This window comes from Hufsiella arboris (assembly GCF_009834875.1).
In the GTDB taxonomy this organism is placed as follows: domain Bacteria; phylum Bacteroidota; class Bacteroidia; order Sphingobacteriales; family Sphingobacteriaceae; genus Hufsiella_A; species Hufsiella_A arboris.
The window spans coordinates 230,687-288,357 of the sequence record NZ_WVHT01000001.1 but is presented as its reverse complement, the minus strand read 5'-3'; the positions used below and the strand labels follow the sequence as shown (position 1 = coordinate 288,357).

Annotated in this window: 48 protein-coding genes (2 of these 48 running past the window's edge); 26 read left to right on the top strand and 22 right to left on the bottom strand. The window is 42.1% G+C overall.

Translation table 11 applies throughout. The features are described 5' to 3' along the window. Nucleotides 1–287, top strand: the 3' portion of a protein-coding gene (locus tag GS399_RS01225) for an alkaline phosphatase family protein (RefSeq protein WP_160842716.1). Its footprint begins 967 nt before the window's first position; 287 of the gene's 1,254 nt are visible here — the last part of the coding sequence; its start codon lies beyond the left edge, outside the window; the stop codon is at nucleotides 285–287. Between the two features lies 1 nt (nucleotide 288). Here the strand turns inward: GS399_RS01225 and GS399_RS01220 are convergent, their stop codons facing one another. Further along, entirely contained in the window at nucleotides 289–744 is a 456-nt protein-coding gene (locus tag GS399_RS01220) for a ferritin-like domain-containing protein (protein ID WP_160842714.1), read from the bottom strand. Nucleotides 745–808: 64 nt separating this feature from the next. Between GS399_RS01220 and GS399_RS01215 the strand changes: the two genes are divergently transcribed. Next, nucleotides 809–2,632, top strand: coding sequence for a DUF885 domain-containing protein (locus tag GS399_RS01215; protein ID WP_160842712.1), 1,824 nt, complete (start codon nucleotides 809–811; stop codon nucleotides 2,630–2,632). Between the two features lie 21 nt (nucleotides 2,633–2,653). On the opposite strand, the gene GS399_RS01210 is transcribed toward GS399_RS01215, so the two are convergent. Next, nucleotides 2,654–3,391 (bottom strand): DUF4197 domain-containing protein, encoded by a 738-nt coding sequence (locus GS399_RS01210; protein WP_160842710.1) that lies wholly within the window; start codon nucleotides 3,389–3,391, stop codon nucleotides 2,654–2,656. A gap of 109 nt (nucleotides 3,392–3,500) precedes the next feature. Between GS399_RS01210 and GS399_RS01205 the strand changes: the two genes are divergently transcribed. Together GS399_RS01205 and GS399_RS01200 are read left to right on the top strand one after the other, a co-directional pair. Continuing rightward, complete coding sequence (locus tag GS399_RS01205) at nucleotides 3,501–4,076, top strand: RNA polymerase sigma factor (RefSeq protein ID WP_160842708.1); 576 nt, start codon at nucleotides 3,501–3,503, stop codon at nucleotides 4,074–4,076. A gap of 31 nt (nucleotides 4,077–4,107) precedes the next feature. Beyond that, nucleotides 4,108–4,977: an energy transducer TonB gene (locus GS399_RS01200; RefSeq protein ID WP_160842706.1), complete on the top strand. Its 870-nt coding sequence runs from the start codon at nucleotides 4,108–4,110 to the stop codon at nucleotides 4,975–4,977. A gap of 2 nt (nucleotides 4,978–4,979) precedes the next feature. Here GS399_RS01200 and GS399_RS01195 read toward each other — a convergent pair whose 3' ends face one another. Genes GS399_RS01195 through GS399_RS01170 form a run of 6 tightly spaced genes read right to left on the bottom strand, consistent with a single transcriptional unit; the run spans nucleotide 4,980 to nucleotide 10,709 of the window. Then, nucleotides 4,980–5,993, bottom strand: a complete 1,014-nt coding sequence (locus GS399_RS01195; protein WP_160842704.1) for an inorganic phosphate transporter — start codon at nucleotides 5,991–5,993, stop codon at nucleotides 4,980–4,982. Nucleotides 5,994–6,010: 17 nt separating this feature from the next. Then, nucleotides 6,011–6,658 (bottom strand): DUF47 domain-containing protein, encoded by a 648-nt coding sequence (locus tag GS399_RS01190; protein ID WP_160842702.1) that lies wholly within the window; start codon nucleotides 6,656–6,658, stop codon nucleotides 6,011–6,013. A gap of 56 nt (nucleotides 6,659–6,714) precedes the next feature. Beyond that, entirely contained in the window at nucleotides 6,715–7,764 is a 1,050-nt protein-coding gene (locus GS399_RS01185; protein ID WP_160842700.1) for a sensor histidine kinase, read from the bottom strand. A 26-nt stretch (nucleotides 7,765–7,790) separates the two neighbouring features. After that, nucleotides 7,791–8,918 (bottom strand): NAD(P)/FAD-dependent oxidoreductase, encoded by a 1,128-nt coding sequence (locus GS399_RS01180; protein WP_160842698.1) that lies wholly within the window; start codon nucleotides 8,916–8,918, stop codon nucleotides 7,791–7,793. Continuing rightward, nucleotides 8,918–9,613 carry a methyltransferase domain-containing protein gene (locus GS399_RS01175; RefSeq protein ID WP_160842696.1) on the bottom strand — a complete coding sequence of 232 codons (696 nt, stop codon included), beginning with the start codon at nucleotides 9,611–9,613 and terminating at the stop codon, nucleotides 8,918–8,920. The genes GS399_RS01180 and GS399_RS01175 overlap by 1 nt, the downstream gene beginning before the upstream one ends. 1 nt (nucleotide 9,614) lies before the next feature. Continuing rightward, a complete protein-coding gene (locus tag GS399_RS01170; protein ID WP_160842694.1) occupies nucleotides 9,615–10,709 on the bottom strand; it encodes a type III polyketide synthase in 1,095 nt (364 codons plus the stop codon). 46 nt (nucleotides 10,710–10,755) lie between these two features. Here GS399_RS01170 and GS399_RS01165 point away from each other — a divergent pair, with 46 nt between their 5' ends. After that, nucleotides 10,756–11,631: a UbiA family prenyltransferase gene (locus GS399_RS01165; RefSeq protein WP_160842692.1), complete on the top strand. Its 876-nt coding sequence runs from the start codon at nucleotides 10,756–10,758 to the stop codon at nucleotides 11,629–11,631. Nucleotides 11,632–11,729: 98 nt separating this feature from the next. Here GS399_RS01165 and GS399_RS01160 read toward each other — a convergent pair whose 3' ends face one another. Both GS399_RS01160 and GS399_RS01155 read right to left on the bottom strand, forming a co-directional pair. Continuing rightward, nucleotides 11,730–12,404 carry an HD domain-containing protein gene (locus GS399_RS01160; RefSeq protein ID WP_237487834.1) on the bottom strand — a complete coding sequence of 225 codons (675 nt, stop codon included), beginning with the start codon at nucleotides 12,402–12,404 and terminating at the stop codon, nucleotides 11,730–11,732. Beyond that, nucleotides 12,376–13,545, bottom strand: coding sequence for a THUMP domain-containing class I SAM-dependent RNA methyltransferase (locus GS399_RS01155; RefSeq protein ID WP_160842690.1), 1,170 nt, complete (start codon nucleotides 13,543–13,545; stop codon nucleotides 12,376–12,378). Before GS399_RS01155 ends, GS399_RS01160 begins: the two co-directional genes overlap by 29 nt. Before the next feature lie 62 nt (nucleotides 13,546–13,607). On the opposite strand from GS399_RS01155, the gene GS399_RS01150 reads away from it, so the two are divergent. The 4 genes from GS399_RS01150 to GS399_RS01135 all read left to right on the top strand — a co-directional run bounded on the left by GS399_RS01150 (nucleotide 13,608) and on the right by GS399_RS01135 (nucleotide 21,282). Beyond that, nucleotides 13,608–13,973, top strand: coding sequence for a DUF3127 domain-containing protein (locus tag GS399_RS01150; RefSeq protein WP_160842689.1), 366 nt, complete (start codon nucleotides 13,608–13,610; stop codon nucleotides 13,971–13,973). 233 nt (nucleotides 13,974–14,206) lie between these two features. Next, nucleotides 14,207–17,044, top strand: coding sequence for a TIM-barrel domain-containing protein (locus GS399_RS01145; protein WP_160842687.1), 2,838 nt, complete (start codon nucleotides 14,207–14,209; stop codon nucleotides 17,042–17,044). A 92-nt stretch (nucleotides 17,045–17,136) separates the two neighbouring features. Continuing rightward, nucleotides 17,137–19,557 (top strand): beta-galactosidase GalB, encoded by a 2,421-nt coding sequence (galB, locus tag GS399_RS01140; protein ID WP_160842685.1) that lies wholly within the window; start codon nucleotides 17,137–17,139, stop codon nucleotides 19,555–19,557. Between the two features lie 9 nt (nucleotides 19,558–19,566). Beyond that, complete coding sequence (locus tag GS399_RS01135; protein ID WP_202409348.1) at nucleotides 19,567–21,282, top strand: glycoside hydrolase family 9 protein; 1,716 nt, start codon at nucleotides 19,567–19,569, stop codon at nucleotides 21,280–21,282. 66 nt (nucleotides 21,283–21,348) lie between these two features. Here the strand turns inward: GS399_RS01135 and GS399_RS01130 are convergent, their stop codons facing one another. Further along, nucleotides 21,349–22,284, bottom strand: coding sequence for a T9SS type A sorting domain-containing protein (locus GS399_RS01130; RefSeq protein ID WP_160842683.1), 936 nt, complete (start codon nucleotides 22,282–22,284; stop codon nucleotides 21,349–21,351). 120 nt (nucleotides 22,285–22,404) lie between these two features. On the opposite strand from GS399_RS01130, the gene GS399_RS01125 reads away from it, so the two are divergent. Together GS399_RS01125 and GS399_RS01120 are read left to right on the top strand one after the other, a co-directional pair. Next, nucleotides 22,405–24,204, top strand: coding sequence for a sensor histidine kinase (locus GS399_RS01125; RefSeq protein WP_237487833.1), 1,800 nt, complete (start codon nucleotides 22,405–22,407; stop codon nucleotides 24,202–24,204). Between the two features lie 11 nt (nucleotides 24,205–24,215). After that, complete coding sequence (locus GS399_RS01120; RefSeq protein ID WP_160842681.1) at nucleotides 24,216–24,908, top strand: response regulator transcription factor; 693 nt, start codon at nucleotides 24,216–24,218, stop codon at nucleotides 24,906–24,908. Between the two features lie 61 nt (nucleotides 24,909–24,969). Here GS399_RS01120 and GS399_RS01115 read toward each other — a convergent pair whose 3' ends face one another. Beyond that, complete coding sequence (locus GS399_RS01115; protein ID WP_160842679.1) at nucleotides 24,970–25,326, bottom strand: helix-turn-helix domain-containing protein; 357 nt, start codon at nucleotides 25,324–25,326, stop codon at nucleotides 24,970–24,972. 340 nt (nucleotides 25,327–25,666) lie between these two features. Between GS399_RS01115 and GS399_RS01110 the strand changes: the two genes are divergently transcribed. Then, on the top strand, nucleotides 25,667–26,116 hold the full coding sequence (locus GS399_RS01110; RefSeq protein ID WP_160842677.1) for an endo-arabinase: 450 nt from the start codon (nucleotides 25,667–25,669) through the stop codon (nucleotides 26,114–26,116). An 11-nt stretch (nucleotides 26,117–26,127) separates the two neighbouring features. On the opposite strand, the gene rlmF is transcribed toward GS399_RS01110, so the two are convergent. Beyond that, nucleotides 26,128–27,090, bottom strand: a complete 963-nt coding sequence (gene rlmF, locus GS399_RS01105) for a 23S rRNA (adenine(1618)-N(6))-methyltransferase RlmF (protein ID WP_160842676.1) — start codon at nucleotides 27,088–27,090, stop codon at nucleotides 26,128–26,130. Nucleotides 27,091–27,158: 68 nt separating this feature from the next. Beyond that, entirely contained in the window at nucleotides 27,159–28,700 is a 1,542-nt protein-coding gene (gene amaB, locus GS399_RS01100) for an L-piperidine-6-carboxylate dehydrogenase (RefSeq protein ID WP_160842674.1), read from the bottom strand. 241 nt (nucleotides 28,701–28,941) lie between these two features. Between amaB and GS399_RS01095 the strand changes: the two genes are divergently transcribed. From GS399_RS01095 to GS399_RS01070, 6 genes are all read left to right on the top strand, one after another. After that, nucleotides 28,942–30,345 (top strand): tetratricopeptide repeat protein, encoded by a 1,404-nt coding sequence (locus tag GS399_RS01095; RefSeq protein ID WP_160842673.1) that lies wholly within the window; start codon nucleotides 28,942–28,944, stop codon nucleotides 30,343–30,345. 146 nt (nucleotides 30,346–30,491) lie between these two features. Beyond that, entirely contained in the window at nucleotides 30,492–31,250 is a 759-nt protein-coding gene (locus GS399_RS01090; RefSeq protein WP_160842672.1) for a phosphosulfolactate synthase, read from the top strand. A 12-nt stretch (nucleotides 31,251–31,262) separates the two neighbouring features. Next, nucleotides 31,263–32,042: a shikimate dehydrogenase family protein gene (locus tag GS399_RS01085; RefSeq protein WP_160842670.1), complete on the top strand. Its 780-nt coding sequence runs from the start codon at nucleotides 31,263–31,265 to the stop codon at nucleotides 32,040–32,042. After that, nucleotides 32,035–32,625, top strand: a complete 591-nt coding sequence (gene gldD / locus GS399_RS01080) for a gliding motility lipoprotein GldD (protein ID WP_160842668.1) — start codon at nucleotides 32,035–32,037, stop codon at nucleotides 32,623–32,625. The genes GS399_RS01085 and gldD overlap by 8 nt, the downstream gene beginning before the upstream one ends. 42 nt (nucleotides 32,626–32,667) lie before the next feature. Further along, on the top strand, nucleotides 32,668–33,303 hold the full coding sequence (locus tag GS399_RS01075; RefSeq protein WP_160842666.1) for an MBL fold metallo-hydrolase: 636 nt from the start codon (nucleotides 32,668–32,670) through the stop codon (nucleotides 33,301–33,303). Between the two features lie 37 nt (nucleotides 33,304–33,340). After that, the gene (locus tag GS399_RS01070; RefSeq protein ID WP_160842664.1) at nucleotides 33,341–34,567 is read left to right on the top strand and encodes an ABC transporter permease; all 1,227 of its coding nucleotides are present in this window, start codon (nucleotides 33,341–33,343) and stop codon (nucleotides 34,565–34,567) included. 179 nt (nucleotides 34,568–34,746) lie between these two features. Here the strand turns inward: GS399_RS01070 and GS399_RS01065 are convergent, their stop codons facing one another. Further along, nucleotides 34,747–35,598, bottom strand: coding sequence for a sulfurtransferase (locus GS399_RS01065; protein WP_160842662.1), 852 nt, complete (start codon nucleotides 35,596–35,598; stop codon nucleotides 34,747–34,749). Between the two features lie 135 nt (nucleotides 35,599–35,733). Between GS399_RS01065 and GS399_RS01060 the strand changes: the two genes are divergently transcribed. Continuing rightward, complete coding sequence (locus tag GS399_RS01060; RefSeq protein ID WP_160842660.1) at nucleotides 35,734–37,362, top strand: L,D-transpeptidase family protein; 1,629 nt, start codon at nucleotides 35,734–35,736, stop codon at nucleotides 37,360–37,362. Here GS399_RS01060 and rfaD read toward each other — a convergent pair. Genes rfaD through mqnB form a run of 3 tightly spaced genes read right to left on the bottom strand, consistent with a single transcriptional unit; the run spans nucleotide 37,359 to nucleotide 39,831 of the window. Further along, nucleotides 37,359–38,324, bottom strand: coding sequence for an ADP-glyceromanno-heptose 6-epimerase (gene rfaD / locus GS399_RS01055; RefSeq protein ID WP_160842658.1), 966 nt, complete (start codon nucleotides 38,322–38,324; stop codon nucleotides 37,359–37,361). The two genes, GS399_RS01060 and rfaD, sit on opposite strands and share 4 nt — an antisense overlap. A 9-nt stretch (nucleotides 38,325–38,333) precedes the next feature. Continuing rightward, nucleotides 38,334–39,170: a menaquinone biosynthesis family protein gene (locus GS399_RS01050; RefSeq protein ID WP_160842657.1), complete on the bottom strand. Its 837-nt coding sequence runs from the start codon at nucleotides 39,168–39,170 to the stop codon at nucleotides 38,334–38,336. Nucleotides 39,171–39,189: 19 nt separating this feature from the next. Continuing rightward, complete coding sequence (gene mqnB / locus GS399_RS01045; protein WP_160842655.1) at nucleotides 39,190–39,831, bottom strand: futalosine hydrolase; 642 nt, start codon at nucleotides 39,829–39,831, stop codon at nucleotides 39,190–39,192. Between the two features lie 129 nt (nucleotides 39,832–39,960). Between mqnB and GS399_RS01040 the strand changes: the two genes are divergently transcribed. The 4 genes from GS399_RS01040 (at nucleotide 39,961) to GS399_RS21045 (ending at nucleotide 45,704) form a co-directional block, all read left to right on the top strand. Further along, on the top strand, nucleotides 39,961–40,374 hold the full coding sequence (locus tag GS399_RS01040) for a 6-pyruvoyl trahydropterin synthase family protein (protein ID WP_160842654.1): 414 nt from the start codon (nucleotides 39,961–39,963) through the stop codon (nucleotides 40,372–40,374). A 1-nt stretch (nucleotide 40,375) separates the two neighbouring features. Then, nucleotides 40,376–41,026 (top strand): GTP cyclohydrolase I FolE, encoded by a 651-nt coding sequence (gene folE / locus GS399_RS01035; RefSeq protein ID WP_160842652.1) that lies wholly within the window; start codon nucleotides 40,376–40,378, stop codon nucleotides 41,024–41,026. 19 nt (nucleotides 41,027–41,045) lie between these two features. Further along, nucleotides 41,046–41,930 carry an ACP S-malonyltransferase gene (fabD, locus tag GS399_RS01030; protein ID WP_160842651.1) on the top strand — a complete coding sequence of 295 codons (885 nt, stop codon included), beginning with the start codon at nucleotides 41,046–41,048 and terminating at the stop codon, nucleotides 41,928–41,930. Between the two features lie 78 nt (nucleotides 41,931–42,008). Then, nucleotides 42,009–45,704, top strand: coding sequence for a sensor histidine kinase (locus tag GS399_RS21045; RefSeq protein WP_160842650.1), 3,696 nt, complete (start codon nucleotides 42,009–42,011; stop codon nucleotides 45,702–45,704). A gap of 184 nt (nucleotides 45,705–45,888) precedes the next feature. Here the strand turns inward: GS399_RS21045 and GS399_RS01020 are convergent, their stop codons facing one another. After that, nucleotides 45,889–46,803 carry a DUF8428 domain-containing protein gene (locus GS399_RS01020; protein WP_160842648.1) on the bottom strand — a complete coding sequence of 305 codons (915 nt, stop codon included), beginning with the start codon at nucleotides 46,801–46,803 and terminating at the stop codon, nucleotides 45,889–45,891. Nucleotides 46,804–47,012: 209 nt separating this feature from the next. On the opposite strand from GS399_RS01020, the gene GS399_RS01015 reads away from it, so the two are divergent. Beyond that, on the top strand, nucleotides 47,013–48,572 hold the full coding sequence (locus tag GS399_RS01015; RefSeq protein ID WP_160842647.1) for a glycoside hydrolase family 10-like protein: 1,560 nt from the start codon (nucleotides 47,013–47,015) through the stop codon (nucleotides 48,570–48,572). A 74-nt stretch (nucleotides 48,573–48,646) separates the two neighbouring features. Here GS399_RS01015 and GS399_RS01010 read toward each other — a convergent pair whose 3' ends face one another. Both GS399_RS01010 and GS399_RS01005 read right to left on the bottom strand, forming a co-directional pair. Next, nucleotides 48,647–51,475 (bottom strand): M16 family metallopeptidase, encoded by a 2,829-nt coding sequence (locus tag GS399_RS01010; RefSeq protein ID WP_160842646.1) that lies wholly within the window; start codon nucleotides 51,473–51,475, stop codon nucleotides 48,647–48,649. A 43-nt stretch (nucleotides 51,476–51,518) separates the two neighbouring features. Next, complete coding sequence (locus tag GS399_RS01005) at nucleotides 51,519–52,673, bottom strand: acyltransferase family protein (RefSeq protein WP_160842645.1); 1,155 nt, start codon at nucleotides 52,671–52,673, stop codon at nucleotides 51,519–51,521. Between the two features lie 83 nt (nucleotides 52,674–52,756). Between GS399_RS01005 and GS399_RS01000 the strand changes: the two genes are divergently transcribed. Further along, nucleotides 52,757–53,926, top strand: a complete 1,170-nt coding sequence (locus tag GS399_RS01000; protein ID WP_160842644.1) for an anhydro-N-acetylmuramic acid kinase — start codon at nucleotides 52,757–52,759, stop codon at nucleotides 53,924–53,926. Here GS399_RS01000 and GS399_RS00995 read toward each other — a convergent pair. After that, on the bottom strand, nucleotides 53,923–54,669 hold the full coding sequence (locus GS399_RS00995; RefSeq protein ID WP_160842643.1) for a DeoR/GlpR family DNA-binding transcription regulator: 747 nt from the start codon (nucleotides 54,667–54,669) through the stop codon (nucleotides 53,923–53,925). The two genes, GS399_RS01000 and GS399_RS00995, sit on opposite strands and share 4 nt — an antisense overlap. A 290-nt stretch (nucleotides 54,670–54,959) precedes the next feature. On the opposite strand from GS399_RS00995, the gene GS399_RS00990 reads away from it, so the two are divergent. Beyond that, on the top strand, nucleotides 54,960–57,671 hold the 5' portion of the coding sequence (locus GS399_RS00990; protein ID WP_160842641.1) for a SusC/RagA family TonB-linked outer membrane protein. It continues 543 nt past the right edge of the window; only the first 2,712 of its 3,255 coding nucleotides appear in the window; the start codon lies at nucleotides 54,960–54,962; its stop codon lies beyond the right edge, outside the window.

Sequence of the window (57,671 nt, the reverse complement as noted above, 5' to 3'; positions counted from 1 at the left end):
AAGACTGGTACGGCCGCATTGCAGATATATTACTGATACCGGATTCTTCATACGTTTTCGGGAGCCGCAATTTTAAGCCACGGGGATATCATGGATTTGATCCGCTAAAGGTTAAGGAGATGCATGCTTATTTCAGTGCCTGGGGGCCGGCATTTAAAAGTAATATAACTATCCCAACGTTTGAGAACGTAAACGTCTATCCGATGATAGCAAAAATTCTCGGATTGAAAATTACGGAACGTATTGACGGCAACGAAACAGTACTGGATCCGATTCTGGTAAAATAGTTTAATACTTCTTAAAGAGTTCTTCGATTTTTTCCAAGTCCTCTTTAATGCGAATTTTTTGCACTGAAACCAGATTTCGGGTGTCAGCTGGAAGAAGCGCTTTTTGCAAAACATCGTCAAATGCGGATAAAGCCGCTTTTTCACCAGTAATACAAGCTTCTAATATTACTTTATCGTCTTTTTCGCCTGGAGCCAGCGTAGTTTTAATTCCAATCCATGTCCGGTGAATCAAACCGAGCGTGCCCCCGCTTTTGTCCGGACTACCGCCTGCTTTCCTTACCTCGTGTTTTAAGGCTTCAGCAAATTGATGTTTGTCATGGCTTAAACTGAAAAAAATGGTTTTCAGATCCTCTGCTTTTGCATTTTTCGCCGAAACGTCATATCCCGACTGCCCGTCAAGACAGATAGATACCAGGTGATTTAAATGATCGATCAGCTTTTGATTGGTGCTTTCCATCGTTAGGAAGTTTCCTATAAAAATAAAACTCCTCTGCGTAAATTAGCTACCAATAATTAGATAGATGAAAAAAATTCTGTTTTTATTTTCTCTCGCAGCGATGGTAACCTGCTGCAATAATGTTCAGAATAAGTCGACCGGAACAGCAAATGATGCAGAATCTGACGCTAAGTTTAACTCGCTTTTAAGCAATTACTGGGAGACGCGATCCCGACTTTTTCCGTTGGATGCGACGCAGCAAGGTGATAACCGCTATAATAATATTTTACCCAATGATCAGACTCAGTCATTTCGTGATTCGGTGGCTGCTTTCTACCAGGAATATGCCGACAGGTTAAAAACGTTCCGTCGTGCAGAGCTTAATTCAAACGATCAGCTGAGTTACGATATTTTAAATTACGAGCTAGATATGAAGATCAAAGCTGCAAAACTTGGACTGGTAGATAGTAACGGCGGGATTCAAACATCATATATGATTCCCTTTCAGCAATTCTGGGGTTTACCTCTTACGATGGGTCAACTTGGATCTGGAGAAGCGTTTCAGCCATTTAAAACGGTTAAGGACTATGAAAATTGGATTGGGCGAATGCGTGGGTTTAAATCATGGAGTGATTCGGCAGTCGTAAATTTCAGTAAAGGAATGAAGCAAGGAATCGTGCTTCCGAAAGCCCTGGTTGTAAAAATGATTCCGCAAATGGACGCGATGGTAGTAACGGCTCCCGAAAAAAGTTTGTTCTATGGACCGGTCAATAGATTTCCAAAAGAATTTACCGCCGAAGAGAAAGCAAGATTAACAGCTTTATACAAAGACGCCATTATGACGCAAGTTGTGCCGGCATATAAAAATCTCGGCGACTTTTTGAAAACAGAGTATTTGCCGGCGGCGCGAAATTCAACTGGCATTTCGGCTGTTCCGAATGGAGGGGTGCTTTATACATACCTGGTCAAATACTGGACAACTACCGATAAAACACCTGACGAAATATATCAGACAGGATTAAATGAGGTAAAACGGATCCACAACATAATGGACAGTGTGAAAAACTCCGTAGCATTTAAAGGCGATCTAAAAGCGTTTTTCAATTACATGCGAAGTGACAAACGTTTTTATCCTTATAAGACCCCGGAAGAAGTATTGGCTGCCTTTGAAGCAATTCATCAGAAAATGAAGCCAAACCTGGAAAAGATGTATGGCCGGGTTCCTAAAACTCCTTTTGAAATACGCCAGACAGAAGCTTTCCGAGCGGCCAGTGCGAGCGCTGAGTACAACCAGGGATCGCCAGACGGAACACGGCCTGGTATATTTTATATCCCAATTGTAGACGCAAAAAAATTCAATACTACATCCGGAATGGAATCGCTGTTTTTGCATGAAGCCATTCCTGGGCATCATTATCAGATCTCCCTTCAGCAGGAGAATACTTCTCTTCCACAATTCAGAAGATTCGCCTGGTACGGAGCGTATGGAGAAGGTTACGCATTGTATTCCGAGTCACTTGGAAAAGAGCTGGGTTTGTATACTGATCCTTACCAGTACATGGGCGCTCTCGGTGACGAAATACACCGTGCTATCAGGCTCGTTGTTGACGTAGGTATGCATACGAAAAACATGACACGTGAACAGGCGATTAAATACATGATGGACAATGAAGCGTTAGACGAAGCGGGTACGACCGCTGAGATTGAGCGTTATATGGCTGTGCCTGCCCAGGCTTTGTCATACAAGATCGGCGCCTTAAAGATTCGCGAGTTAAGACATAAGTACGAAAAAGAGCTGGGAAACAAATTTAAGATTTCGTCTTTCCATGACGAGTTCCTAAAGGATGGTTGTATGCCGCTTTCAATCCTCGAGAAGAAAATGGACGATTGGGCACGAAGCGAAAAATAAAAGTATTGGATAAAGGGAAGACTAAATCTTCCCTTTGTTTTTGTCGGCAAAACCAAACACTTTTTGTAGAAGACCGGTGCTTCTTGCAGAAAAGTTAGTTCTTATTTTTAGTTCTTCACCGGCAATCTCATGAAATAATCCATCGATTGCTTTCTGGGTAACATACGCATCCAGATCTGGATTTATTTTTGACGTTAGTGGGATCTTGTTGTAGCTTGTTACCGCAGTCGACCAGTATTTAGTTGCACCAGTTTTGCTTAAACTCGCTTCAATTATCGGATTGAACTTCGCCTGTAATTGCGAGCTGGTAACACGTTTAAAATATTGAGTTGCAGCATCCTGTTGGCCGCTTAATAAAATATTTGACGCGTCAGTAATTGTCATTTGTTTTATTGCATCGATAAAAATCGGTTTGGCTTCCTTTGCTGCATCCTCTGCTGCACGGTTAACACTCAAAATAACATTATCGCAAAGTTGGTTCAGTCCTACGGAACGTAAGGTTTTTTCAATTTTCTGTGCTTCGGGTGGGAAAAGGATCTTTATAGCCATGTTTCCAAAAAATCCGTCGGTAGCGGAAAGTTTTTCAGAACTCTCAGTTGTACCAACTTCCAGTGCCTGTTTTAAGCCGGATGCTATCTCGGCTGTAGTTGGGTTCGCGGTAGTTTGTGCTAAAACCTGAGAGGCTTGATTTAAAGTATCGCAGCTGCTAAAAATTAAGAAAGCTCCCGTTAAGGTAGCTAAGGTTATTGATCGTTTCATCCAAGTTTTCATCATCATTTGCAAAAATTTTGCCACAAATGCCGTGGTATTCGTATGTTAGCCCTTATTCTTCTTTATAACGATTAAGATACAATCTCAAACCGGGACTTTGAAATTTATAAAAAATAATCAGGCAGGATCGCAGGAAGAGCAGTTATTAATTGACCGTTACCGGCAAACGGGCGACCTGGATGTGCTTGGCCAGCTGTATTCTCCATATATGCACTTGATCTATGGTGTGTGCCTTAAATACCTTCGGGATGAAGATCAAAGCAAGGATGCGGTGATGCAGATTTTCGAAGAACTGATTAAAAAGCTACGGGCGCATCAGGTTAGTAATTTCAAAGGCTGGTTGTATACACTGGCCCGAAACTACTGTTTAATGTCGCTTCGCAGTTCAGGAAGGCATGAATTTGTAACTCTTGACGCAGGCGTTATGGAATCAGGCGATTCTGAGCATCTTGATTTGGGTGAGTTACGCGAACAGCAGCTTTCCGCAATGGAAAAGTGTATGGAGTTGCTTCCTGAGGAGCAAAAAAAGAGCGTTGAACTATTCTATTTGCAGCAAAAATGCTATAAAGATATTTCTGAAATAACTGGCTTTGATATTAATAAGGTTAAAAGCTATATTCAGAACGGGAAGAGGAATTTAAAGATTTGTATAGAAAAGAGAAGTGGAAGCTAATTCAATAAATCAACATACTATAAATTTATACTTGCAAGGCAAGCTTGATCCGGAAACGGCACATGCGGTAGAAAAAGCTGCATTAGATGACCCCTTTCTTGCCGACGCAATTGAGGGTTTCAGTGAAAACGGCCAGTTTGCCGATCATAGTGATCTAAGTCTGCTTCAAAAAAGGCTTGAAAACCGGATTGCACAAAACCATCATATCAGGAATGTACAGGGATTTACCTGGCAGCGTATAAGTATCGCCGCTACTGCAGGTTTACTTTTTTTGGTTGCAAGTGTTTTGTATTTGATGAACTCGCAAAAAAACCGCGACAGGCAGCTTGCTGCTACTCAAAAGCAAGTCGATGTAACTCTTACTCATCCGGATAGCTTAGATGAATCTGTTGCGGCGATAGAACCAGAAGAGAAAATTAATACTGCCCCGCAAACTGACGTCCGTATCGCGGTTACAGAGAAAAACAGGCTGCCGAAAATTAAGAATGATGATATAACGAAGCCTGTTGCCACGATTACGTCGACCGACTCTGTGATAAACAATTCACCGCAGGTTGCAGTGGCTGAAAAAAAGCCAGAAACGACACTTAGAGCGTTTTCAAAAGCTGCGGTTGTAAGCGATTCTGTTATTAGTAAGCCGGTTCCTGTGATAGGGTGGGATAAGTATTCTGACTACCTCGCGGAAAGTAAAAAACTTCCGGCTGCTGAAACAGCGAAGGGAAAAGTAACAATTGGTTTTACCGTTAACTCGAGCGGATTGCTCGACGATTTTACCATCATCCAGGGAGTTAATGATGTGCTGAATAATGAAGCTTTGCGTTTGATAAAAGAAGGACCGGCATGGAAACCATCTTCGGCAAACGCAAAGGATTCAAAAGTGATGGTTACAGTAACCTTTTAATCTTATTTGTTGAACAGGTGAATAACCAGGTAAACCAGCGCCGCTAGAACTGCTGAAACGGGGATCGTTAGTATCCATGCCCAGATCAGATTTATTGTTACCCCCCAGCGAACCGCTGAAACCCGTTTTGTCAAACCAACTCCGATAATCGATCCGGTAATTGTATGTGTTGTTGAAACCGGTATTGCAAAATGCTCTGTCAAACCCAGGGTAAAAGCACCGGCAGTTTCTGCCGCTACTCCTTCAAGCGGGGTAACCTTAGTAATACGAGAGCCCATAGTTTTAACAATCCTCCAGCCTCCTGTCATGGTTCCAATCGAAATTGCCGAATAACAAACAAGCGGTATCCATTCGGGCATCGGGGCTCCCGGAGCAATCACTTTTGAAGCAACAATCGCAACGTAAATAATGCCCATTACTTTCTGAGCGTCGTTACCGCCGTGAGCAAAGCTCAAAGCTGCGGAAGAAACCAACTGTAATCTTTTAAACCATTTTTCGGCGGTAGCCGGCCGGGCTTTCCTGCAAATATTGATAATGATCAGTGTAATAATTACCGAGATGATCATACCAATAACCGGTGCAAGCACGATGAATGAAATAATGGTTATGACATATTTAGCGTTAATAGCACTTAAGGCCGTCGCTCCTGAAAGCATCGCGTTAGCCATTCCGGCACCACCGAAACCGCCTATCAGTGTATGCGATGAACTTGATGGAATTCCATAGTACCAGGTGAATAAGTTCCACGTTATTGCCGCAACTAAGCCTGCAAGTATCACGTGAAGTGTAATGTATTGCTCTACTACAGTTTTAGCAACGGTGTTGGCCACCTTATGGTCGGTGAAGTAAAAGTACGCGGCGAAATTAAATATGGCTGCCCATAAAACCGCCTGAAAAGGGCTTAAGACCTTTGTGGATACAATCGTAGCGATAGAGTTCGCTGCATCGTGAAATCCGTTGATATAGTCAAACCCGATGGCGAGAATGACAACAATGACCAGGAGGGAAGTAACCATTCCTTGTTTATTAAGGTTTAAGCGTTTTTGACAAGTATTGACTCAAGCACGTTGGCTACATCCTCACATTTATCCGTAGCCGTTTCCAGTGCCGACAATATTTCCTTGTATTTGATAATTTCTTTGGCATCAGCTTCATATTCGAACAATTGTGCTACAGCTTTATCGAAAATATAATCGGCCTGATTTTCCATGCTGTTAATACGAACGCATGAATCGGTGATTGTGCGAATGTTTTTCAGATTCTTCAACTCCCGCACAGCCTTGTCAACATCTATACAGCCCTGTAAAATCAAATCGGTGATCTTCATGATAGGCTCAGTCATTGTTGTGACATTGTAAAGGGCCATCCGGTTAGCTGATCCATGGATATAATCCGCGATATCATCTATTGCCGAGGCAAGTGAGTGGATATCTTCACGGTCGAAAGGTGTAATAAAGTTTTTTCCAAGTTCGAGGTAGATCTGGTGAGTGATATCATCTCCCTTATGCTCCAAATCATCGATAACCTTGATTAAATCAGTGCGGCGACTATCATCTTTGGTATTGACAGCTTCCTGTAAAGCTTCTCCGAGTTTTATCAGATTACCACTTGCCTGTTCAAATAGAGGGAAAAATACGCGGTCTTTTGGAACAAAGTATTGAAATATATTATTTAACGACATTGCGCTTTCATTAATGTTGGGCAAAGGTACTAACACAATGTTAAGTTAATGTTAACTTATGTGTCAGTTAACGGGAAAGGCTGTTTCACTTTTTCGAGAGTGAAGCCAAATGTTGAGCCAATTCCTTCTGTGCTGCGAACGGTAATAGTTTGCTGGTGCGCCTCGACGATATGTTTTACAATAGCCAGACCAAGTCCGGAGCCCCCGATTTGACGCGACCGGCTTTTATCGGTTCTGAAAAACCGTTCAAACAACCGAGGAAGATACTTCTCTTCAATTCCTGAGCCGTCATCTGTCACTTCAACCAGTATCTGGTCGTGGAGTTCGAATGTTTTAATATAGGTATTGCCATGCTCTTTGCCATATTTTATTGAATTATCAATAAGATTTACCAATACCTGCCGAATTTTTTCCCTATCGGCGTGCACCGTTGTTGAATGATCGTACTTTTCCTTAAACCAAAGGGTTATTTTGTGTTCAGTAGCCTTTTTTTCAAGCGATTCGATGACTTCTTTTACCAAGCCACCTAAGTTGAATTTTTGATAATTAACCGGAACCTCGCCACTTTCAAGTTTTGAAATAGCGTCGAGGTCAACAATCAGATAATTTAGCCTGTCAAGATTTCTCTGTGCTTTCCTTAAAAACTGCTGAGCCATTTCCTGGTCTTCAAAATTATCTTCCTGCACGGCCTCTATGTAGCCCTGTATTGCAAAAAGGGGTGTTTTGAACTCATGGGAAATGTTCGACAGAAACTCTCGCCTGAATTGTTCCTGTTTTCTGAGTGTCTCAATCTCGCTTTTTTTGTCCCGCGCCCATTCTTTTACTTCAAATTCCACGTCATTGATCGGATCTGTTGATACATATTCGCCGATTGCATCTTTCAGATCCTTGCCCAGCTTAAGGTTGTGTATTAACTTGTAAATGAGCTTGATTTTACTGTAAATGTATTTTTCGAGCAAATAATAAAATACGATGAAGCTGGTAATTAGTGAAATTGAAAAAGTGATCAGCAGGTAATACCAGCTATGTTGAAAATAGAAATTGACGATAGCAAGTGACAGAGCAACAGCTAAGGCGTTTATAAAAACGACAACTGAAAGTTTCATCGTAAATGTGGTTTGTAGTTGCCAAGTTACAAATTAAATGGTTTGCCATGTGTTTTTTTAACCAGTAAACGGCCTACGGAAGGAACGCCGTTAACAAACGATATAACGCCATTACTTATTGATCTGCTGCCAAATAGTTTTTGTAAAAAGCGACCGGTAGCCAGTCTTGCACTGAAGTTATTTCGCCACGCCTGAGTCCAGGCATTTTCAAGGTTTCGCCTTTGATTTGGCTTTTCGAAATCAGGGCAGCCAGAAATAATTTTGGTGAGGAGTATTGCGGAACGCAGCGCTATGGCCATCCCATTTCCGCATAAAGGAGTAATCATGCCCGCGGAATCGCCGCAAAACAGAAGATGATCCTGAACAGCCGGCTTTTTGTCAAAGGAAATTTCATTGATCACTTCAGGCTTCTCAAACAGAAAGTCGGAATTTAGAAAATGATGTTTTAAAATTGGGTTTTGCTGAAGAACCTCGTGTTCAAGCGCATCAATAGATCCATGCTTTTTTAACAGTCGATTTTCTGAAAGATAGCAAAGGCAATACTTGTCGCCTTCGATTTTCGAAAGCCCACAATAGCCTCCTTCAAAGTTGCTTAACTGTATAACGTTATCAGGATGATCAGTTCGGATATGATATTTAATTCCCACATACGGACTGCGCTGATAGAAAACGTTTGGCCTAAGTTTCTGATCGAGATTTGAGCGTTTTCCATAGCTGGCAATAACCAGGTCAGCTGATATCAACTGATCATTGGCTAGTAAAATGGAAAAATTGCCCTGGTCGAACTTTATATCAACTACACGCTTGCCAAGTTCAAATTTGACGCCTTCTGCAAGAGCTTTTTTGTAAAACAAATAATCAAACTGGTAGCGGCTGATGCCAAAACCACCAAGGTCAAGATTTGTAGTGAACAGCTTCCCGGAAGGTGAACTCACTTCCAGTTTTGTAATATTAGCTGGCTGATTATCACTAAAAACGATACCTATATCGTTTAAAAGCGGAAGCACTTCATTAGAAATGTATTCGCCACAGACTCTGTGAAACGGGTATTGGTTTTTTTCAATCACGAGTACTTGGAAGCCTTGACGCCTTAACAGTATTGCGCTTGTCAAACCAGCCAATCCGCCGCCAACCACCGCGATTTTTTTTCCCATTATTTGTAGATGATTAACTGCCACCGAAAGGCCCACATCCAGCGAAGCTGATAGTTGCTTATACCAGCTTCTGCAAGTAAACTCGTAAGTTCTGATTTCTTGAAGCTGCGCAGGACGGAAATTTTCGAATCGTTTTTTACCATATAGGATTTCGAGAAAAGGCCGGTTAAAAATCCTATTGAATAGTATGCAAACCAGTGGCGATGCAAATCATTTACAACTACGGCTTTTTTTGCAGAAGCAACCATTTTTTTAATCAGGTTTATCCAATCCGCATCGCGGAAGTGATGCGTGAACAAACTTGATATTATAACATCATACTGATTCGGTTGAATATCATCAGTCAAAACATTTGCGAGTTCAAAGCTAATTTCAGGGCGGGCAACCGCTTTTCTACGTGCATAATCAATTGCAGCAGGAGTTGCGTCAAGTCCGGAAAGCTGCAGGTTTATTGATTTTCTTTTTGCCCATATAGCTATTTGTCGTAAGGAATCGCCGCCACCGCATCCCCAATCGCTTATTGAATATTGATCTTTCAAGCCGATTTTTTTGAAAGCGTTAAAAAATACCGAATATCCGCCGAGCCGAAGGTTTATTACTTCGAGCTCATCCATAATTGGGTCTATAATCTCGCGGCTGAGGGCGAAATCGTCCATAAGCTCATCTTCTGTACATCTTTTGCTGAAATCAGGCATGTCAAATAGTTTGCAGTAACATGCTTTCGATGGTGAGGCCAGGGCCAAATGCAAATCCCATGACATAACTTCCTTTCTTGCTTTCTGCTAATAATTGCTGCAAGACAAATAAGATTGTCGCGGAAGACATATTGCCAAATTTTCTAAGCACGTCAAACGAATGTTTTAAACAGAAACCGTCAAGCTTTTCCTGGCAAACTTCGAGTATGCGCCGGCCGCCGGGGTGAATAGCCGCCGACGATATTTTGCTGGGATCAACTTTTGACTTTTCCAGGAGGCTGTCGATAACGCCGTTGATTTTTTTACTGATATGTTTTGCGATATGTGATGACAACCGCATTTCGAAACCCGTATTTCCAATTCGCCAGGCCATCTCATTTTTGCTTTCAAGTTGCAACTCGCTAAAAAAGGATGCAAGGTTAAAGCCAACAGCAGTTGACCGATGACTTTCATTTTCGACAAGGACTGCGGCAGCTCCGTCGCCGAAAAGGGAATTGGCCAGCCAGTTTTCGAGCGTGTTTTCACGTTGAAAGTGAATGGTACAAAGCTCGATATCGACAATTAGTACTTTGGCTTGCGATTCCGCGCGACAAATATAATCTGCCGTTTTTAGCGCGTTGAATGCTCCGTAACATCCCATAAAATTAATGCAGGTACGCTCGACAGTCGGGTTCATTGAAAGTTTTTCAATTAAATCAATGTCAATGCCGGGAGCGTATAGTCCGGTGCAGCTTACGGTGATCAGGTGGGTAATTTGATCTATGGAAAAATCTGGAATTTGTTCATGCAAGTTTTTAACAGCAGCCAGGCAAACATCAATTGCTTTACGTTCAAACAAAGAGGAACGGCATTGTGTGGTTGGATAAGGTTCCAACAAAACATCATTTCCGAAAAATTTGTAACTTCCTCTCTGTAAACCGAAGTCATCAATTACCGAATGCCGGTATTCAATGCCGGATAATTCATAAAGCTTTTTCAGTCGCGACCTGTCGTTTGCAGAAAGCTGATGGGCATCCGCCATAAATTCGAGTATTTGACTTTGGGCAAAACGATTAGGAGGGTTGGCTGTACCAATGGCGGAGATAATGCTTCTCATGAATGTAGTTGTTATCTTACAACGGAATAAATTATACGAAGTTTGAATGAAGATAATCTTTTCAAAAGCAACATGGCTGCATTTTCGGTTTCCTTTTTCATTGTTCCTGCTTCCGGTTTTTGTATTCTCAATAAGCCAGGCACCAGATATTAATACGTACAAAGCGTGGCTCGCGTTAATAGTCTGGCATTTATTTGTATATCCAGCCAGCAATGGCTATAACAGTTATTTTGATAAGGACGAGGGTAGTATTGCTTTACTGAAAAATCCGCCAAAAGTAAGTTCTGAGCTTTATTATGGATCAATTGCCCTTGATATAATTGGATTGATACTGGCGGGTTTTGTTGGATGGAATTTTATGCTGGCAGTTTTTGTATACGGTTTACTTTCTAAAGCTTACAGCCATCCGTCCGTCAGACTGAAAAAATATCCCTTTTTAAGTTTCTTCGTCGTATTTCTGTTCCAGGGCGCTTTTGTTTACTGGACTACATTTTCTGCGGTATCAGAATCGGATTTTCTGTATTTATGGTCGTATGATTTTATGCTCGCAGGTTTAATTTGTTCATGTTTGATAGGCGCTTCCTATCCGTTGACACAGGTTTATCAGCATGATGAGGATCAGAAACGTGGTGACAGGACTCTGAGTATTGTTTTAGGTATCCGCGGTTCTTTTGTGTTTTCGGCAATGTTATTTTCGGCTGCTTCGCTGATAATGTTCATTTACTGGAAGGATCGCGGCGAGATATTCAACTTCTGGTTATTCCTAACATTGGTTTTTCCGGCTTTTGCTTTTTTTTCAAATTGGTTTTATAAGGTTTGGAATGATGAAAAACAAGCAAATTTTATAAATATGAGCCGGATGACATTTGTTAGCGGGTTATTGATTTTGGTTTATTTCGTGGTAGTGTGGCATTTGAAGTGATAGCTCTGTTAGCTTGTGTAGCTAATATACTCACTTGCTCGCGTAAACCTGACTAGTATACGGCATCACTGTATTTGCTTTTCAAAAAATGAGTTTTACTACAATTCACCTTCCCACTCCGCATAAAACTGCTGAAGATATTGCTCCATAAAAGCATGCCTTTCCCTGGCAAGTTTTTTACCAGTTTCAGTATTCATTTTATCCTTTAAAAGAAGGAGCTTTTCATAAAAGTGATTAATAGTAGGCGCTGAGCTGTTCTTGTATTCTTCCTTACTCATCGTCAGGTTTGGCTTAATTTCCGGATTATAAATTTCACGGTTTTTAAAGCCGCCGTAAGTAAAAGCCCTCGCAATACCAATCGCACCAATAGCATCCAGGCGGTCGGCATCCTGAACTACTGCCAATTCTTTCGAATGAAATTCAACCGTTCCCAAACTTGCTTTGAAAGACATGTTAAGGATTATTTTCTGTACATGCTGAATCACATCTTCATTAACATGAATGGCATTTAGAAACTCACCGGCTTTCCGTGGTCCGATTTCTTCATTGCCTCCATTAAACTTACTGTCGGCAATGTCATGCAGAAGGGCGGCCAATTCGACGATCAGCATATCGGCATTTTCGAGTTCTGCCAGATGTTTTGAAGTATTCCAAACGCGTTGAATATGCCACCAATCATGGCCCGATTCCGCATGCTTGAGTGTTTCTTTGACGAACCCGACAGTTTTAGAAATGACTTCCTGGCTATCCATCTGTCCGTCTGGTTCCTTCATATAATTCGTATTCGAGAAGACGGCAATCCAATTTGCCATTATAAAATTCAATTTTTCTCGAAGCTTTTAAGCCAATCTTTTTTGCCAGGTCTGGATTGCCGGTAAAAATATAGCCGGAGTAGCCCTTACAGCTTTGTTTCATAAAGTCGCCGATACGCTTATAAGTTGCTTCAAGTTTTGTGTGAACGCCAAGCCGTTCACCATATTCGGGATTAAAGAAAACGACGCCTTTTTCACCTTCAGGAACTGGTGTTTCTGCGAAATCACATACCTGGAACTCTATAAGATGATCAACACCGGCAGTTTTCGCGTTTCGCTGAGCTACGTCAACCGCGTCGGCCGAAAGGTCGGAGGCTACGATTTTAAAATCGAGTGTTTTTGTTGCCTGATCCTTAAGTTTTCTTCGTTCGGTAAAGAATATCTCTTCTTCATATCCGAGAACATGCATAAAACCATAGTTCATTCTGAAGAAGCCGGGGCTTTTATTGGTTGCGAGTAAGGCCGCTTCTATAGCCAGGGTTCCGGAACCGCACATAGGATTAATGAAGGGGCTTTTCCTGTCCCATTTCGTAGCCATGATCGTTCCGGCAGCAAGCGCTTCGAGCATTGGCGCTTTTCCAGGGATTTTGCGGTAGCTGTGTTTCGCCAGCGTTTCGCCTGAGGTGTCTATAAAAATTTCTGCAAAATCATCCTTCCAATATAAATGGATAACGCTTTTATTTTGTTCTGCACCAGAATTCGGGCGAAGTTCTTTCTTCTCCTTTATACGGTCGACAATGGCGTCTTTTACTTTGACATTGGCAAAAAGGGGCGTGGTAATATGTTCGTTATCCACATTGCTGGTTACAGAAAAATAGCCGGTAAAATCGATCAGTTCCTCCCAGGCAATTTCCAATAATTCCTTATAAAGCCTTGCCGGGTTATCGGCAGTAAAGCTCTTTATTGAATATAATATTTGACTCGCGCATCGGAGATTCAGATTTAGCGGAATGCACTCATTGATGCTGGCTTCAAGTTCAACACCTGTGCTGAACGTCCTTTTTATCTCATAGCCAAGGCCTTTTACCTCCTGTTCCAGGTAGGGTGACAGGCGCTTGTTGCACGTGATGATAACTTTGCTTCTATTGTGGAAAACTTGCATAATTTTTTGCGAAGTTAATCAATTAAAATTGTCAGATTTGCTTCAACAACGATTTGAATAGTATGGAAATTAAAGGAAAAGTGCACGAAGTTTCTCCGATACAAAATGTAACCGAGACCTTCAAAAAGCGTGAACTTATTGTTGAATATGCTGAAAATCCACAGTATCCTGAATATATAAAATTTGAGGCGCTACAGGACAAGGTAAACTTGTTTGATACGGTTAAAGCTGGCGATCAGGTGGAAGTGTTTTTTAACCTTCGCGGTCGTCCATGGACTGACCGTAACGGAAAAACAGCTTACTTCAATACACTTGTTGTGTGGCGCATAAATGTATTGAGCGGTGCTCAGCCTGCAGGTCAGCCTGAATATGCTCCGCCGGTTGATATCAGTTCAACTCCAGGCGAGGATGACGACCTTCCATTCTAACCAATTATAATTCTAATGTCGAACCCGCATCTTGCGGGTTTTCGTTTTTATGGGTTTTAAGTCTGTCGCTAGTTGCCGTTTTCGGTGTTTAATGATAAAAGGTTAGTTTGATGGCCTTGTTAACATTTTTACTCCATTTGTAAACAATTGATGCTACTCCGCTTCGATTTAATCAACTAATTTCACTTCCTGGAAATCTGTACCTCAGCAGATCCTTTCTATTTATAAATATTATGGCTAAAAAAATACTTGTCGGGATACTCTTTTTTGCTTCCCTTGGCTTTGCCAAACACTCTTTTTCACAACAAACTTATTCGAAGCTTAATAATGGAGTAGAATTGAGATTATCGTCGGCAAAAATAACTTTGCGGTTAGAAGTGGTAAACGATGATATTATTCACGTTATCAAAAGCCCTGACGGTAAATTTCAAAATGCCAGTTTAATGGTATCTATCAGCAAGGGCCCAAAGCAGTTTTCCGTGACGGAGGCAAAAGGTGAGCTGAATTTAAAAACTGCTAAGTTGTGGGCTGTAGTTTCATTAACAGATGGCAAGATTGCTTTCCGCGATTTAAGTGGCAAAGCTTATACGGTAGCGGCAAATTCGCCAGAAGAGTTTAAACGTACGTCTAATGGTGGAGAGGTGTCGTGGAAGCTCAAACAAAGTTTTACAACTACACCCGACGAGGCTTTTTACGGACTCGGCCAGCACCAGGATGGCTTGATGAACTACAAAGGCTACCAGGTTACGTTGCTCCAGTACAATACCGATGTGGCCGTTCCTTTTTTGGTATCAAATAAGAATTACGGTATATTATGGGATAACTATTCCATAACTAAAGTTGGCGATACAAGAGATTACCAGCCAATTTCAGCGCTAAAACTAATATCTAAAAATGGAGACGAAGGCTGGCTCACCGCGACATACTCATCCTTGAGTGATTCAACTAAAATATTTGCGCAAAGACCCGAATCCGATATTGATTATTCATTTTTAAAAGATCAGCGTAAATTTCCCGATAGTGTAAAGCTGGCTCAAAGCCGGGTTAACTATGAAGGAGACATCGAGTCAGGTTATGATGGTACGCATAAATTTCATATCAAATATTCAGGATATGTTAAGGTTTGGATAGCCGGAAAACTAGTGGTTGATAAATGGCGCCAAGCCTGGAATCCCGGTTCACAGATTTTTGACGTAAACCTGCAAAAGGGAAAAAGACAACCCATCCGTATCGAGTGGATACCAGATGGCTCTGAAGCTTATTTAGCGATAAACTGGTTATCGCCGCAAACAGCCGCGGAGCAGGGTGAATTTGCTTTTGCATCCGAAGCTGGCGACGCGATCGACTATTACTTTGTGGCTGGTAAAAATGCCGATGAAATCATCCATGGCTACCGGGAGCTAACGGGTAAGGCGACGATGCTTCCTGGGTGGGCTTTTGGTTTCTGGCAAAGCCGCGAGCGTTATAAAACGCAGGACGAAATCATTTCAACTATTCGCGAATTTCGAAAACGGCAGATACCGATAGATAATATTGTGCTCGACTGGTCTTACTGGAAACAAGATCAGTGGGGCAGCCAGGAATTTGATGAATCGCGATTTCCCGACCCGGTTGGAATGATTAAAAGTGTGCACGACGATTACCATGCGCATTTTATGATTTCAGTTTGGCCGAAATTTTATCCAGGCATACCGAACTATGATTTCATGAATAAAAATGGCTGGCTATACAAGCGGAATATTGCTGATGGCCGTCGGGACTGGATTGCGCAGGGCTATCATAACACTTTTTACGACGCTTATAATCCCGGTGCTCGGAAGGCAATGTGGGATTTGATGAATAAAAACTTGTACAGCAAGGGCATTGACGCCTGGTGGATGGATGCCTCCGAGCCTGATATTCATTCAAATCTGGATGTTGAAGCACGTAAATCAATTTTTACTCCGACGTATCTTGGCTCTTCAACAAAATATTTCAATGCCTTTGCTTTAGAAAATGCGCACGGAATATACGAGGGCCAACGACAAACAAATCCAAACAGCCGGGTATTTACGCTCACCCGTTCCGCTTACGGCGGTTTGCAACGCTATGCAGCCGCAACATGGAGCGGTGACATTGCTTCCCGCTGGGAAGATTTTAAAGCGCAAATACCTGCCGGAATAAACTTTTCATTGTCAGGAATTCCTTACTGGACAATGGATATTGGTGGCTTTTCCGTGGAGCGTCGCTATGAAAAGCCCTCGGAAAAAGATTTGGATGAATGGCGTGAGTTAAATGCACGCTGGTATCAATTCGGCGCATTTGTTCCATTGTTCAGGCAACATGGGCAGTACCCGTATCGTGAAATTTACAATATAGCGCCTGATAATCATCCAGCGTATAAGAGCATGTTGTTTTATAATAAGCTTCGCTATCGCCTGATGCCATACATTTATTCGCTTGCCGGCAAAGTTTACCAGGACGATTATACGATGATGCGCGGACTTGTAATGGATTTCGGCGAGGATGCTGCCGTGAAAAATATTGCAGATCAATATATGTTTGGCCCGTCATTACTGATCAACCCGGTTACTGATTATCATGCAGCATCACGTAAGGTTTATTTACCTAAAGGATCAAACTGGTACGACTTGTATACAGGAAAGGTAAATGCCGGAGGAACGACAATTACAGCTGATGCACCATATGAGCGTATGCCTGTATATGTTAAGGAAGGTTCCATCATTCCTTTCGGCCCGGCGGTACAATATACAGGAGAAAAGCCGGCTGATCCAATCACCATTTACGTGTATACCGGTAAAAATGCATCATTTGACCTTTATGAAGACGAAGGTATTAACTACAACTACGAAAAAGGTAAATATTCAGTTATTCCTCTACGCTATAATGACGCCAGCAAGCAATTAGTAATTGGCGACCGAAAAGGAAGCTTTGACGGAATGCTCCAGAGCCGGAAGTTCCGTATTGTGTGGATTGGTAAAACTTCGGGGTCGTCACTGGACATAGATCAGCAAAAAGCGCAGACTGTAACGTATCAGGGTAAGTTTATCAATGTCAAATCAGACCAATAGTCAATTCAAGGATTGATTTAAGGCTGCCAACACTATGTTTACTTGAAGTCTTTAAATTGCCTTAGTTTTTCACGACGAAGAAGCAAAATTATATGAAAACAAATCGACTCCGATTGCCAGTTATACTAATCTTGTGTTTAATCGCTCAGTTTTCATTTGGACAGACAGGCGCCAGGGCAACAGAAAAATTCAATTCAGGCTGGAGGTTCAATCCTGGTGATAGTCCGAAAGCGAAAGACGCTTCATTTAATGATGCAAGCTGGCGGCAGCTTGATCTTCCGCACGATTGGAGCATTGAGGGTAAGTTTAGTAAGAATAATCCAGCCGGAATTGGTGGCGGTGCTTTACCTGGCGGAATCGGCTGGTATAGGAAAAATTTTACAGTGGCGGCAAGTGACCAGCAGAAAAATATTTTTATCGACTTCGATGGAGTTTATTGTAATAGTGAAGTATGGATAAACGGCCACTATCTTGGTAAGCGGCCAAATGGATACATCTCGTTCCGATACGACCTTACACCTTTCATTGCTTTTGGAAAACAAAATGTTATATCGGTTAAGGTCGACAATTCTCAACAGCCAAATTCCCGCTGGTATTCCGGCTCTGGGATTTATCGAAACGTGTGGCTTGTCAAAACGCGCAAAGTATATGTCGATAATTGGGGTACTTACATAACCACACCAAAGGTTTCCGCGCAAAGCGCGACAGTAAACATCAATATAACGGTACGAAAGAAAAGTGTCGCAAAAGTACCTGTTGTAGTGAGCACAATTATTTATGATCCGCAGGGCAAAGTCGTAGCAAAAAGCGATAACACCTCGGCCGGATCCGATTCGTCGGTAACTGCGCAATCTTTTGAAATTGCTTCGCCCGAACTATGGAACACCGATCATCCGAAATTGTATAAGGCAGTTAGCCAATTAAAGTCCGGGAACCAGGTTTTAGACAGCTACAGCACAACTTTCGGTATCCGGTCGTTTGAGTTTGATGCGGATAGGGGATTTTTCCTGAACGGAAAGCCATTCAAGATATTAGGAGTTTGCGATCACCACGATCTTGGCTGCCTTGGCGCCGCTGTCAATACCAGGGCACTTGAGCGGCAATTAGAAATTTTAAAGGAAATGGGTTGCAACGGAATTCGTACATCTCACAATCCGCCAGCCCCGGAATTGCTCGATCTGTGTGACAAAATGGGTTTCATCGTAATGGACGAGGCTTTTGATATGTGGAAACAGCAAAAAAACAAGTTTGATTATCACCTGGCTTGGGATAAGTGGCACGTGCGCGATCTGGAGGACCAATTGAAACGGGACCGTAATCATCCAAGTGTTTTTATTTGGAGTATAGGAAATGAGATTCCTGAGCAATACAGTAAAAATGATACCAGCGGTAGAAATATCGCCAGGGAGCTGGCGTCGATCGTACGGAAGTTCGACAATCGCCCGATAACATCAGCCTGTAACGAGCCGAATCCCGATAATAATATCATTGTTTCAGGCGCGCTTGATCTGATCGGGTACAACTATCACCATCAGGATTACGCAAGCTTCCATGAACGTTTTCCGGGCAAAAAGTTTATAGCTACAGAATCAACTTCTGCTTTAGAAACGCGCGGCTTTTACGATATGCCATCAGACAGCATTCGCCGCTGGCCAATAAAATGGGATGAAGAATTTAAGGGAGGAAACCAGGAACAAATGGTTTCCGCGTACGACAACGTTTCGGCACCCTGGGGATCAACCCATGAAGAAACCTGGAAGGTGATGAAAAAACACCCATTTCTTTCCGGAATGTATATATGGACCGGATTCGATTATATAGGTGAACCTACCCCGTATTCCTGGCCGTCCAGAAGTTCATACTTCGGTATCATTGACCTGGCGGGCTTCCCTAAGGATGTTTATTACATGTACCAAAGCGAGTGGACAAATAAGCCTGTGCTGCATATTTTTCCTCATTGGAACTGGCCGGCCGGCAAAGTGGTCGATGTTTGGGCTTACTACAATAATGCCGATGAGGTGGAGTTGTTTCTCAATGGCAAGTCACTGGGTGTAAAAAAGAAGACGGGTGACGACCTCCATATTCAATGGCGCGTAAACTTTGAACCTGGAACGCTAAAGGCGATATCCCGTAAAGACGGGAAAATTGTACTGGAAAGAGAAATTCACACAGCGGGAAAAGCCAGTTCGATAAATCTTACTGCTGATCGCAAAACAATTTCGGCTGATGGTGAAGATTTGTCGTTCGTGACGGTAAATATTGTTGATGAAAGAGGTAACCTGGTGCCTGATGCGGATAACCTGGTGACGTTTAAAATTAAAGGAGATGCAAAGATCGCCGGCGTGGACAACGGGTTGCAAACCAGCATGGAGCCATTTAAGGCTAATGATCGTAAAGCTTTTAATGGGAAATGTTTAGCGGTTATTCAATCCGGTAAAACTCCTGGAAAGGTTACACTTGTAGCAAGTTCGGTTGGCTTGCCAGATGCCGAGCTAGTAATCGATTTAAAATAATCTTTTCCTATGATTACAATGAAGAATAGTTTGTTGTTCATCGCGGTATTCACCGGATCGATCAACGTTTTCGCGCAGCAAAATATTCGGCTTAACCAGGTTGGTTTTTACCCTTCCTCCGAAAAAATCGCCGTGGATGTAGCTGATACTTCCGGCTCTTTCGAGGTCCTTGACAAGAATAGCTCACTGGTTCTAAAATCTAAAATAGCGATTTCAACGCGGCCGGCACTTTCGGGCAAGAGAACGGGAATTCTTGATTTTTCGGTACTCAAAAAGCCGGGAACTTACACGCTGAAAACGGCATCGGGCCAATCCTATCCGTTTACAATTAGCAAAGATGTTTATATGAATGCCGGAAAGGCGGCGATCAAAGCTTTCTATTATCAACGGGCATCGATCGAATTAACCAGCCAATATGCCGGAAAATGGGCAAGAAAAACGGGACATCCGGACAACAAAGTTTTAATTCATTCGTCCGCAGCCGATGCAAAGCGCCCGGAAGGAACGGTTGTTAGTGCTTCCCGCGGTTGGTACGATGCCGGAGATTACAACAAGTATATTGTGAACTCTGGTATTACGATGGGGACACTGTTATCTCTTTACGAAGATTTTCCTGCTTATTTTAAGCATCTTGACTTAAATATTCCGGAAAGCAAAAACCAGCTTCCCGATATCCTTGACGAAGTATTATGGAATTTGCGGTGGATGCTGGCAATGCAGGATCCGAATGACGGTGGTGTATATCATAAACTCACAAATGCAAAGTTTGATGCGATGGTTATGCCTGACAAGTCGCAAGCTGAACCGCGTTATATTGTGCAAAAAGGAACTGCCGCAACACTCGACTTTGCTGCTGTTTGCGCTCAGGCTGCAAGGATCTTAAAGAATTTTGACAAAGAACTTCCTGGTCTTTCAGATTCGTGTCTTAATGCTTCCGAAAGAGCGTGGCTATGGGCGCAAAGTAATCGTGATGTGGTTTACGACCAGGACAAAATGAATAAGACATTTCAGCCGCCGATTGTTACCGGCGCCTATGGGGATCATTCATTCTCTGATGAATTTAATTGGGCAGCCGCTGAATTATATGTCACTACAAAAAAACAGGAATACATTTCAGCAATTAACTTAAACGCCGATTTGTCGCTTCCCAATTGGGCGCAGGTAAACATGTTGGCAGTATATTCATTGCTTCGCGCAGGTGCTAAGGTAAAACCGGGGGTAAAAGAAAAATTCCTGCAGTTTGCATCAAACCTTATCAAAGAGGCAGATCAAACCGCTTACAAAACAGTTATGGGCCAAACAGCACGTGATTTTAACTGGGGAAGCAGTTCAAATGCTGCCAACCAGGGAATCGCTTGTATCAATGCATTTCTGATAAGCAAAGACAGGAAGTACCTGGCTTATGCCCAATCAAACGTAGATTATCTTTTAGGAAGAAATGGAACCGGGTACAGTTATGAAACCGGTGTTGGAAGCAAGCCGGTTATGCACCCGCACCACCGACCTTCGGTAGCCGACGACATAATAGAGCCAATACCTGGCTTACTGTCCGGCGGGCCAAATCCCGGTATGCAGGACGGCGTTAAAGTACCATCCTTAATCCCGGATGAAGCTTTCATTGATGATGACAGAGCTTATGCCTGCAACGAAATAGCCATAAACTGGAATGCGCCGTTGGTTTATCTGGTTAACGCTTTACAGGTTTTGCAAAAACAGATTAAATAAAAAGCCTCCGAAACGGAGGCTAAATGGAGCAATACTTAATTATTTAATGTTTTTGTGGCCTGCTCGCTAGTCTTTTATAAATCGCTTGACAAACCAGTCTTTTCCCTGCTTAACCGCCAGGTAATAAACGCCGTTTTTTGGCAGAGCTACTTGCTTAAAATAATTGCCGGAAAATGTTGATGTATGACTGAAAAGCGGCTTGTAATCACTGTTAAGAACTTTAACCGTGGTACTGCCTTTACTGGTTGAAATGAATGAAATGTTTAGCTTGTCACTTGAAAAGTCTGGTGAAAAGTTAAGATTTTCGATTTCCAGCGCTGTTTCAGTTGATGATAGTCCTGTAATCTGTTTCCATTGATCTTTACTAGCATCGCTCACGCTGATATTTACGTGCGTGATAATGCCATCTTTATCCGTGTTTCTGAAGCTATAATTCTGAGTGTTTTTTCCACTGGAAAACATATCGGAGTTTATGTCACGATTTCTGTACATCCGAACCATCGGCCTGTTCATTGTACCGCTCCTTGTAATAATTCGCGTATTAAGATTTGTATCTAAATTGACCTTGAAATCCATATTTTTCAAAACAGAATCTATCTTCATAGCAACAAAAATGCTGTCGGATTTTAAACGAAAAGCTTTATGATCGCCAGGCAAATTTTCAAAACGGAAGTTTCGCCCAGAGCCGATGTAAACGTTTGGCCCATCAACGTCAAAAATATCTTCGGGTATTTCTGGCCCGTCTGCGGAAGTTATAGTTTCTCTTTTGGTAATGGTCCGCTTGCCCCTGGCAAAAGAACCAGCTTCTGCGTCTCGTTTGTCGATCTCTTTCTTGAGCTTTGAATGTTCAGCGGCCGACACATCTTTCAAATTTTTTCCGTTGACAATTGTGTCACCATTGTTAATAATAACACTGCTTGTTTCCTTAATATTTTGGGCTTTGACAGTTAATGTGCTGGCGATCAGCAAGCAGCAAATGGTAGGTTTTAAGTGATTAAACATGAGTAGTTTAGATTTGATTTGATCAAATTTAAATCTGCCTGCAAAGCAATTTTGTTAAGGCTTTGTTAAAAAGTGTTAAATGAATCAGGCCTTTTTACAGGTTATGTATTTTTGTTAGAGATGAAAAAGAAAAGTATTAGCCTGATTGTTGGATTGATGAGTTTTGCTTTGCTGGGGGTGATGGCTATGCAATATTATTTCATACGCGAATCTTACGGCCTGAAATCGCAACTTTTTGACCAGTCGGTTAGCGAGGCCTTAAATGCTGTAAGTAAAAAAGTAGAGAAAAAGGATCAGATGGGTTTTCTCAAAAATCAGGTTGCGAAAAAGAAACGTGTGATGATGAACGGCATTCCTGATCATGTTGAACGCGGTCCACATATACATATGCGGAGTGTTGCCGAAAGATTAAAACTGCGCAACCAGAAAATAGATCGCGATTTTAGAAGACGTGATAGTTTATTGCAGGCCCGTTATAACAACATCGTACGGATCGATGATGATTTTTACGAAACATATTTTAAAAGCGCAGAGGATCGGAACAAAGTGCGGATTGCCGGTCAGCAGCACCAAATGGTTGATAATTCCGGCCATTTCTACATCCAGGGAAATGTAGAACTTTATGTAGACCAGGCCGATGAAAAAAAGCTTGTAAAATCAAAAGGAGACAGCGTTCATTACCTGGTAGCTGATTCTCAGCTAGGCCTGCAGGTAATTGGATTGCCCCGCATAAACAAAAAACTCTACGACGATATACAGGCATCCGAAGAAAAAGAACTAAAGAAAGTTACCCAGCTTATCGATTCCGTCAAAACCGTTAAGCAAAGTGCCTCTGTTTTTGAGGATCTGGCTCATGAATATCAGCGGGATACAATCCCTTTAAAAAAGCGACTGGATATCCACTTTGTCGATAACTCTTTGAAATCAGAACTTCAAAATCGCGGGATAAATCTTCCTTATGGTTATAAAGTTAGCATGGCCGACCCTGACTCGGTTTTGTTTATAAAAGCAGCCGAAAAGCAAGGCGACATAGCAACCGCTAATAGCTACAGCACTAAACTATTCCCGCGTGAGTTAAAAGAAACAGGTGTACTTACAGTTTACTTTCCAACCAGGGCAACTTTGCTTGTTCAAAATATGAAGGCGGTTTTGCTGTCATCGGCGGCCCTGCTGTTCATCCTCGCTACCTGCTTTGGTTATACTATTTCGATAATTCTGCGTCAGAAAAAAATATCTGAAATGAAAACTGATTTCATTAACAATATGACCCATGAGTTCAAAACGCCCGTAGCCACAATTATGATTGCAAGTGAGGCGCTTAAAGATCCCGAGGTGATTGAGGAGAAAAGCAGGATAAAACGGCTTGCCGGGATTATTTATGATGAAAATGTCCGGCTCGGGCAGCATATCGAACGTGTGCTTAATATCGCGAAAATCGACAGGGATGATCTTAAGCTGGAAAGCCGACCTGTTGATGTCAACGACCTGATCACAACTGTTGTCGATAGCATGGAGCTTCAACTCCAAAAGAGAAATTCGAAAATTAATCTGATGCTGGACGCAAAAGAACCGATAATAAACGGCGACGAGCTGCATTTAAGCAACGTGATCTTTAATCTGATCGATAATGCGAATAAATACAGCCAGGAAGATCCGGAAATAACTATTCAGACTGCAAACCAAGGTAATAGCCTTGTAATCCGCATTGCCGACAAAGGAATTGGCATGACGCGTGACCAGTTATCTAAAATTTTTGACCAGTTTTACAGGGTGCCAACCGGCAACCTTCATGATGTAAAAGGATTTGGACTGGGTTTGAGCTATGTTCATAACATCGTAAAACGTCTCGAAGGAACCGTTAAAGTGAAAAGCGAAAAAGACAAAGGTTCGGAATTTGAAATCGTTTTTCAATCCGCATAACAACAATTTGTATGAAAAGAATTTTATTAGTTGAAGACGACCCGAACCTTGGAATGCTTTTGCAGGACTACTTGCAGCTTAAAGGAAAGTTCGATGTAGTGCTGAGTAAAGATGGCGACGAAGGGCTTAGAGCTTTTACCAACGGATTGTTTGATCTCTGTATTTTCGATGTGATGATGCCAAAAAAGGACGGCTTCACCCTGGCAAAAGATGTAAGAAAAATAAATCCGCAAGTGCCTATTATATTTGCTACCGCGAAAGGGATGATGGAGGATAAAACGGAGGCGTTTAGTCTGGGCGGCGATGATTATATAACCAAACCATTTCGCATAGAAGAGCTGCTTTTACGGATTAATGCCTTATTAAAACGTGTGGCAAACCAGGAAAAATCAGTTGAAGAAACGCAAAGCAAATTCACTATTGGCGACTATCAGTTTGATTCTACCCAACAGATGATCACACATAATGGCCAGCAGCAAAAAGTTTCAACAAAAGAGGCAGAATTACTCCGATTGCTATGTCTTAAGAAAAATGAGGTTCTTACCAGGGAAGAGGCACTGTTAAGTATCTGGCACGATGATAATTACTTTAATGGCCGTAGTATGGATGTCTTCCTAAGCAAGTTGCGTAAGTATTTGAAAGACGATCCATCTGTTGAAATCGTGAACGTGCATGGAAGAGGCTACAAATTGCTGGTAAGTTAGTATCGCTGTTTAAGCGAAAAGCGAAAATGGAGTGTTTGCTGGCAAACACTCCAAAAAATTGCTAAGCAAAAGTAGCGACTTGCTTTCCTCTCACTAGCAGCTCATTATACTTTTCAAGTAACGTAATATATTTCGTTTTCCAGTTTTCACTGGCTTGTAAATCGCTGCAAAAGAAACCCTGGTAGGGCTTATTCATTGAACTGAAATCTTCGCTGACAAAAAATTCCGGGAAATCCTGCGAAAAATCATGGCGGATGGCGCAACCAATTCGATAAATAATGTCTGTCTTTAAATAGCGTTGATTGAACCAATTATAAATCGATCTGCGGTTAACCCCCATTGTTTTAGCAAGATCGGTAATACTGTAACCGTTCTTTCTGATACGGTATTCAACCAGTTGTCCATAGTGTTTTTCCATGTTTTAAGATTTGAGCGTTTAACGAGTCATTTAAGCGCAGAAATTATGCCCTCTTTGAGGTTGCGAAATTTAAAGCAGTAATTCGAGAAAAAATTGAGCAGGTATGAGAAACAATGTGTGCGGTTATCAAAAATATGTTGACCTTTTTTCGAGAATAATTGTATTGCAAATAGCACAGACTGTATAGATATCCGTGCATTTTATTAAGTAATCTGAGTAAATGTATTGAAATTGCTCAGTGTGCAAATTTAATTCCGAGATATAAATACATTGTAGTATGCAGTTTTTAGAGCAAAACATGAGAGACATAACCTATATTTAGTGACCAATTTGCAAATCCATGAAATTTATTCTGTTGATTTTATTGAACACGTACTTTTCTGTTAAAGCATTTAGCCAAACAGGTACCGACGAAAAAGCAGCCATTAAGAAATTGCTGGAAACCGAATCATCCACATGGCGTTCAGGAAACCTTCAAGCTCATGCCGCATGCTGGCAGATTCGACCCTATTCGCGCATTTTAGCTTCAACACCTGAGGGAAAAACGTTTGATATAAATCCGGAAATTATGATAAACCCGCCGGCTGGTATGATGGGCAAAGGCGGCAATGCAGTTAACAGTAATTATCGGTTCAGTATAAATGGAAGTAGTGCATGGGTCAGCCACGATGAAATATCCACCGCTGCTGACGGCAAGAAATCGTATTCGTATGAGATCAGAATGCTCGAGAAGGTGAACGGCAGCTGGAAACTAGTAGGACAGTCGATCCATGTTTACAAAGCCGAATAAATAACACGCTTTTAAAATCTTCTCATTTTCCACTCATACTGATCAGTTTCGTTTAAAAACGTCCAGGCAACCGCCCGGCTAACTTTTTGGCCCTGTGACATATTGATAGTTCTTACATCCAGCGCTTTAATGTTTTCCAGCGCTTTATAAATTACAGGAAGCGTCTCCTTTTTGGAAACCAGGCTCGAGAACCATAAACACTGATTTTTTATACCGGCACTTTCATCAATCATTTTACCTATGAATGCCGATTCGCCGCCAGCGTACCAAAGTTCGGAATTCGTGCCACCAAAATTTAACACTGCTTTTTGAGTTTTTCCGCTCCCGAGATTAGTCCATTTTTTAATTGTTCCGGCTTGCGCCTCTTTTTTGGAAGCATGGAAAGGGGGGTTACACATCACCAGGTCGAAAATTTCTTTGTCTTTAACTATTCCTTTAAGAATATGCGAGCGATCAGCTTGTAGACGGCACTCGATTAAATTTTTAAGATGATGATTTTTTGAAATAATATTTCTGGCAGAACGAATTGCGCCGGCATCAACATCAGATCCTACAAATGACCAGCCATAAACGCTACTACCAATCAATGGATAAATACAATTGGCGCCGGTTCCAATGTCTAAAACCTTGATTTCGGCACCCGTTGGAATAATGCCTTTATTAGTTTCGCCTAGCAAATCGGCAAGGTAATGCAGGTAATCGGCCCGACCGGGAATGGGAGGACAGAGGTAACCATTAGGGATGGTCCAATATTCAACTCCATAATAAGTTGTAAGCAAGGCAGCGTTTAGCGCTTTAACGGCGTCAGGCTCGCTAAAGTCAATTGATTCACCACCGAATTGGTTGATCGATACAAACTGTTTTAATTGCTGGCTGCTTCTACAAAGTTGTTGAAAATCATACCTGCCTCGGTGTAAATTTCGTGGATGCAGCTGCTCTTTCTCTGCGGTTTTTGCTTTGGCTTTTTGTTGCACTGTCGAGGCTTAGAATACAAAGGTAATAAGTAATGACGGCTGCATTCGACCGACAATACTCGTAATGCTTATAAATCGAATTTAATTCCCTGTGCCAGCGGTAGTTCCGTCGAATAATTTATCGTGTTCGTCTGCCTGCGCATATATGCTTTCCATGCATCAGAACCACTTTCTCTTCCGCCTCCGGTATCTTTTTCGCCGCCAAAAGCGCCGCCAATTTCTGCGCCTGAAGTGCCGATATTAACATTAGCAATTCCACAGTCTGAGCCTGAAACCGATAAAAAGCGCTCGGCTTCACGAAGATTATTTGTTATCACCGCTGAAGATAATCCCTGCGGTACATTGTTTTGAATATAGATCGCCTCGTCGAATTCCCTGTATTTGATCAGGTATAGAATCGGCGCGAAAGTTTCATGTTTGACAATTTCAAAGTCTGCGGAAACCTCCGCTACGCATGGTTTTACGTAACAACCCGACGAATATTGTTCGCCTTCAAGTTTTCCACCGTCTACAACGAATTTTCCGCCTTCTGCTATGCATTTTTCGATTGATGACAAGTACATCTCAACGGCGCTTTCATCAATCAGCGGGCCGACATGGTTAGACGCGTCGAGCGGATTTCCTATTTTCAACTGCTTGTATGCATTGATCAGCTTCTCTTTAAAAGCCTCATAAACGCTTTCGTGAATAATCAGGCGGCGGGTAGAGGTACATCGTTGTCCTGCGGTTCCAACGGCGCCGAAAATGCTTCCAATCAATGCCATATTCAAGTCAGAGTCAGGAGTAATGATGATGGCGTTGTTGCCACCCAACTCCAGGATGCTTTTTCCGAGACGCGCGCCCACAGCAGCACCTACGGCCTTACCCATACGTGTTGAACCGGTTGCGGATACCAATGGAATTCTCGTATCGTTACTCATTAATTCACCAGTATTGCGGTCGCCGATTACGAGACAGGAAATACCTGCAGGCAACCCGTTTTTCTCTAATACTTCACTAATAATATTTTGGCAAGCTACCGCAGTAACGGGGGTCTTTTCGGATGGTTTCCAGATACATACATTACCGCAAACCCAGGCAAGTGCCGCATTCCAGCTCCATACTGCAACCGGAAAGTTAAAAGCAGAGATTATTCCTACAATACCAAGCGGATGCCATTGTTCATACATACGATGCAGCGGACGCTCAGAGTGCATCGTCAGGCCGTGCAGCTGCCGCGATAATCCAACCGCAAAATCGCAGATGTCAATCATCTCCTGCACTTCGCCAAGGCCTTCCTGCAGGCTTTTGCCCATTTCGTAGGATACTAGTGCGCCGAGGTCATCTTTACTTTCACGCAATCGTTCTGCAAACTGGCGGACGATCTCCCCGCGTTTTGGTGCGGGAATGAATTTCCATTGCTCAAATGCTTTCTTTGCTATTTCTACAACGTCATTATAATGTTCCTCGTCGATAAGATCGAAAACAGCAATGGTTTGCCCGTCAACAGGAGAAATGCTTTGGGCTGATCCATGTTTTTTTGTTTCGCTATGTTTCGCTCCTGTGTAAAATGGCATAAGATATTGATCTACACCAAGTCTGCTAAGAATGGATTGAATATTTATCGACATTTTTTGTATTTTTGACAAAGTTAAGCATTTCCCGACAGGTGGTTTTTGTGAGTGAGATTCTGTGGTTTTCTACATAAAATAAATATTTATCCCATTATTTCACAGTAGTTTACATCTTTCTTTACTCTGATGTGGAAAACTATAGCCTTATCATTGTTGTTTTTTAACTAATTTGATGTGATTGATAAGTCAATTGGATTGTAATCCTAAAGGCTTCGTTCTTAACACCTTATTTAATTGAATGGAAGAAGACTTTGAATTTGAATTTACCGAGGATCCGCGTTTCTCGGTAGAGCGGTATGAAGAGATGATCCGCAACCATGATCAATATTTTTTTGACGCTCTCGCTTTCGAAAATATCATTGATTATTATATTGAAAAAAACGATCCTGTAAAGGCGCTACAGGTTGTTGAATATGCAGTTAGTCAGCATCCTTTTGCTGTGGTCTTTTTAGTTAAGCAGGCGCAGTTGTACGTTGTGATCAATAAAGTTGAAAGAGCTTTTGAATCATTAACCAAGGCTGAAATTCTTGAACCATCCGAAGCAGATATTTACACGATCAGAGGAAATATTTACGAGGGGCTGGAACGCTCTGAAGAAGCGCTCGAGAATTACGAAAAGGCCTTGTCACTTGCCGAAGTAACTGACGATATATTATTGCACATAGCATACGTTTACCAGGGAATGGGCGATTATTATGCTGCCATAAATTACCTGAAACTTTGCCTGGAGCAAAATATGGAAAACCAGGACGCCTTGTATGAGCTGGCATTTTGCTATGATGTGCTCGACAAGGCCGAGGAAAGTACTCAGTTTTACCAGCAATATATCGACAATGAGCCTTATTCGTTTGCAGCCTGGTACAACCTGGGCAATGCGTTCAATAAGCAGGCGTTGTATGAAAAAGCTATTGACGCTTACGATTATGCAATTCTGATTAAAGAGAATTTCGCCTCAGCTTATTTTAACAAGGGCAATTCGCTGGTTCATCTGGATAAATTCAATGAAGCTATTGACGTTTATAAACAGACATTTGAATATGAGCAACCTAACGGCGATACCTATTGCGCGATAGGCGAATGTTATGAAAAGCTTGAGCAAATGGAAGAAGCGCGATCATATTACAAAAAAGCCGTAAAAATGGACCCCAAATTGGGTGATGGTTGGTTTGGAATAGGTGTCACGCTTGATTCGGAGGAAAGGCACTTCGAGGCGCTTCATTTTTATAAAAAGGCATTAGGGCTGGACGACAATAATCCTGATTATTGGTTCGCTATCGCCGACGCTCATTACAAGTTAAAACAACTGGAAGATTCAGAGAAGGCTTACTCAAAAGTGCTGGAACTTAATCCCGTAGATGTAGAAGCGTGGTTAGATTATTCATCAATATTGTATGAACAGGAAAAACTGACTAACGCAATTGAAACGATTGCTGAGGGAATAAAGAATAACCCTGATTCGGCCGATCTGTATTATCGCATGGTTGCATATTTATTTGCCGATGGACAGTACAATGAAGCGTTAACTACCCTGGAAATTGCCCTAAAAACAGACCCGGAAAAATATCACATTCTTTTTGAGTATTTACCCCAGTTGCAGCAAAATAAAGTGATCATTGATATTATCAGCCGTTACACGGTTTAGATAATACGTTTGTAAAAATTTAAATCCAATGTCGTTAATTAGCGAGTATTGGATTTTTTTTTGAGATTTGCAGCACGGTTTAAACCCGTTTGAACCCGAACTCGCACACTTTAGCGTGTTCAAAGTCTTTAAATGATACTTTCTTAATGAATTATACGCTTAATAATATTCCGGAACGAACACAAAAACCCAGACAAAGCGGGTTGACCATGATGATGGATAAGGGTCTGAGCTTACGCGAAACAGAGGACTTTTTAGAAATAGCAGGCCCGCATACCGATATCGTTAAATTAGGTTGGGCGACATCTTACGTCACCCCAAATCTTAAAGAAAAATTAAAATTGTACCGTGACGCAGGGATGCCTACATATTTCGGCGGCACCTTGTTTGAAGCGTTTGTTATTCGCGATCAGTTCGAAGATTACCGGAAAGTGCTGGATGAGTTTGGAATGGAGTACGCGGAGGTTTCCGACGGGTCTATTGACATCCCGCATGAGGAAAAATGTAAATTTATTAATGAATTGAGCAAACAGGTGACGGTGATTTCGGAAGTTGGATCAAAGGACGCTGAAAAAATATTCGCCCCCTACAAATGGATCGCCTTAATGAAGGCCGAACTGGAAGCAGGTTCATGGAAGTTAATTGCCGAAGCGCGTGAAGGCGGAAATGTTGGCATTTACCGTGACTCGGGCGAGGTACGGCAAGGATTAATCGATGAGATTTTAACCCAGATCCCGGAAGAAAAAATAATTTGGGAAGCACCGTTGAAAAACCAACAGGTTTGGTTTATAAAGTTGATTGGCAGCAATGTAAATCTTGGAAACATTTCTCACTCCGAAGTTATTCCATTAGAAACGATACGGCTGGGACTTCGCGGAGATACGTTTGATTATTTCCTGAAATAATATAAATAATCTATGAAAAAGTTTGGGTTGATTGGCTACCCTTTATCTCATTCGTTCTCCAAAGGCTACTTTACCGAGAAGTTTGAGAAAGAAGGTTTAGACGACTATTCCTATGAATTGTTTCCTTTAAAGGATATAAGTGATTTACCCGAACTGCTTAAAAAAGAACATCATTTATGCGGACTTAACGTTACAATACCGCATAAGATTGGTGTAATGTTCTATTTGAATAAGATCGACGAGGCTGCCCGTGATATTGACGCAGTAAACTGTATCAAGATTGTAAACAGCCGGCCGGTCGACGATTTCTTTTCCGGGGAGATATCTTCTATGGATGTTCGGCTGGAAGGTTATAACACAGATGCTTACGGATTTGAAGAATCGCTAAAGCCGCTTCTTAACAATAACCATAAACAGGCGCTTGTTTTAGGCAATGGTGGAGCAGCCCGCGCGGTGGTTTACGTTTTGAAAAAGTTAGGAATCAGCTTCAAAGTTGTTTCAAGGCGATCAACAAGGAATCAGTTTTCCTATAGTGAAATAGATGAAAACGTCATCAGCGACTATAAGCTGATTATTAATACAACTCCTTTGGGTATGTCTCCCCAAACAGGCGAATATCCAGATATTCCCTACCAGTATTTAACCGACAAACATTTACTTTACGATCTTATTTATAACCCCGAGGAAACGCTTTTTTTGAAAAAGGGGAAAGAACGAGGCGCGTCTGTAAAAAATGGTCTAGAGATGCTTCATTTGCAAGCCGAAAAATCGTGGGAGATTTGGAATGATTAATAAAGGGTTTTCCGTTTTCCTTGGCGTTTTAGCGCTGCTTGTTATAGCTGCCTGCCACGATAACGACTATTCTCCGAAGCCGCGAGGTTACTTTCGGATAGAATTGCCCAAGAAGTCATACCAGTCATATCGTGCTAACTGCCCGTATACTTTTGATTTTCCGGTATATGCAAGAGTTGTTGCTGATAGTTCTCGTGGCGCAAAGCCTTGTTGGAATGACGTTGTATTTCCACAATTCAACGGACGGATTCACCTAAGCTACCAGCCGATAATATCTAAAGCTGAATTCAATGAGCTGGTCGAAGATGCCAGGACTTTTGCTTTTAAGCATACCGTTAAAGCCACTTCTATTGACGAGGGCAGGATAAGTATACCGAAAAATAAGGTTTACGGTATTTATTATACAATCGAAGGAAATACTGCGTCATCTCTGCAGTTTTTTTTGACTGACAGCAATAAACATTATTTGCGCGGCGCATTGTACTTCAATGAGGAGCCAAGGGTTGATTCAATCAGGCCCGTTCTTGACTTTATAAAAAAAGATGTCGATGTCATGATCCACACTTTTAAATGGATTGATTAAACCTCTTAAAGCATTTTAAACACGTATGTTTACATTTGCTTTATGTTACAAATCAAGTCCTTTGTTTGCAATGCTTTTCAGGAGAATACTTATATCGTTTATGATGATACGAAAGAATGTGTAATCATCGACCCCGGTATGAGCACTGGAAGTGAAGAAAATGAGCTACTGCGCTTTATTGCCCATCATAAATTAAAACCTGTTTTATCGCTTAACACCCATTGCCATCTCGATCATGTATTTGGCAATAAGTTCGTTTTTGATACCTACGGATTATTGCCCCAATTTCATGAAGGAGAGATGTTTATTTTATCAGCAATGCCGGCATATTCTCAATCAGTTGGAATGAAATATGACTTATCTCCCCTGCCTGAAGTTTACCTACCAGAAAGCGGGGCAGTAACGTTTGGCAACACGGCTTTCGATCTGCTTTTTGTACCTGGCCATTCACCGGCACATTTGTGTTTCTATAGCAAGGCGGATAAGGTTTTATTATCGGGTGATGCATTGTTTTACGGCAGCATAGGACGTACAGATCAGCCCGGCGGAAATCATCAGCAATTGCTAACTAACATTAAAGAGAAATTATTTACTTTACCGGAGGATGTAACCGTTTATCCCGGACACGGGCAAAGCACCACGATCGGCTTTGAAAAATACAACAATCCTTTTTTTTGACATTAAATCAGCCTGAACAGAAACCCAGAGGAAAAGTATGAACGTTTCGTATTATATCGCCAGGCGCTACCTGCTTTCAAAAAAATCTTTAAACGCTATCAATATCATATCAGGTATTTCGATGCTTGGCGTATTTGTGGGAAGTGCAGCGCTGGTAATTATACTTTCTGTTTTTAACGGATTCGAAAAGCTGGTTCTTTCTATGTATAACACCTTCACTCCGGAATTGAGGATTGAACCGGCACTCGGCAAATCGTTTGCAGATAGCGGAAAGGTATTTGAAGAACTGAAGCGAAATCCAGCAGTTGCCCTATACACCGAAGTGTTGCAGGAAAAATCGCTGGTACGCTATGGAAACGGACAATATATAGGCCTTGTAAAAGGTGTTAGCGACAACTTTATAAAAGATAAAAACGTTGACAGTAATATGGTCCATGGTAAATTTATGTTACATGATGGCGAAGAGAATTTCGCGATTATCGGTTCGGTGGCGCAATCCTATTTGGGTGTTAACGTGGACAATGATTTTAACCGCCTCCAGTTTTTTTCTCCGAAAAAGAATGCCGGCAATTCAATCAATCCGGCGGATGAATTTACCGCACAAACAATCCGGGTTTCGGGCATATTTGAGATACAAAAGGATTTTGACGAAATGATCATTGTTCCGATCAATTTTGCGAGATCCTTATTTGATGAGGAAAAAAATATTTCGGCGGTTGAGATCAGCCTTAAGCCGGGCGAAAATGAGAACTCCGTACAAAAAGAAATCTCACGACAACTAGGCAAAAAATTCCTGGTAAAAAATCGCATGCAGCAAAACGCGCTGCTTTATAAAGTTCTCAATTCCGAGAAATGGGCAATTTTTATCATTCTCACTTTTGTGTTAATCATCGCCATTTTTAATATCATTGGATCATTGACAATGCTGGTGATTGACAAGCGAAAGGATATTGCCATTTTAAGCAGCATGGGTGCCGGAAGCAACCTGATTAAAAACGTTTTTCTGATTGAAGGAATGCTTATATCGGTTTCGGGATGTATTGCCGGAATTATTACCGGATTGATTTTTTGCATACTTCAGCAGCGGTACGGCTTTATAAAAATGGCCGGTGCAAATATGGTAGTCGATTCGTATCCTATAGGCCTTAAAGCGACCGATTTTTTGCTGGTCTTTTGTACAGTTATGATCATCTCACTTATTGCATCGCTGGTTTCATCAAGGTTAAGTATCAAGCATGCGCTCAATGTAACGGAAGCTATCTGATAAATTTATTCAAGGTGATTTAAATACTCTTACAGGCACATGGGCAAAAAATGTACTGCTATTAACAGTTCACTGCAATGCTCAAATTTTTGACGTTTTGCTGCTTCCCAAAAGGTATGCGCCGGAGGGCTAACCCTTGTGCAGTGGCATCTATTCGTTTTAAGGCTTAGGAAATACTTTTACCGTTTCGTCGCTATCGGCAGATCATTCCTTGACCATTCGCTCCACGAACCAACATAGAGCTTTGGAATATCTAAACCAGCATAATCCATAGCCAAAAGGGTATGACAGGCCGTAACGCCCGAGCCGCAGTGTACGATAACACGGCCGGGAGGCAAGCCCCGTAGTGCTTCAGAATATTTTTTATTAAGTACGGATGGATCAAGGAAAAAGCCTTCGGAATCGAGGTTTGATCCGAAAGGAATATTTTCGGCTCCGGGAATATGGCCGGCAATCAAATCTATCGGTTCGCTTTCTCCGTTGTAGCGGAAAGCATCGCGCACGTCGATAACTAATGAATTTTTGTCAAGAGCGGCCGTTCCGGTTTCTTCGATATTTGCTATTGGCAACTGCCAGTTTTGAGCAGGATAATCAGCGTGTTTTAAATGGTTTTCTTCTCCAGAGTTTAAAGGAAAATTGGCTTCAAGCGCCGCTTTGAATCCTCCATCAAGTACTTGTACTTTTTCATGACCGAAAGCTTTCAACATCCACCACAGCCGCGCGGCAGCATTAGCGCCATTTTTATCGTCATAAATGATGACATGACTGTCGGTTGATATCCCCAGATTACCTAATACCCGTGCAAATTTAGCCGTATCCGGCAAGGGATGCCGTCCTCCGTTAGCAGCATTTTGCGGTACTTCAGCGAGTTGTTTCTCTAAGTCGGCGTATAACGCTCCTTTAAGATGCTTTTTTAGATAATTATCCCTTGCCCCCGGACCTGCACTTGCATCAATCAGAATAAGGCTTGGTGCTTCTATTAGGTGTAGTAATTCTTGCGCCTTAATAACAGGAGACATTTTGTGATCCATAATACTGCTATGTAGAGCTGAAATTATGAATTTCACAGAATATGAAATAAAAAAAGTGATTTCTTTTCGAACGAGATGCGTTTTAATGCCAAGATAGCTTTGATTTTGAGTATCTTAACCCTTAAAAAAAGTGGTATGTTAAAAAGGTGCCAATTTAAACTTTTGACAACTTGCCTGATCTGCCTTAGCAGCTTTACGCAATGCCAATCTCAAAATAAAAAGCAATCTGTATCGTCGGACACATTAGAGGCACAAAACCTCTCTGTAAAGGGAAGCTTTGATGCCAATACCAATTTAACATTTGATCGATCGTCAATCGGTAAGTTTTATAAATCATACCCCCGGTTAAAAGTTTACGAGCCCAATACAGTTGAATTTTATAAGCAACGGGAGCAATACGTGTGGTTCAATAAAAACGGGCTTATCGAACAAACCCACAATCTCGTAAACCGCATTTTAAATCTCAAAAATGAAGGAATTGATGAACAAGTGCCTTACGAAACGGAGATGAAGCGGATGGTTGGCCTCGACAGTACGTCCAATTCAAACGAGAAGGTTGCAATCAATGCCGCCACCGAGCTAATGCTTACTAACATGTATTTCTTCTTTGCTGATAAAGTTTGGAGCGCAAGCAGAAGCTCGGATATTAAAGGCTGGTACCTTCCACGAAAAAAATTAGCGTATTCGTCCTTCCTGGATTCGGCCCTTAACAGAAGCCCGGATTTGAAAGAACCGGTTATTTCACAATATATGCTATTGAAGAAATGGCTGGCGAAATACGATAGCATTGAAGAAAGCGGAAGCTGGAAGCCCATTGCCGTTAAAAACAACTCATTTGGATTCCTGCCGGGCGACACAAGTGCTATCATAGGCCAGGTCAAAAAATATCTCCACACATTCGGCGATTTGGAAGCTGACAATCATACAAACAAGTACGATGCAGACATGGCAGAGGCGGTAAAGAATTTTAAAGCCCGGTTCGGGTTAACCGAAAGCTCTATGATCGATAAGGCGGTGATAAACAAAATGAATATTCCGGTGGCCGATCTGATCAAAAAAATGATCGTTAACATGGAACGTTGCCGCTGGGTTCCTATTGATTACGAGACGCAACGCTATATCCTGGTAAATATCCCCGAGTTTAAACTTCACTATTTCGAAAACAAGAAGCTAACGTTTGCTTGTAATGTTGTAGTAGGTAAAGTGATGACCAAGACGGTAATTTTTGCTGGTGACATGAAAAACATTGTTTTCAGTCCTTATTGGTACGTTCCACCCAGCATTATCGCGAAAGAAATAAAACCAGGTATGGCCCGGAATCCTAATTACCTGGCAGCTCATCGCATGGAATGGAATGGAGGCAACGTCCGGCAGAAACCGGGTGCAAACAATTCGCTGGGACTGGTAAAGTTTTTGTTTCCAAATTCCAACAATATTTATCTCCACGATTCACCAGCCAAAGAATTGTTTAATGAGCCGGCCAGGGCATTTAGCCATGGATGTATAAGAGTGGCTAAGCCCAAACAGCTTGCTGTTGAGCTTTTAAAAGACGACCCAAACTGGACTGAAGCGAAGATCGATGCAGCTATGCACGCCGGATCGGAAAGATATTACGCGTTTAAATATCCTGTGAAAGTTTATATCGGTTATTTCACCGCGTGGGTTGACCACACAGGAAAGCTTAATTTCCGGAATGACGTTTATAGCCGGGATAATGAACTTGAAAAAATGCTTTTAGCAAGCAATACCCCGGCTAAAAATTAGAAGTATTTGCCTGGGATAAGATAGTTTTTAACGTAATCATTAATACCCTCTTCAAGTGAATGAAAAGGCTTGTGATAACCTATCGAAGCCAGCTTGTCCATTTTTGCTTCTGTGAAATACTGGTATTTGTCGCGAATATCTTCAGGCGTTGGAACGAAACTGATTTCAGGTTCTTTTCCTGCCGATTTAAACGTATTGGTTGCGAGGTCAAGGAACGTGCGTGCATGACCCGATCCCAAATTGTAGATTCCTGAATCTTTGCGGTGATGCATAAAGAAATATAGCACTTCGACGACGTCTTTTACATAAACGAAATCGCGTCTTTGTTCGCCGTCTTTTACGTCGTCACGATGAGATTGGAACAACTTCATACTGCCGGTTTTCTGAACCTGGTTATACGTATGAAAAATTACCGAAGCCATGCGTCCCTTATGGTATTCATTGGGTCCGTAAACGTTGAAAAATTTAATTCCCGCCCAGAAATATGGTTTTTTTTCCTGCGCGAGTGCCCAGATGTCGAAATCGTTCTTTGAATCACCGTAAGGATTGAGCGGCTTTAACTGTGATATTTTACTTTCATCGTCTTCATAGCCAAATTCTCCCAGGCCGTAAGTTGCAGCAGATGAGGCGTATAGTAACGGAAGCCCGAATTCAACACAGATGTTCCATACTTCTTTGGTATAATCCAGGTTAAGGCGATTCAATAGTTCGTAATCAAACTCAGTGGTATCTGTACGTGCTCCAAGATGAAAAATGAATTGTACGTGCAGCTGATTATCCCGAAGCCATTGCGGAAAATCTTCTCTGTTTACCTGTTGTGAATAGCGTTTGCCTTCGAAGTTTTTGTTTTGTTCTACACTGGAAAAGTCATCTACCAACACCAGGTCGTTATAACCTTCATCATTTAATTTTTGAACGAGGCAGCTTCCTATAAAGCCCGCGGCACCTGTAACTATGATCATATTATCGTACTAAGATTGGGTTAAAAACAGCTCTTTATTCACAGCCGGAATGATTCCGCTTTGTACGGCTGTGTCAAAAAGCAATTTGATGGCATGTTTTCCATCATCGCCCAAATCTACGGAGTATTTGTTAACATACAATTCAATGTGTTTATACATCACCTCAACGCTCATTTCCTGGGCATGTGAGCGAATAAAATTCAAGCCTGATTTTGGATTTTGAAAGGCGAAATCAACGCTTCTTCGTAACACCCGGTTAACCTTTTGAATCACGTCTTCCGGCAGGCTTCTTTTCATGACAATCCCGCCAAGTGGTATTGGACATCCGGTTTTTTTCTCCCAGAAGTCGCCAAGGTCGATGATTTTTTTCAGGCCTTTATCCTGGTAAGTAAACCGGTTTTCATGTATGATAAGGCCCAAATCTATTTTTTCATTGAGCAACGCATTTTCAATATCTGAAAAAAGCATTTCCTGTTTATTTTGTAAACCTGGAAACGCAACGCCAAGCAGGAAATTAGCGGTGGTATATTTCCCGGGAATTCCAACCTTCAGGTTTTTATCCGATTCAGGATCAATTCCTTTTTTTGAAATGAGCAGTGGCCCAACGCCAAAACCGAGCGCGCTTCCTGCATCAAGCAAAATGTAATTGTCGACAGCGTAAGCATAAGCGTGGTAGCTTAGTTTAGTAATGTCGAGTATGCTCTGAAATGCGTTTTGATTAAGCGTTTCGACATCTTCATAAACTACTTTAAAGGTAAGGCCTTCGGTGTCTATTTTATGGTGAATCAGCGCATCGAAAATAAACGTGTCGTTCGGGCAAGGTGAAAATCCAAGTGTAAGTTCCATGTTTTACTTACCTCCCAGATTAGTGGAGGATTTGGGTTAAAAATTTCGTCGCAAATATATTGAGGTTTTTAACGGCTAAACCTATTTTCCAATTGTCGCGATTGCGTTTTTCTACATAATTTGATATTGCCCTGACCTGTAAGCAATCTATGCCGGCTTTATCGCAGGCATAAAAGAAAGCGGCCCCTTCCATGCTTTCAATTTGCGGATGTAAACGGGTGAGGGTCTGTTCAATGCTTTGGTCGTTTCCGTGTACCTTATTTACTGTTATCGATTTCACTGGCACGGGAGCAAAATCTTGAATGTTCGCAGGTAATTTTTCGCGATAGACGCTTTGGCCAAATCCTAACTTATCGATGGAAATAAACGTGGCGTCATTTTCAGCGCCCAATTCGGCAAAACAATCTTCGGCAACCCGAACCACCTTGCCCAGCTCAACCGACTGGTCAAAACTTCCGGCAATGCCAAGGTTGATCGCTAAGTCGTAAGACGCTCCGGCGAATTCGGTGCCCAGGGCAAATGCAGTAGCTGTCATTCCGACGCCAGTAATTAATACGCCGATTTTGTTACCGCGACAATTATTCGTTCCGGCTTGTAGCTTAAATTCGCTCAGCAGGGGCGTTATTTCTTCGATAGTTGCTGCTACGATAAGAATAGTCATAGGCATATTTATTTAACAAATGTGTGAAAGAATATTCAGCTGGCAATCATCAAATTTTACAAGCCTGTGAAAGCTGGCATTAAACGCCAAATCCAAATGACTTATATTTGCGTCATATTTTGACAGGGAATGATTTATATTACACGCAGAGAACGATTCAGTGCCGCACATAAGCTTGCCCGAAAGGAGTGGAGCGATGACAAGAATTTTGATACGTTCGGCAAATGCGCCAATCCAAACTGGCATGGCCATAACTATGAGCTTTTTGTAACTGTTAAGGGTGAAATAGATCCTGACACAGGTTTTGTAATGGATCTCAAAGTTTTAAAAGATGTTATTCAAAGCCGTGTTACCGATAAGCTTGATCATAAAAATATCAACCTGGATGTTGACTTCATGAAGGATAAAATGGCATCGACCGAAATTTTGGCTATCGAAATCTTTAATCAGCTGAAACAACCTGTTGAAGAGTACGGCGCACAGCTTCACAGCATAAAGCTGCATGAAACAGAGAACAATTTTGTAGAATACTTTGGTGAGTAAAATGACCCAGCTTAGCGATAAAATATTAAACGACATCTCGGAAGAATCCGAGTTCGAAGGCTATGTAAAGATTGATCGTTACAATAGCGAGAAAATAGAAAGCATTGCCGCCCATTATCACGATATTTTGGGCAAGCTGGGTGAAGATCCGTCTCGCGAAGGCCTGCTTAAAACTCCCGAGCGTGTAGCTAAATCTTTGCAGTTTTTAACTCACGGGTATGACATGAAGCCGGCGGAAATATTGAAAAGCGCCATGTTCAAGGAAGATTACAGTCAGATGGTTGTGGTTAAAGACATTGAAGTTTATTCGATGTGCGAGCACCATATGCTGCCTTTTTTTGGCAAAGCGCATATCGCCTATATTCCTAACGGACATATTGTAGGACTTAGTAAAATTCCACGCGTTGTTGATGCCTTTGCCAGGCGTCTGCAAGTCCAGGAGCGGTTAACCAATGAGATTCGCGATTGTATACAGGATACATTAAAACCTGCTGGTGTTGCTGTGGTTATCGAATGCAAGCATCTTTGCATGGCGATGCGCGGAGCCCAGAAACAAAACTCGGTTACAACAACTTCGGCTTTCACCGGCGAGTTTGTTAACGAAAAAACACGGGCTGAGTTTTTAAGATTGATTACTGCCAGTTTAGATTAACCTAATTAGATAAAGATTTATGAAAGCATATGTTTTCCCTGGCCAGGGTGCGCAGTTTACAGGAATGGGTAAGGACTTATACGACAGATCCGCAGAGGCAAAAGCGCTGTTTGAAAAAGCAAACGACATTCTTGGATTCCGTATCACTGATATCATGTTTAATGGTACAGAAGAAGAACTTAAACAAACCAATGTTACACAACCGGCGATTTTCCTCCATTCAGTTATTCTGGCAAAAACGTTAGGAAATGACTTTCAACCTGATATGGTTGCCGGACATTCGCTGGGCGAATTCTCCGCTTTGGTAGCTGCAGGGGCACTATCATTTGAAGACGGCTTACGCTTGGTCGCAATTCGTGCGAACGCTATGCAAAAAGCTTGCGAAATCAGGCCGTCAACTATGGCTGCAATCCTGGGCCTTGACGATTTTACCGTAGAAGATACCTGCCAGATGATCGCCGAGATTGTTGTTCCCGCTAACTATAACTGTCCCGGGCAGCTCGTTATCTCCGGAACAATTGAAGGCATCGATAAAGCCTGTGAAAAATTGCTTGAAAAAGGAGCTAAACGTGCATTGAAGTTGAATGTCGGCGGAGCTTTTCATTCGCCTTTAATGGAACTTGCACGCGTAGAATTGCAGGCCGCAATTGAGGAAACCAACATCCAGGAGCCGGTATGCCCTGTTTACCAGAATATTGACGCACATCCATATAAAGATGTGGCAAGCATCAAGCATAACCTCATCGCCCAATTAACCGGAGCCGTAAGGTGGACGCAGACTATTGAAGCCATGATACATGACGGCGCGACGTCGTTTACCGAAGTCGGCCCGGGAAATGTGTTGCAGGGACTTGTTAAGAAAGTTAACCGTTCGATTGAAACAAATAGCGCTACAGTTGCTTAATAGTAGACGAAATTTTATAAGAGGCTCAAATTTTTGAGCCTCTGCTGTTTTATGGTAACTTAGTTTAAAGCATTACGCGTGAATACCCCTTTTAAAATTCGCTTACTCATATTCATTTTAAGTCTTTGTTTCGTTGCAACCGCGGTTACAATTAATCTTACCTCGCGTAAGGAGGAGGTGCTTAATTACGACGCCCGGATTCTTGAATCGAACCTCCACAATAAGGAAAATATTGTAAAGGAATTCTTAGCGAACCCGGTTAATATTTCAATGCTTAAAAATCTGCATAAGGATGGAAAGCTTGCTGCGTATTTTATTAACGACTTTATTGAACAAAATGGCATTTACGTATTCACCTACCACAAACAAAGCCTTTTGTTCTGGGGAACCAATATGGTGGTGCCCGAAACTGACGCGGGTTTAAGCGAAGGTTCAAGAATGATCGAATGGCAGAATGGATGGTATGAATCAATTAAACAAACCAGCGGAGATTTTTCGGTAGTTTTTTATATACCGGTAAAAGCACAATATGCAGTTGAAAACCGGTATTTAAAAAATCAATTCTCGACTGATTTGCTTAGATCCAACAATCTTGATATTGCCGGATTGAATGATAAAGATGATTATAACATCCGGAATGCAGATGGTAAATACCTCTTTTCTGTTAAGCTAAGACATGCGACAAATAACTCCATTTATTCATTAGTGGAGTTTTGGATGTGGCTGCTGGCCGCGGTATTCGGTTGTGTGTTTTTTACCTCTTTTTGCAGCCGAATTGTTGCGCAGGGCTTTCCCAAAACAGCTGTAGTGGTGCTGTTCTCTATTTTATTAACGTTAAGGCTTTTCAGCCTGCAATATAATTGGCTGGGCAGTCATTTTGATTTGCCGATTTTTGATCCACGCCTCTATGCCGATAATTTCTTCTTTCCTTCCATTGGCGATCTGCTTTTAAATGTCATTGCCACCACCTGGTTCCTGGTGTTTGTGTATTATAACCGGTTCAAAATCCGGCTATCTGATTTTCAGTTAAGCAAATGGGTCAGCATCGTAATCTTTGTCCTTTTAGGACTGGTTATATCGCTGGTTGCTATGCAGCTTAACAACGTGTTTTTTGGGATGATTACCAATTCAAAAATCAATTTTGACCTGAGTAACATTTTAAACCTGAACGCTTACAGTTGGCTGGGGATTCTCATTTTATGCATCACCGTATTAAATCTCTACCTGATCGTTGAGATTATTATTGTTTTAAGCACTACGCTAAATCTGTCCAATAAATTACGCTCCACGCTCTTTATTGGCGGTTTGCTGGTAGTCACCATCTGTAAATTAATCATCGCAGATTATAGCTTTTATTACCTGTTGTTCAGCCTGATCATATTCATTCGCGGCTTTCATATTTATAAAACGGACGCCTCATTTAACCTCGGCATATTTGTATTTACTGTGTTGGTACTGGCAGTAATTGCTTCATTAAAATTATCAGAATTTAATCTGATCAGGGAGCATGAAGAGCGGAAGGTAATTGTACAAAGACTTGAATCGTCAGACGATCCAAATGCTATTGTGCTTTTCTCCAATCTGGAAAAAAGTATTTTAAAAGACGAGCTAATTGCAGAATATTTTAAATCGCCGGAAAGAGATTATAGCACATTTAATAATCGCCTTCAGCGTTCATATTTTGATGGCTATCTCTCGAGGTTCGACTTTAAAACGTTCGAATATGAATATAACGGTAAGCGGTTTGAAAACGAAACATCGTCATTGAACCATTACCGCGATCTGGTTGTGCATGGTGCAATTAAGGTCACCGATTATTTCTATCGCATAAACAACACTTTTGGGTATCAAAACTATTTTGCTTTGCTGCCAATTGTCGAAAACGGCAAAACGCTGGGAACACTGATCATCGATTTGAAATCAAAACCTTTTGCCGACGTTAACAATTTTCCGGGAGTACTTGAAGACAGCAAAATGAACTCGAGGGATAATTTCTCTAATTATTCATTCGCTTTTTATCATAGCAACCGTCTTATCGCACAAAGCGGCCGTTACGTTTATTCGCTTAGTAATTTAGATTTCAGCGGAAAACTCAAATCTTTTATATTCAAGAATCGCAATGGCTACAATCATCTTATTTATCAAACGAACGATAGCAGGTTGATTATTGTGAGCAAACCCAGGGTTACATGGGTTATGCAACTGGCTTCGATTTCATTTCTATTTTTGGTTTTGCTGGTGTTTTCATTCATGCTGGTTATGATTGGCTGGATTGTCAATGCCGTGGATAATTACGACCTAAGCAGCAACGGCTTAAGTTTGAAAGCTTTTATGCGTCAGAACCGGATATTGTATAAAACACGGATCCAGGCATCAATGGTTGCCGCTGTTGTGTTGACGCTGCTTCTTGTTGGAGCTGTTACTTACATCAGCACAAGTGTACAATACCAGGAACAGCAGAAAGAAAATGTAGTCGGCCAGATCAACAAGGTGATAGCGGCTTTTCAAAAGCAAATGTTCAGTAATGGTGAATTGATCATTAATGAGCAAACATTTAACATCTTCGCCGAAAGTAACTCTACCGACCTGAATTATTATGATTCATCCGGCAAACTGGTTTATACAACACAGCCGAAATTGTTCGACTATGGCTTGATTTCAAACCGAATTAACCCGCTGGTTTATATCAATATGCATGAATTCGAGCGATCCGAGTTTATCGGCAGTGAGCATATCGGCGGAATGAAATATCTCGCAGCCTATAAACCAATAACGAACCGGAACAATGAAACAATTGCTTATATCGGGCTTCCATACTTTTCAAACGTACACGATTATGAGGCCCGCATCGGCCAATTTTTGAATACACTGATCAACGTATATGCGCTCGTTTTTGTGGCGATAGGTTTTTTTGCTGTTTTTATTGCCAACCGGATTACGTATCCCTTAACAATGATAGAAAAGAGTTTCAGGGAAATGAAGATCGGCCATAAAAATGAAAAGCTTGAATGGAAACGGAACGATGAGATTGGCAGCCTGATCAAAGAGTATAATAACATGCTTACCGCTCTTGATGATAGTGCACAGAAACTTGCCCGTAGCGAACGAGAAATTGCCTGGAAGGAGATGGCGAAGCAGGTTGCTCATGAAATTAAAAATCCGCTTACTCCGCTGAAACTAGGTGTTCAGCTACTTGAAAGATCCTACCGTGAGAAAGACCCGAACTTTAACAAGAAATTTGAAAAATTCAGCAAATCCTTCATTGAACAGATCGAGAGCCTTTCTTTAATAGCGTCGGAGTTCTCAAACTTTGCCAAAATGCCCGAAACAACTCTCGGCGACGTAAATTTGCGCGAAGTGATCGATAAATCAATAGAGGTTTATAAAAACTCGGAACATTTAGTTATTAATTTAAATGATGAGTTGGGAGGCACTTTTATTCAGGGCGACCCCGAGCAGCTGTTAAGATGCTTTAACAACCTCATTAAAAATGCAATAGAAGCCATTCCTGCCGATCGCCCCGGCTTAATTCAAATCAACATGCAGAAAAAGGATCGCAGAGCAGCGGTCTCTATAAGTGATAACGGGCGCGGTATCCCTGACGGGTTAAAAGACCGGATCTTTAACCCGAATTTTACAACAAAAAGCTCGGGCACCGGCCTTGGGCTCGCATTTGTAAAGCAGGCGATCGAGAATATGCAGGGAACAATCAGTTTTAAGACATCTCATGACGAAGGGACTGAATTCTATATCACGCTCCCGCTAGTTGGATAATTTAAGCGTAATACTACTGTTTAAGGGATGCAGAAAAAGGACACGTCCAATTGGTAAAAGGACACGTCCTTTTTTTAAATAGACACGTCCAAATAAAAAACGAACGCGTCTGTTTTTAATTGAAGATAACTCACAAAAAAAGCCCTGCTGTATCGGCAGGGCTTTCGTATATGTGATTAAGTAATTAACGAAGGCTAACAGTTGTTTTGCCCATCGCGTAGCCGTCTGCGTAAAGCATAACGTTATATGTTCCTTTTTGAAATGCCGCAGGATTGGTCCAGTCAACGTTATAAACCTTGCCGTCGTTTGCAAACTCTATAGCAGTTTTATAAGTGTACTGCATGTCTTCATTGTCTGCGTTAAACATGGTGGTGTTATCAGAAACAATCAGGTTGCCGCTTGGGTCAATTATTCTGAGATAAATATCATGCATTCCTTTTTCAGCAATTGCGTTGTCAGCAACATTGAAAGTAATGCGTAGTTTCTTTGCCGTGCTGGCACGTGTTACATCAGTTTCTTTTCCGCTGTTTTTAACCTTTAAAGGAGTTACTGAAATAGTGGCAACTTTTATAGCCGCTGCCGCCTTTACTTTGGTATTTAATTCTTCATTCTGTTTTTCAAGATCAGTAGCTTTAGCAGTTACATCGTTAACGGTTGTGCGTAAGCTGTCGCGCTCTGTGCGTAAAGTGGCGTTTTGCTTTTTTAGTTCGTCAATATCCGCAGTATACTTTGTAACAAAGTAGCGCAATTGTTTAATGTCTTCCTGAGCTTTAGCTAACTGGCCTTGTGATAACTGACCTTTTTTGAGCTGTTCGCGAAGCTGGGTAATTTTCTGACGGGCAATTTCCTGTTCCTTCTTCATATCATCTGACAGCTTCAGGTTGGAGTTATTGGCTTTGTCAAGCTCCGCTTCGATCTTGTCGATCTCGGTTTCCATTCTCGATTTCTCGTCGCTTAATGTAACGATACGATCGTTGGCCTTTTTATCTTTAAAAAACAGGTAGGCATTCGTACCAAGCAGCGCCAGGATCACAATAATGAGAAAATAGATCTTGTTTGAATCCTTTTTGGGTGATTTGTCCTGGTAAGTTGTTTCCATTCTGATTAGTTAAGAGAGGTTGTTTATATTGATTTTTGATTATTAACAAACGTAATAGCTTATTAAATGTTGTGCGTTAAACTTAATTGACAAATATAAAATTTAAATAAAACGATGCAATAAAGGGAAACTAATCGGGTTTAAGTACTTAAAGTATTCCTTTCGTGCAGATAAAAGCATTCTTATCTTTGCCGGATATTCCAAAGTTAATGCTGAAAAATAAATCTACAATATACATCGTTAGCCTCTTGCTAACTTCACTGAGCTGCTTTAGCGCATTTGCGCAGGCGCCTTATGAAAGTCCAAAATACGAATTCAGGGGTGTTTGGATAGCCACGGTAGGCAATATAGACTGGCCATCGCGAAGAGATCTTTCGGCCGAAGCACAAAAAGCGGAACTATCAAAGATCCTGGACAGCCATCAACGCACAGGAATAAATGCAGTTATGTTTCAGATACGGCCGGCTGCCGACGCTTTATATGCAAAAAGCAATGAACCATGGAGTCGTTTTTTAACCGGAAAGCCGGGTCGTGCGCCTGTTCCTTTTTACGATCCGCTGGAGTTTGCTATCAATGAGTGCCACAAGCGAGGCATGGAACTACATGCCTGGTTTAACCCCTACCGAGCTGCAACTGATATGGACCCGGCTAACACAACTTCTGATCACATCACCAAAACACATCCCGGCTGGTTTTTTAACTATGCTGGTAAAAAGCTGTTTAATCCCGGAATTCCGCAGGTGCGCGATTATATTATCCAAATTATTATGAATGTGCTTCGTCAGTACGATGTCGACGGAATTCATTTTGATGATTATTTCTACCCTTATCCCGAGGGCGGAGAGCAATTGCCTGATACGGCCACTTTCCGCTTATTTAACATGGATAATTTTGCGGATATCGAAGACTGGCGGAGACATAACGTAGATACCTTGATCCATAACTTATCTGATAGTATTCACAAAGAAAAGCGATTCGTGAAATTCGGAATAAGCCCCTTTGGTATCTGGCGGAATAACAAACGTGATGCCGAGGGCTCCGAAACAAGTGGATTGGAAGGTTACAGTGCATTATACGCGGATGCCCGCAAATGGGTAAAAATGGGCTGGGTGGATTATGTCAATCCGCAAATTTACTTCCCTTTTAACTATCCTGCAGCCGCTTTTGAAAAGCTCGTCGACTGGTGGTCGGTTAACACTTACAATAAACATCTGTATGTGGGGCAGGCTCCATACCGCACCACCGAAAGAAAGGCAGCCTGGCAGGACAAGACACAATTGCCGCGACAGGTACGTTATATCAGGCAAAACCCACGGGTGCAGGGAAGTGTTTACTTCAGCTCCAAATCGATAACAAGCAACCTGGCGGGTTTCCGTGATTCTTTGCAATATGATCTTTATAAATATCCTGCTTTGCAGCCTTCGATGTTATGGCTTGATAATGTTCCGCCGCGTCCGCCAATTGAACTTTCCGCTAAGGCGACCACCGGCAAGCAAATCGTATTAAACTGGCATGAGCCGCTGCGGGCTGAAGATGGCGAAGCTGCCTATGGCTACGTGATTTATCGCTTTAACGAAGGCGAAGATGTGGATATCCAAAACTCAAGAAACATCATCAAGATATCATTCGATTCTAAGATCACCACTTTTACAGATGAGTCGGTAAGGCCTGGCGTCCGGTATACGTATGCTGTTACGGCGATAGACAGGTTAAAGAATGAAAGTCTTCCCTCTAACCTGGTAGTTGAAAAGATGATTGCTTCTTTTTAAGAAATTCCCTAATGAAAAAAGCCACATAGAACGATTTCTCTATGTGGCTTTTCTGTATAAAGAATTCTTGGGTGTTACTTTTTCTCTGGCATTAAAACCAGTTGAATAAAGTTGCTCCCGCTTAAATAAGTATTAGCCGCTTCTTTCAAGTTCTGAGGACTCAGCTTCTTTAAGTAATCAGAATAACTCAGAATATACTCCGGATTTTCGTTGGTTTCGTATTGGTTGGAAAGATAGCCAAGCCAGAAATCATTTTCTTTTAATTGTGTTTCCGTGGTGCGTGTTTCTTCAGCAATATATTTATTAATGTCTGTTTGTTGCGCGCCATTTTGTTTGATCTTATTGATCTCATCCAATGTAGCTGCAATCAGCTTATCAACGTTTTCAGGCCCGCAGCTGAATGAAACAATAAATGAATAGCGATTAGTTGGATACTTAGCGTACGATTCATGAATGCTTGGACTGTAAACGCCGCTCTCTTCTTCCCGTAACCGCTCTATAAGTTTAATTTGAAGAACCTCGCTCAATGCGCTTAGCAAGTTGTTATTCGTTTCATTGAACTGGTACTCACCGCTGAATACAAGGCGTACAGTTGCTTTTGCTTCCTGGCCTTTGTAGACTGTTTTGCTGATTTTTCCGGCTGGAATATGGATTCCAAGATTCTTTGCCTCCTCTTTTTTGCCTGAAGGGAGTGACCCTAAGTACATTTCAAGCAATGGCTTAATCTTTTCAGGATCAAAACTACCGACAAATGTGAAGGTAAAATCTCCGGCGTCAGCGAAACGCTCTTTGTAAATGCTGTAAGCCTTATTCAGATCAATATTTTCGATCTTCTGCAAACTTGGCCCGGTACTGCGAATGTTATAGTTACCTAAAACAGCGGAAACGGTATCCGAGAAAACACTGTTTGGATCGTCACTGCGGTTTTGCAGGCCGGCTTTAGCTTTAGTTATTGTACTTAAAAATATGCTCGAATCTTTACGCGGAGCGGTAAAATAAAGGTTAACCAGCTGAAGTGCCGTTTCGAAGTCTTTTGGTGTCGCGAAGCCATTGATTCCTTCTGTTCGCTCGCCGATATATGGAGATACGAAAGCCTGTTTACCTGCCAGGTATTTAGTAAGCTGTACGGCATTGTAATCGCCAAGGCCGCTTCGCGCAATAATGCCTGATGCGTTATCCGCCGATTGAAAATCTGCATCACTGTATAATGATGTTCCACCCGGGCTGAATGCATTGAACTGGATCTCGTCGTTTTTAAAGTCTGTTGGCTTCAGGTAAACCTGCACGCCGTTGCTTAGGGTTAGCTTTGTGGTTCCAAGTTTCGGGTCTTTTACTTCGGCTACTATTTTACCTGGCGTCGGTTTAGCAGCCATAAGCGGCTTCGTATTTACGTCGTCAACATAAGCTTTCAAACTGTCTTTCTGAACGTCGCTAAACCATTTATTTATAGTAGCTTCTGTTGGTAAGTTAGCGGCATCCTTTTCCGGCGCCATAATGATCACATCGCGGTTCGTGTCAATGAAATAGCTTTTATCATAGGTGTTTACATCGGCAAGGGTTATGGAACTAATCGCTTTTTTATTGAAATCGTACTCATAAGCAATGCCGGGGCTTGCTTCTCCATTCAAAAATAATTGTACATATTCCTGTACGTAGCTTTCCGACTTGGTTTTGTCTCTTTCGCGATAAGCGTTTTCCAGGTTCGTCATATACGCCTCTTTTGCGCGGTCGAGCTCAGACTGAGTAAAGCCGTATTTTTTTATGCGTTCAATTTCTGTTACCGCAGCTTTAAATCCTTTTTCGAGTTCGCCCGGACGTGCAACTACAAAGGTGCTGGCAATATCCAGTCCTGCCATAAAATCGCCAATGCTGCTTCCACCCTGGATAAATGGAGGGTTTGCCTGTTTGCTCAGTTCACTGTAGCGTGCAGAAATCATCTGGTTGCCTAATGTACGGATGATGCTGTTTCGCATATCCGTGGTTGTTTTGATAGTTACCGACGGATGCTTTATAAGTATTTGCGCTACGGTTACCGGGAACTCCTTATCGGTAACAGCCATAAATTGGTTTTTATCGATTAATGGAATACTGTATTTAGTTCGCTGCTGCTCTTTGGCCGGAGTTTTCAGGTCGGAAAACTTCTGTTTGATCATTTGTTCAACCTGAGCTACGTTGATGTCGCCGACAACAATCAGCGCTTCCAGATCCGGACGATACCAGGTTTGGTAAAACTGGCGGATAGTTTCAGGCTTAAAATTCTTAAGTACTTCCTCTGTGCCGATCGGAATACGCGTTGAATATCTCGATCCGTTGAAGATCATCGGAAGATACTTGTTTTGCATCCTTTGCTGAGCGCCTTTTCCTAGTCGTTTTTCTTCCAGCACAACGCCGCGTTCCTTATCAATTTCGGAAGGATCGAGTGAGGCATCTTGTGCCCAGTCGCGCATGATCTGGATACCATTTTTAAACACATCCGCGCTGTCAGTTGGCAAAGGAAGCTGATAAACGGTTTCATCAAAACTGGTGTAAGCGTTCAGATCGGCACCAAAACGGATACCCGATTTTTGCAGGTAATTAACCAGTTCGTTCTTTGGATAATGCCTGGTGCCGTTGAAGCTCATGTGCTCCATGAAATGCGCCAGACCCTGCTGTTGGTCGGTTTCAAGAATTGAACCCGCTTTAACAACCAGGTATAGCTGCGCCCTGTTTTTCGGTTCAGTATTTTTACGGATATAGTACGTAAAGCCATTGGCTAATTTCCCTGTTTTAATGGCCGGGTCCATTGGCAGAAGCACGCCGGGCTTCGCCGTTGCTGCCGCAGGTTTTTTTACTTGGGCAAACGCGCTGTTGGAAGCTGGTAAAATGCTTCCTGCCAGCAAAAGGATATAAATATTAATTTTCATGTTATTTTTCATAATAAGACAGCTTTCAACACAAATCGGGTAGTTATATCTTGATAATAATTTTCTTTTTTAGCATCCACCATAAAATAAGCAGCCAAAACAGGACGAAAAATATCGCCCAGGCCAGGGAAGCATTAATGGGGGAAAAGTTCGGCGCAAAAAAATGCGCATACATCCAGGACTGTGCGTTTAGCTGTCCGGGGCCGGCTGGTCCGATCTTGATGAGCCATAATGTTTTAACTATAACGGCAGAAAGTACGAAAACAGTAATGGCATTGACTCCGTATGCCACAAAAGGTTTTGTCCACCTGTTGTAACCCTGTATATCAATTAACCAGTAGCTGAATGCAAGGGCAATCGATGCAAGTCCGCCCGCGTAAAGGACATAAGAACTGGTCCACATCGCCTTGTTAATCGGAAATTCCAGATCCCACAGCAAGCCAAGGATAACGGCAGCGGCGCCAACTGTAAATAGCCAGGCAACCTTTTCGGCGGCAGCCTTATCTTTTCGGCGCAGGAATGTTCCCACCAATACGCCAAACAGTCCGGTTGAAATTGCCGGGATCGTGCTGAAAATGCCCTCCGGATCCCAGGTTCTCGATGATGACCACAAATGGTTTTCGCCAAGCAGTGTGCGATCTATCCAGGCGCCGATACTGGTTTCTTTTTCCATATTGGGATAACCCGCTCCTGGAGCCGGAACAAACAGGATCATCGCCCAGTAAAAGATTAAAATGCCCCAAAAAATCCGGATCTGCGTTCGGCTCGATGTTTTCATAAATAATACCGCGCAGATAAAAAATACCACCCCGATACGCTGTAAAACTCCGGGAATGCGCACATGTTTAAAAGCTTCAACTGGTTCAGTAAATACTTTTGGATAAAGCGAAAGAAATACCCCTAGTCCGAAAAGAATAAGTCCCCTCTTGAAAGCTGTAAAAAGTATTTTTCCCTGAGGTTCATTCTTTTCTTTTTTTGTACCAAGCGCATAGGCTATTGAAACGCCTACAATAAAAAGGAAGAACGGGAATATGAGGTCGGTAGGCGTACAGCCGTTCCATTCAGCATGTTCCAGCGGCGCATAAATGTGGCCCCAGTCGCCCGGGTTATTAACAAGTATCATAGCTGCAACAGTGATACCGCGGAAAACATCCAGTGAAAGTAGGCGATGGGATTGAACGATCGAAGGTTGAGACATTTGTGCTATTGAGAGTTAAGATTTAATTTGCCGGCATATCAATCAAACATAATATTTTTTTATTATCGTTGGCACATTCAATTATGGCAAAATCTGATATTGACCGCTTGTATAAAATCTTGCAAAAGCCGGAGAGGTTGATTGTCGGTCTGATGTCGGGAACATCACTTGATGGCCTTGATATCGCCTTATGCCGAATTGCTAACAACGGAATTCAAACCGAAGCCAGTGTACTCAAGTTTGAATCTGTCTCTTATGATGAACCCTTCAAAAAAGAGATCAGGAAGATATTTGCAAAAAAAGAAGGAAGCATTGAAGAACTGTGCCTTCTGAATGCAGAGATTGGCATTATCCACGCGGATCTAGTTCTCAAAACATTAACTAAATGGAGCTTCCCGAAAGAGAATGTTGACCTTATAGCGAGCCACGGGCAAACAATTTTCCATTCGCCGAAACGGCTTCATCAATTAAAAGACTATCCGGATGCGACCTTGCAAATCGGCGACGGTGACCATGTCGCTTACCGAACAGGAATTATTACGGTGAGCGACTTCCGGCAAAAACACGTTGCTGCCGGAGGGGAGGGGGCGCCGCTTGCTCATATCGGCGACTATCTTCTGTTCTCGTCGGTTGATGAAAACAGAGTCATGCTTAATATAGGAGGTATCTCCAATTTTACCTTTCTGCCCAAAAACGGCGATGTGAATAAAGTGGTTTCCACGGATTGCGGTCCAGGAAATACGCTGATCGATGCGTTAACCCGACGTGATTTCAACGTTGCCTTCGATCGCGATGCCAAACTCGCGCTAAGCGGAAAATTAGTGGACGCATTATTGGAAAAAATGTTGGCTCACCCTTTCTTTACCGAAAATCCACCAAAAACCACCGGGCCCGAATTATTTAATATCAGTTTTATTGAGGAAAGCCTGAGAAAATTTAACCAACCTGTTTCAAGCCTTGATCTATTGGCCACCGTAACAATGTTAAGCGCCAGGTCAATAGCTGATGCTATAAAGAAAATCTGCAAAGAAGGGGCGGTATATGTAAGTGGCGGCGGTGCCAGCAATCCTTTGATTATGGATTCCCTTAGAAAATTATTACCCGGGCTGGCTGTGTCCAATTTGAGTAGTCTTGGCTACAATGCCGATGCAAAGGAAGCACTGCTTTTCGCGATACTTGCCAATGAAGCTGTTGCCGGTGAAAGTTTTTCGTCAACAATTCCTACTATGGGAAAAATATCATTCCCAGCTTAAAGGACATTAATTCCGTTGTCGATATAGGGTTGCAGCTCGGCGGCTGAACTTTCCATGTCAGTTACCAGGTAGGAGACCGACCCTGCGGGGCAAACCTTTAACTTCTGCACGGAATTGAGCTTTTCGGCAATGCTGATAACAGCCAGTTTAGACGAAGCTTTAATCATGGCCTTCTTAATCTGCACAACCTCCCAATCCGAATCGGTCATTCCTTCCTGCCAGTCAATCCCATTGGCACCTAAAAAACAAAGATCTACACGTATTTCATTCAGCTCGCTTACCGTTTTTGAGCCGAGGTTTACCTGGGCGTCCTTGCTAAGCTGTCCGCCGATAAGGATAACCGTCAATTGCGGATGTTCAGCTAATTGTATGGCAACAGTTGGACTGATAGTAAAAAAAGTTGCCTTAAGGCTGTCAGGAATTGCACGTGCCAGTTCATTCATCGTGGTTCCACCGCCCGTTAACACGCTCATGCCATCATGTAATAGAGAAATAGATTTTTGCGCAATTGCTTTTTTTGACTGGTGCGCGTAAATCTCATTTTGAAGATAAGGCGAATGGAAGGATTTCGATAGGGCTCCACCATGAACTTTTAAGATTTTATCGTCCTCGGATAATTCGTTGAGATCTCTTCTGATCGTATCCTCCGACACATTTAACTGAATACTAAGATCGGATGAGAGAACCTTATTATGAAGATTGATTTGCTTGATAATAAAAGCATGGCGTTCCCTTTTCAACATATTGAAGCGTTAAGTCTTCCAAATATAAAAAAGTACTGCAATTAAGTAATGCATGTTTTTGCATGATTATTAAAAAATGTTTGAGAAAATTGCGTTTTTTGGATGTAAATTTATATACCTTTATGGTTGCTTAGGCGGTTTTATACTTTTTTCTGCATGTTTATGCGTATTTAACTTATAGACTATTTTCGATTATAGACTAAATATTCGTCGGGCCTTCATTTTTTTAAGATTTTATAATTTTTTAGATCAACTATCGCACACCCTTTACCATTAACAATAATTAGCGTATGAGAAAACGATTACTTGTATTAATTCTGGTTATGATAACGGCCGTTGTACAAAGCTGGGCTCAGCAACGGACGGTAACCGGAAAAGTAACATCGGCAGAAGATGGCCAGCCATTGCCCGGTGTTTCAGTGAAAATCAAAGGTTCGCAATCGGGTACATCCACCGGCGGCGACGGAACCTATTCTATCAGTGCCGCAAATGGGCAGGTGCTGGTGTTTACTTCGATAGGCACTACGCCACAGGACGTAACGGTTGGTGCCTCCGGAGCCGTAAACGTTACTTTGAAAAGTGACGCAAAAAGCTTAAACGAGGTGGTTGTTGTCGGATTTGGAACGCAAAAGAAGGCAAACCTGACGGGAGCCGTTACGACGGTTGATGTAGCAAAGACTTTTCCAAACAGACCCTTAAACGATCCTGCCAAAGCGCTTCAAGGCGTGGTCCCGGGATTGACCATTACGCAGGGTAACGGCGGTATTGTTGCCAGCCCAAAGATTAACATTCGCGGTGTCGGATCAATAAACGGCAACAGCTCGCCTTTAATTATGGTTGATAACGTCGAAACCCCGGATCTGTCTGTAATCAATCCGAACGACATAGAAAGTGTATCAGTATTAAAAGATGCTGCTTCCACATCTATTTACGGTGCACGTGCTGCATTTGGTGTTATCCTGATCAAAACAAAATCCGGAAAAAAAAATCAGCCAACAAGTATCAGTTATACCAATAACTTTTCCTGGAACAAACCAACTGTCATGCCTGACTTTGCTGACCCGGTTCCCGAGCTTACCGCGCTGAATAATGCATCAATCAGAGCGGGAACTACCTCTCCGGAAATTTTTGGTATGCAGTTAACAACCCTGCGTGACGGTATAGCAAACTGGCAAAAGAATTATGCCTCAACTAATACCGGTTCGGAAATGATCCTCGGGCAGGATTTCGATTATATCGGCGGCCGCGTTTACTTTTTCAAGGAATGGGATCCGAAAGAAGTGATGCTTGAAAAGTATACCAACGAACAAAATCATAGCCTGAGTTTACGTGGCGGAAGTGAAAAAATCGGCTACTATTTATCTGCGGGATATGCTAACGAAAATGGCATATTAAAGATGAATCCCGATCAGTTTGGTAAATACAATATTACAGGATCATTAAATGTTTCCGCAACAAAATGGCTGGACGTAGATGCTAAATTCTTATACCGAAATTTTAAATATGAGTATCCTTACAGCTATCAAAACTACTGGTACTATTTCTGGCGTTGGGGATCTTACTTTCCGTATGGAACATACAACGGTCAGTATTTTCGCCATACACCCGCGTATTTAGCACAGGCACAACAGGCAAACGTGGCTGATAATTATTCGCGTATCGACCTGGGTGCAACATTTAAGTTAACGAAGGATCTGAGTATCCGCGCAGATTATACGATTGGTCGTGATAATGCACTAAGACATGAAACAGGGGGGCCTATCATGGCCTGGGATTTCTGGAGCGCAGGCACTCCGCCGGCTTTGGCAAATATCGCCACAGCCTCACAGGATGTTGTAAATTATACCGACGGAAGGTATTTGGTGAATACATTAAATGCCTATGCAACCTATCAGAAAACTTTAGCTGAAAGTCATAATTTAAAAGTGACTGCCGGTGTAAATACTGAGAATTATGAAAATATAAACTTTACCGCGTCCCGCCAGGGCGTTTTAGATCCAAATTACGGCGAGCTACCGTTGACAGTTGGAAATCAGTTAGCCGTTGGGGGAAATGCTAGTAATGGGATACCGGCACATGCTCTTGGCGCATACGCCGGATATTTTGGCCGTATCAACTATGACTATAAAGGAAAATACTTGTTAGAACTGAATGGCCGTTACGACGGATCTTCTGCTTTTTCGCAAGATCAGCGCTGGGGCTTTTTCCCATCAGCCTCTGCAGGTTACCGATTGAGCGAAGAAAGTTTTATGCAATTCATAAAGCCAGCCGTGGACGATGTTAAATTGAGAGCTTCTTTCGGTTCGGTAGGCAACCAGAACGTAGGTGGCCAATATTATCTTTCTTCTATGTCTCCGTCAAGCTCCTTCACTGGAACTGCCCCTGACCGCTCGCCAATTAATTGGGTTACACCAACAGGAACATCCGTTGTTACCGGTATCAGTGCTCCAATTCCTGTGGCACAGTCGCTCACCTGGGAGAAAATCCAGACGCTTGATTTCGGTACCGATATCCGTTTCTGGAAGAATTATCTGGGGATGACGTTCGATTGGTATCAGCGTGACACTAAAGGAATGCTGCAAAATGCCAGTGTTCCCGCAACGTTTGGTTCCGCTGGTCCGAAGATCAATGCCGGTAATTTCAGAAACAAAGGCTGGGAGTTAAGTATTGACGTAAATTATCCCGTTACAAGTAAGCTGAGTTTATATGGTATATTCACTCTGGCTGACAATAAAACCAAATTCACCAAATGGGATAATCCTAATCAGCTGATCTCACAGATAGATAACGGTATTTATTATGTAGGGCAGACATATGGCGAAATATGGGGCTTTGAAACTAACGGGTTCTTCCAGTCGGCCGATGATGTTAAAAATTCGCCGAGCCAGGCGACGCTTCAGAACGGAAACTTCGTTTACGGTGCCGGTGATATCAAATATAAGGATCTGAACGGTGATGGTGTTATCAACACCGGAAAAACTACTGCTACAGATCATGGCGAT

Coding starts and splice junctions, on each gene's coding strand:
- GS399_RS01220 (WP_160842714.1), bottom strand. CDS start 744: ATGGAAAGCACCAATCAAAAGCTGATCGATCATTTAAATCACCTGGTA.
- GS399_RS01215 (WP_160842712.1), top strand. CDS start 809: ATGAAAAAAATTCTGTTTTTATTTTCTCTCGCAGCGATGGTAACCTGC.
- GS399_RS01210 (WP_160842710.1), bottom strand. CDS start 3,391: ATGAAACGATCAATAACCTTAGCTACCTTAACGGGAGCTTTCTTAATT.
- GS399_RS01195 (WP_160842704.1), bottom strand. CDS start 5,993: ATGGTTACTTCCCTCCTGGTCATTGTTGTCATTCTCGCCATCGGGTTT.
- GS399_RS01190 (WP_160842702.1), bottom strand. CDS start 6,658: ATGTCGTTAAATAATATATTTCAATACTTTGTTCCAAAAGACCGCGTA.
- GS399_RS01185 (WP_160842700.1), bottom strand. CDS start 7,764: ATGAAACTTTCAGTTGTCGTTTTTATAAACGCCTTAGCTGTTGCTCTG.
- GS399_RS01180 (WP_160842698.1), bottom strand. CDS start 8,918: ATGGGAAAAAAAATCGCGGTGGTTGGCGGCGGATTGGCTGGTTTGACA.
- GS399_RS01175 (WP_160842696.1), bottom strand. CDS start 9,613: ATGCCTGATTTCAGCAAAAGATGTACAGAAGATGAGCTTATGGACGAT.
- GS399_RS01170 (WP_160842694.1), bottom strand. CDS start 10,709: ATGAGAAGCATTATCTCCGCCATTGGTACAGCCAACCCTCCTAATCGT.
- GS399_RS01165 (WP_160842692.1), top strand. CDS start 10,756: ATGAAGATAATCTTTTCAAAAGCAACATGGCTGCATTTTCGGTTTCCT.
- GS399_RS01160 (WP_237487834.1), bottom strand. CDS start 12,404: ATGAAGGAACCAGACGGACAGATGGATAGCCAGGAAGTCATTTCTAAA.
- GS399_RS01155 (WP_160842690.1), bottom strand. CDS start 13,545: ATGCAAGTTTTCCACAATAGAAGCAAAGTTATCATCACGTGCAACAAG.
- GS399_RS01150 (WP_160842689.1), top strand. CDS start 13,608: ATGGAAATTAAAGGAAAAGTGCACGAAGTTTCTCCGATACAAAATGTA.
- GS399_RS01145 (WP_160842687.1), top strand. CDS start 14,207: ATGGCTAAAAAAATACTTGTCGGGATACTCTTTTTTGCTTCCCTTGGC.
- galB (WP_160842685.1), top strand. CDS start 17,137: ATGAAAACAAATCGACTCCGATTGCCAGTTATACTAATCTTGTGTTTA.
- GS399_RS01135 (WP_202409348.1), top strand. CDS start 19,567: ATGATTACAATGAAGAATAGTTTGTTGTTCATCGCGGTATTCACCGGA.
- GS399_RS01130 (WP_160842683.1), bottom strand. CDS start 22,284: ATGTTTAATCACTTAAAACCTACCATTTGCTGCTTGCTGATCGCCAGC.
- GS399_RS01125 (WP_237487833.1), top strand. CDS start 22,405: ATGAAAAAGAAAAGTATTAGCCTGATTGTTGGATTGATGAGTTTTGCT.
- GS399_RS01120 (WP_160842681.1), top strand. CDS start 24,216: ATGAAAAGAATTTTATTAGTTGAAGACGACCCGAACCTTGGAATGCTT.
- GS399_RS01115 (WP_160842679.1), bottom strand. CDS start 25,326: ATGGAAAAACACTATGGACAACTGGTTGAATACCGTATCAGAAAGAAC.
- GS399_RS01110 (WP_160842677.1), top strand. CDS start 25,667: ATGAAATTTATTCTGTTGATTTTATTGAACACGTACTTTTCTGTTAAA.
- amaB (WP_160842674.1), bottom strand. CDS start 28,700: ATGTCGATAAATATTCAATCCATTCTTAGCAGACTTGGTGTAGATCAA.
- GS399_RS01095 (WP_160842673.1), top strand. CDS start 28,942: ATGGAAGAAGACTTTGAATTTGAATTTACCGAGGATCCGCGTTTCTCG.
- GS399_RS01090 (WP_160842672.1), top strand. CDS start 30,492: ATGAATTATACGCTTAATAATATTCCGGAACGAACACAAAAACCCAGA.
- GS399_RS01085 (WP_160842670.1), top strand. CDS start 31,263: ATGAAAAAGTTTGGGTTGATTGGCTACCCTTTATCTCATTCGTTCTCC.
- gldD (WP_160842668.1), top strand. CDS start 32,035: ATGATTAATAAAGGGTTTTCCGTTTTCCTTGGCGTTTTAGCGCTGCTT.
- GS399_RS01075 (WP_160842666.1), top strand. CDS start 32,668: ATGTTACAAATCAAGTCCTTTGTTTGCAATGCTTTTCAGGAGAATACT.
- GS399_RS01070 (WP_160842664.1), top strand. CDS start 33,341: ATGAACGTTTCGTATTATATCGCCAGGCGCTACCTGCTTTCAAAAAAA.
- GS399_RS01065 (WP_160842662.1), bottom strand. CDS start 35,598: ATGGATCACAAAATGTCTCCTGTTATTAAGGCGCAAGAATTACTACAC.
- GS399_RS01060 (WP_160842660.1), top strand. CDS start 35,734: ATGTTAAAAAGGTGCCAATTTAAACTTTTGACAACTTGCCTGATCTGC.
- rfaD (WP_160842658.1), bottom strand. CDS start 38,324: ATGATCATAGTTACAGGTGCCGCGGGCTTTATAGGAAGCTGCCTCGTT.
- GS399_RS01050 (WP_160842657.1), bottom strand. CDS start 39,170: ATGGAACTTACACTTGGATTTTCACCTTGCCCGAACGACACGTTTATT.
- mqnB (WP_160842655.1), bottom strand. CDS start 39,831: ATGACTATTCTTATCGTAGCAGCAACTATCGAAGAAATAACGCCCCTG.
- GS399_RS01040 (WP_160842654.1), top strand. CDS start 39,961: ATGATTTATATTACACGCAGAGAACGATTCAGTGCCGCACATAAGCTT.
- folE (WP_160842652.1), top strand. CDS start 40,376: ATGACCCAGCTTAGCGATAAAATATTAAACGACATCTCGGAAGAATCC.
- fabD (WP_160842651.1), top strand. CDS start 41,046: ATGAAAGCATATGTTTTCCCTGGCCAGGGTGCGCAGTTTACAGGAATG.
- GS399_RS01020 (WP_160842648.1), bottom strand. CDS start 46,803: ATGGAAACAACTTACCAGGACAAATCACCCAAAAAGGATTCAAACAAG.
- GS399_RS01015 (WP_160842647.1), top strand. CDS start 47,013: ATGCTGAAAAATAAATCTACAATATACATCGTTAGCCTCTTGCTAACT.
- GS399_RS01010 (WP_160842646.1), bottom strand. CDS start 51,475: ATGAAAATTAATATTTATATCCTTTTGCTGGCAGGAAGCATTTTACCA.
- GS399_RS01005 (WP_160842645.1), bottom strand. CDS start 52,673: ATGTCTCAACCTTCGATCGTTCAATCCCATCGCCTACTTTCACTGGAT.
- GS399_RS01000 (WP_160842644.1), top strand. CDS start 52,757: ATGGCAAAATCTGATATTGACCGCTTGTATAAAATCTTGCAAAAGCCG.
- GS399_RS00995 (WP_160842643.1), bottom strand. CDS start 54,669: ATGTTGAAAAGGGAACGCCATGCTTTTATTATCAAGCAAATCAATCTT.